This is a genomic window from Halobaculum magnesiiphilum (genome assembly GCF_019823105.1).
In the GTDB taxonomy this organism is placed as follows: Archaea; Halobacteriota; Halobacteria; order Halobacteriales; family Haloferacaceae; genus Halobaculum; species Halobaculum magnesiiphilum.
Genome location: NZ_CP081960.1, coordinates 172,127 through 229,797 on the forward strand (window position 1 = coordinate 172,127; position 57,671 = coordinate 229,797).

Sequence of the window (57,671 nt, forward strand, 5' to 3'; positions counted from 1 at the left end):
GACGAAGCCGCCGAGCATGGGATCGTCCGCGCGTCCCGCCTCAGCACCGAAAGTCATGTTACCGCAAGGATACCAGTTCCGCTCAACGAAGGCGAATATGATACTGGTACTCGACAACGCGGTCGACGGCGGCTACATGGCCGGCGAGATCGTGCACTTCCTTCCCGACGCTCGCGCGTACAACTACCCGAACGAGGACGGCGACCCGAGCCTCGAGGACGTGGACGGCGTCGTCATCGGCGGGAGCGGCGCCGGCGTGTACGACGAGCCGGACCAGCCGTGGATCACCGAGCAGAAGCGGTTCGCGCGCCGCCTCGTCGAGGACGGCGTGCCGACGCTCGGCATTTGTTTCGGCCACCAGATCCTGAACGCCGCCCTCGGCGGGGAGGTCGAGGACAGCGGAACCTCCCGGCTCCACCTCCGTGACGCCGAGTTCGACGACGACCCCCTCTTCGACGGGGTCGAACCAACCGTGCCCGTCCTTCACTCCGACGTGGTTACCGAACTCGGGGAGGGGATGGAGATCATCGGCCGCGCGGACTACTACGAGTACTTCGCAACCCGGCACCGCGACAGCCCAGTGTGGTCCGTCCAGTATCACCCGGAGTTCACGCCGCGGATCGTCGACGAGTACGACGACTGGGAGGAGTCCGACCGCTCCTTCGCGGACGCTACCGCCACACGAACGCTCGCCAACTTCGCGGACCTCGTGGCGTCCCACGCCGGCGAGTGAGCCAGGACCGCACACGAGTTCTCGGGTACCGTGAACCAGAGGGCGAATCGCCGATAGTGTCCCGGAACGAGCGTCCGAGGCGGGTCACTCCTCCAGTTCGCCCATCGCGTCGACGACGCGCTGGAGCATCTTCCGCTGGCCGCGCCGGAGGTTCTTCGAGACGGCCGGCTTGGACACGTCGAACTCCTCGGCGAGTGTGCCGAGCGTGGCCGAGCGCGGACTCTCGAAGTACCCCTCCGAGGCCGCCGTCTGCAGCGTCTCGCGCTCCACGTCCGAGAGGTCCTTGCAGCCCTCGATGAGCGTCATCGCGGCGCCGGCGTTCTGAATGAACCCCTGCAACTCCGGCAGATCGGGCTCGTCGCGTTCCAAGACCTCGTACTCGTTGTCGCGGTCGAGCCGCGAGAGGGTCCCGTCGGCCTCGCCGCGGCCGTCGAAGCCGACGTGCCACAGCTCGGAGCCGTCCGCGATGTAGAAGGGACCGGTGATGTAGCCGCCGCCGTCGCGGATGGTCGACATCGCGGCCGTCTCGTCGATGACGGTCCGGATGTGGCCGACGCCGCCGGTTTTCGAGAGGAGGTTATACTCGCGCAGGCCGTCGTGCTCGCGCAACTCCGTGAGCCCCCGCCCGAGCGACTCGCGGTCGTCACCCTCGACGACCATGCGCGTCTCCAGCGTGTCGGTCGCGGTGTCGAACTCCCAGTGCACCGCCGAGAACGCCAGATCGTGCTCCTCGGTGGCGTGGATGAACGGACAGTCGTACTGCTCCATGTCCAAGGTGACGTCGATCATGGTGCTCCCCGACCTTCGTGGGAAATTCGGGACGAACTACATAATTGTTTGTGTGGTGACTCCCAGGTCGGTCCCGCCCCCCGGTCGAGGATACAGTCTTTGTCGCCGGGAGCCTCCGGGACGGCAGAATGAAACGAACTGACGGCGCTCGGGTCGTCGCGGTGACCGGTGCGAACGAGGGGATCGGCCACGGCATCGCGGCCGCGCTGCTCGCCGACGGCGACCGGGTCGCCGTGCTCGACGTGAACGGCGACGGCGTCGACGCCCTCGCGGCGACCCACGGCGACGCCGTCCGGTATCACGAGTGCGACGTGACGGACGACGACTCGGTGACGACGGCGGTGGGCGCCGTCCGCGACGAGTGGGGACACATCGACGTGCTCGTCAACAACGCCGCGGTGTTCACCGCCGGCGCGTTCCTCGATCGCGATCCGACGGATCTCCGGCGGGAGTTCGACGTGAACTATTTCGGCACCGTCCGCACGATGCGGGCCGTTCTCCCCGAGATGCTGAAGCGCGATGCCGGGACGGTCCACACCGTCAGTTCCGGTGCCGGGATCGTCGGCCACCCGCTGCTCTCGGGGTACGCCTCGACGAAGGGGGCCCTCGAGGCGCTCGTCCGCTCGGTCCGCTCGGAACTGCGCCACGCGAACGTCGCGGTCACGCTGATGCACCCGCCCCTGACGAACACGCGCTCGGCGGCGCGGATCGGCTACCCCGAGTCGCTGCTCGCCGACCCCGATGAGGTCGGGCGGAAACTGGCCCGGAAGGTCGACCGCACCGACGCCGTCATCTACGCGGACTGGCGAACGCGGTTGGGGATCGCGCTCTCGCGGCGCTTCCCCGCGCTCGTGGACCGTGGAACCGCGCGGTTCGTCGAGGAGGGGGAGTAGGGTTCGTCACTCGTCCTCGCCGAACCGCTCGCGCACCGCCTCGCGGTCGATCTTCGAGGGACCCGAGTACGGGACCTCGTCCACGAACGCGAGGTGTTTCGGGTGTTTGAACCGCGCGAGGCGGCTGTCGAGGAACGCCGTCACGTCCTCCAGCGTCAGCGACTCGTCGCCGTCGATGACGGCCTTCCCGACGGTCCCCCACGTGTCGTCGGGGACGCCGATGACGACCGCCTCCCTGACGCCCGGATGATCGGTGAGCGCGTCCTCGACTTCGGGCGGAAAGACGTTCTCGCCGCCGCTGACGAACATGTTCTTCTTGCGCCCTTCGATGTGGTAGTAGCCGTCGTCGTCGACGCGCGCGAGGTCGCCGGTCGACACCCACCCGCCGCCGAACGTCTCGGCGGACTCCTCGGGGGCGTTCCAGTAGCCGTCGGCTGCCGCGGGACTGGACAGTTCGAGCTCGCCGACGGTCCCGTGCTCGACGGGGTCGCCCTCGGCGTCGACGACCCGCGCGGAGACGTGGGGCGCGGGGACGCCGACGGCGTCGGCCTTCTCGCGGGGCCAGTCGTCGGGCATCGCGAAGTTGTTCGGGCCGCACTCGGTGAGGCCGTATCCCTGCGAGAGGTCGACGCCGCGGTCCCACCACGCCTCCAGCACCGAGCGTCGGCAGGGGCCGCCGCCGGACTTGGCGAACCGCAGCGACGACAGATCCGTGTCGGCCCAGTCGTCGTGGTCGCGCATCATCCGCAACACCGCCGGCACCGCGACCAGCACCGTCGCGTCCCGGTCGTCGACGACCCCCAACACCTGGCCGGGATCGAACCCGCGGGCGATCACGACGGTCCCGCCGGTGTGGAACAACGGTACCGTGAGCACGTTCCACCCGCCGGTGTGGAACATCGGGAACGGCATCGGCGTCACGTCGTCGCCGCGGAGGTTCCACGCCGCGATCGTCGTCATCGAGTTCCAGTACACCGCCCGGTGGGTGATCACCGTCTGCTTCGGCGTCCCGGTCGACCCGCCGGTGTGGAGGAACAGGTGGGGGTCCGACAGCGACACCTCGGGGCGGTCGAGTTCGTCCACGCTCCCGTCCGAACTCGTTCGCCATCCCGCCCCGCCCCCCTCCGGCCGGGCGTCCTCGAACGACTCTCCCCCGAGGTCGTCGGCCGCGCTCGCGACGGCGTCGGCGTCGTCGCCGACGACGAACACCCGAACGTCGGTGCGGTCGATGTCTCCCTCGTCGAGCGCGTCGGCCGCGAGGTCCGCGAACGCCGCCTCGACGACGACCGCGGCGGGGTCGGTGTCGCCGACGAGCTCGGCCAGCTCCGGCGGCGCCAGCCGGTGGGACAGCGGCGCGAGCACGGCGCCGACTTTCCCGGTCGCGAAGAACAGGTCGACCAGCGCCGGCCGGTTCCGAGAGAGCGTCACCACCCGGTCGCCCTTCTCCACGCCCGCGGACTGGAGGACTCGTGCGGTCCGGACCGCGCGATCGTCCAACTCGGCGTAGGTGTACTCTCGGCCGGTCGTCCCGTCGACGAGCCCCACGCGGTCGGGCGACAGCGACGCGCGACGACCGGACCAGTCGCCGACCCAGTCGGGACCGGAGGAGGGCGGGCTGGTCGTTCCTTTCTCGTCCGGGGCGCCCGTGTCCCCCTCAGGCATCGGCGAGGAACTCGACGAGAAGGTCGTTCACGCGTTCGGACTCCTCGATGAAGAACAGGTGCGAGCCCCCCTCGACGAACTCGGCGTCCGCGTTCGGGATCGCCTCCGCGAGCAACTCGCCGTTCTCGACGGGGAGCACCCGATCGTCGGTCCCGTGGGCGACGAGCGTCGGAACGTCGAGCGTGTCGAGTTCGTCGCTCGCGTCGAACGCCTGCACCGCCGCCGCCTGCGCCTCCCGGGCCCTCGGCGGCGCGTCCGACTCCAAGCGCCAGTCGACGATCCGCTCGATCAGCTCCGGGTTCCCCTCGATGAACCCGTCGGTGACGGCGGGCGCCATCTTGTAGCGGATCGCCTCGCGCTCGTCGGCGTCGTCGGGGACCGAGAACATCCGCGCGAGCGTCGACTCCGGCGTCGGCACCGCGTCGGGGCCGCCCGGGGAGGTGCACAGCAGCGCCAGCGACCGCGCCCGGTCGTACGACAGGGCGTACCGCTGGGCGACCATCCCGCCCATGGACGCGCCGACGATGTGCGCCTCCTCGATCCCGGAGTCGGCGAGCACCGCCTCCAGGTCGCCGGCGAGTTGATCTATTGTGTACGGCCCCTCCGGCACGTCCGACTCGCCCGTCCCGCGGTTGTCCCACAGCACCACGTGATAGGCGTCCGTCAGCGCGTCGGCCTGCCAGTTCCACATCCAGCGCCCGTAGCCGAGCCCCTCACAGAGGACGACCGTCTCCGCCTCGGCCGGGTCGCGCCCGCGCTCCTCGTAGGCGATCGCGACGCCGTCGTGATCCGCGGTTTGCACGAGGGATCCCAGCGCTCGCGTCACCTTCAAGCGGGCGCTTCACATGTTAACCCGCGACGCTTTCCCCGACCCGCGACGAGCACGACCATGCCAGTCGCAACCGTCGGCGACGCCGCGACCGCGAGCATCGACGTGACGGCCGAGACTATCGACGAGTACGCCGCCCTCACGGGCGACGAGAACCCGATACACCTCGACGAGGCGTACGCGAGCGAGACCATGTTCGGCGGCCGGATCGCCCACGGGATGCTCGGTGCCGGCGTCGTCAGCGCCGCGCTCGCGTCGCTTCCAGGCGACATCGTGTATCTCGATCAGGATTGTTCGTTCGAGGCCCCGGTACGACCGGGCGACACGATCGAGGCGCGCGCCAGCGTCGAGGAGGAGATCGGCGGCGACCGGATCCGCGTCGAAACGGTCGCGTCGGTCGACGGCGAGCCGGTGATCGAGGGGGAAGCGACGGTGCTGTCGGTGCCCCACGACGCCTGACCGGGGTGGACTCGGCGTCCGGTCCCCCGGTTCGTCGCCGGTGGACCGCTTGGTCGAACCGTTCAATGTGTCGGGCGACGAAGACGCGGGCGTCACGACGCGTGAGAGGACGACGGATGTTCGAGGACAGGAACGACGCCGGCGACCGGGTGGCCGCCCTCCTCGCGGAGCGCGGCGTCGAAGCCGAAATCGTGCTCGCGGTGCCGCGGGGTGGGCTCCCGATCGGTCGCGCGGTTGCCGACCGCCTGGGGGTACCGCTCGACATCGTTTCCGCCCGAAAGATCGGCGCCCCGTGGAACCCGGAACTCGCGATCGGTGCCGTCGCGAGCGACGGCAGCGTCTGGCTCAACGAGGAGCTCATCGCGGACGCCGGGATCGACGACGAGTACGTCGCCGAGCGTCGCGAGCGCGAACGCGAAGCCGCCCGTGAGAAGGTGGACCGCTACCGCGGCGACCGTCCACCGTTGGAACTGGCGGGCAAACGCGTCGTCGTCGTCGATGACGGCGTTGCGACCGGCGCGACGATGCACGCGTGTCTCCGGCAGATCGCCGCCGCGGACGCCGACCGGATCGTGTTGGCCGTTCCGGTCGCTCCCCCGGACACCCTCGCCCGGCTGGCCGCCGAGGTCGACGACGTTGTTTGCGTGGAGACCCCGTCATCTTTCGGCGCAGTCGGGCAGTTCTACCGAATATTCGATCAGGTCACCGACGAACAAGCCCGTTCGTACCTTACCACTGACGGACACTGACGGGTACACGACGATTGCTGCCGATCTGATACGCTTCGAACCCCACCCGTCTCCGAAGACACGGCCGACGTTGAGCAGCCGGCCGGGACGAGCCGACGAGTCATCGTCGCGCTCGGCGGTTGCGGACCCGAACGGCGTCGTTTACTCGACTTCGATCTCCCGGGCCGATTCGATCTCCTGTCGCGGGAGCGTCACGGCCAACACGCCGTTTTTCATCTCGGCGGTGACGCCGTCCGTCTCGACCTCGTCGGGGAGACTGAGCGACCGTTGCACCGACTGGTGGCGCCGTTCGCGCCGCAGGATACGCTCGTTTCCCTCCCCTTCGCGTTCCTCAGTTGCGTCCTCGCGCTCGCCGGCGATCCGGAGCGTGTTGTCCGTCACTTTGACCGTCACCTCCGACCGGTCGAACCCGGGGAGGTCGACGGTCGCGACGAACTCGTCGTCGTACTCCACCAGGTCGACGGGCGCGTACTCCTCCTCGTCGGCGAACTCCTCGCCGGACCACGACCCGGTCGCGGCCTCCAGCTGTCGGTTCATCCGCTCGATGAGCTGTTCCACTTCGGCGAACGGGTCTCTCTGTGGTGGCATCGGTGCTCCCTCACTCGTCGTTCGCCGACCGACACAAAATACGCTCCGTCGATCGGACCGGCGTGGAAACGACCGCCGGGGCCTTATCGCCGACAGCTAGAGGTAGGTACGGTTCGTGATCGGACGTAGCGACCGGCGGCACGTCGGATCTCTCCCGAACGTTCGAGGAGTCCCGCCCGCCGTGTTCCCGAGCCGCCACACATCCGAGATTCCATGATCGACTGTGACGAGGTGCTGGCCGAGGTGAACGCGGAGACGGCCGATCCCCGACTCGACTCGGGGCACGTGCGCTGTCTTCGTGGTTCCGACGGCTCGGGCTCGGTGCTGCTCCTCGGAGTCGTCCACGATCACCCGGCGAGCGTGTTCCGGGTCTCACACCTGCTCGAATCGTTCCCGCCGGACGTGCTCGCGGTCGAGTTGCCGCCGCTTTCGGTCCCGTTGTTTCGCCGGTACGCGAGCGACTCGCACGTGCCGCCGCGGCTGGGCGGGGAGATGAGCGCGGCCATCCGGGCGGCCGAGGGGGCCCGCGTCGTCGGCGTCGACGCGCCGAACCGCCGCTACCTCGCGGCGCTGTTCGACCGATTCCGGAACGACTCCGCCGCACGAACGCTCACACGGCCGGTCGTCTCCGATCTCGCTCGCGGGCTCGGGCAGGCCGTGGCCTGCCGGCTCGGGGCGATCGTCGCCGCCTTCACGCCGTACACGCCACGAGTGTACGCGCATATCCAGTACGACGCGACGCTGCTCGACGATCCCGACGTGCAAGCCGAGCACGAGGCGAGTCACCTCGCGCAACATCGTGCGTTCGTCGGCGTGGTCGAGCCGCCGCCCGAAACGGCGCTCGTCGATCGGACCCGTGAGGACGTGATGGTGGCGAGGCTCTCGGCGCTTCGAAGCGAGGGGGACGTCGCCGTCGTCGTCGGGATGAGCCACCTTGAGGAACTGGAGCGCAGGCTTGTCGCCCCCGGGAGTGCTCCCAATGATGACGGCGAACCCGCCGAACAGTGATAAACGGTAGCACTGTCCATGGCCGTCGGCTATGTCCCTGGCGTGTGAATCTCAGGGATACGCGCGCCGACTGCGGGCGACCGCGGTCGACGCGCCGATAACGGAGGAACCCAGATGGGACCGACACACGCAGACACGACGGGGTGGAAGCGGCTCGTGACGGCCGAGGGGCAGCCGGTCGGCTGGGCACGTCGGGGCGACGGGGAGGACGGCGACGGCGAGGGCGACGCCGACGAGTGGCACGCCAAGCCCAACCCGGGGTTGTTACGCGGGTGCGACTCCTGGATCGCTCCCTCATGGCACGAGGGCGGCCGGTACAGGCTCGACCCGGACGCGGTGGTCGGCGAGGGGGAGGCGACCGTCGTGCTCGCCGCCGCCGACTCGGACGCTGACTCGCTCCTCGAAGACGCTCGGGGGACGGAGGGTCGGGGCGTGGCGGACGATCGATCCGGATCGGAACACGACAAGCCTCACCGCTCACGTCGGTGAACCGTCCTCGGTCACCCGCATAGCAGCCCGCCGCATGTCAGTCACGAGAGTTCGAACGCTCTCGAAGTGAGGCGCCGAAGAAAAATTTCGCCGTTCGAACGGTCTCTCCGTGGCGTTCGCCGCCGCTCAGAGGTTCTTCTTGAGTTTGATCTCGTTCGACCCGATGTCGTCGACCTTGGACGTTCGCAGCTCGTACATATCCTCCCCCTCCTCCGCCCAGCCGAGGCGGCGTCGGACGCTCTGTGACAGGTTCGACGACGGTTTGACGTGCGCCATCGATCCCGACGTTTCCTCGATCGTTCCGATCTCGTCGCCGTCGGCGGTTATCACGCGCTTCCCCTCGTCTTCGGCCCTGAAGTTTCGTACCATGGATGCTGTAGCTCTCGTGTTCGTTCGCGCGTCCTACGGTCGCCATCCGTCGCGGTCGCGCCGATCGCGTTCGGGGTGGCCGACGACATGTCGTCCGTCGACCAACTCCCCGCTCATATCCTCGCCGTGCCATCGTATGAACGCTGACTATCGGTCTCCAACGAGTTCAAGACGGGGCGGGTATCGGTCCGGTCATCGGTCCCGGGTGCCCACCGTGATTCCACGCTCTGGAAAAGACTGGCGCGATTCACGTCCCTGGCGGATCTCTGGTCGCCCGAATGGCCGTTCACGCGACGGTCGCGGTTGCCCCTCGCGAGTTCCTCCTCGGGAGGGCCCTCGCCGTCGCCGGCGACGCACGGATCGAGCTCGAATGCGCGGTCCCGCTCGGGGACGAGTTCGCGCCGTACCTCACGGTCTCGGCCGACGATCCGAAAACGGTGTGCGATCTCGTCGCCGCGGAGCCCTCCGTCTATCAGCTCGAACCGCTCCAGCGTGGCGACGACGAGTGGCTCGTGCGCGTTCGGTGGACGGGTCCCCGATCGCCGGTGTTGACGGCGCTTCGTGACGCCGACGCCGTCTGCGTCGAGGCGGTTGCGACCCGCGGAACGTGGCACCTCACGCTCCGGTTCGATAGCCACGAACAACTCACCGACTGTTATCACCGTTGTCTCGACCGGGATATTCGACTCTCCGTCGAGCGCGTGCAGGAGGGGGAAGCCCTCCGACCGTCGGAATCACGGGCGCTCACGTCCGCCCAGCGCGAGGCGCTCGCGACCGCGTTCGATGCGGGCTACTTCGCGGTGCCGCGGGGAGTGACGCTCGCGGAGTTGGCCGACCGGCTCGGGATCTCCGATACGGCCGCCTCACAGCGGTTGCGACGCGCATTGCAAAACCTGCTCGCCGACACCCTCGAGGCCGACGCGCGCGATCTCGCGTGAGGATCGAATTCGCGTCGGATCGGGAGCTAGGCGTTCTGGTCGATCACGTCGAACAGCTCGTCCCAGCCGTCGTCGGCCGGAAGTTGTTCGCGGACCTGACGCATCTCGTTGGGCGAGACGATCTCGTTCACAACATCGAGGACGACCCGCGCGTGATATGCGGCGTCGGAGCGGTCGTCACGATCTTGCATTCCTTCCCGTTCCCAGACGCGCTCGATGAACTCGGTCCAGTCGAACCGCTGTCCGTGTTCCTCGACGGCGTCGGTCAGGTAGTAGTCGATCTCCATCGGCAGCGACCCCGCGAGGTCGGTCGCCTCCCCTTCCTGGATCCGCTCGCCGAGTGTCGTCAGCGTCGCCCGGATGGCGCGGACGGACTCCCCTGTTCCAGGCAGCGAAAGACGATGTTGGACCTGTCCGGTGAACTCATCGAAGTTCATACGGTGTGAGCATCGCGGGGAACACCCATGAGTGGTCACGGCGCTTCCCACGCCGCGGCGACGAGGTCCACACGGCCGAGCGCTCGACCGCGCATTCGAACCGAGGCGCGACCAAGAGGTTCACCGACGATCTCAAGTAGCAGTGAAACTACGTCGACAGTTATCATCGATGTCGACGAACCCTCCGGTATGGTGCTCGATGTCGAGACGCCCGCCCAGCCCGACCTGACCAACCGACCGGTGCCGAGCGTCATCGACGCCGACGAGGTGAGCGATCCGGACGGCGACCTCCGTCGGGCCGAACTCGAAGGGGCGCTCGCCGACGGCGCGTGGTCGGATGCGTTCCACGAATGGGCCGAGTACACGGACCTGACTGAATCGGAGATCACCGCGCTCGCGGATGCCGGTCGGTTCGAGGAGGTAGACTTCTTCTGGGACCCGACCGAGGGGCGGATCCGACACGAGGTTCCAACGGTTACCACGACGGGAGAAACCGACGCCGATCTGGCCGCCAGTGCGGAAACCGAACTCGCGGAGTTGTGCGAGCTTGTCGTCGAGACGCTCGACGACGCGTATCTCGACTGGGACGCCGACAGCGGCGTCGAGGAACCGTGGACCGAGGAGACGTTCGACGACGAGTCGCCCGAGGAGTGATCCGAACGCGGCCCGTCCCGATCCGGTATCGGCCGCAACTGGATTCCACTCGAGATCATCGGATGTCGTATCCCGATCGGTCGGATTCGGAACGGGATTTAACACCTTGTCGCGCGAACATCTATCTATGGGGACCACTGTCGAACTCAGCGACGACCTCGTGGAGCGCATCGAAGGCCACCTCGAGGAGGACGAGACCATCGAGGAGTTCCTCGAAGAATTAATCTCGATATACGAGCAGGAGGGTCGCTTCCTCCAGGAAGGCGCCTAGCCGGGGTACCGGCGGATTCGGTAGTCCGTTTCCTTCGCAGTGACGCTTCGGCTCTGTCTACGGTCGCGAAGACGCACCTACGCCCGTGAACTCGTTCTATCGGTCCCGTCGCATCCCCGTCGACATTGACCGCCTCTGAACAGGCGTCTGGACCGACCTCGAACCAACAGTCCTCTCAGGCTCGAAGAACTCACAAAGGGCAATTCGGGTTTCGAAACCCGAATTGTCGAGGTCGAAACCTACGTCGAGAACCCGGAGTATCGATAGAGTATCTGGGGCGAGAGGCGGTACCTGACCCCGTGACGAAGCTCAACACCCGAATTTATATACCTAAACTGCTAATTTCGGATACCTATTTGATTTTCTAGATAATCTGGCCGAGCGCTGTCAATCCCCACGTTCATAGCATGGGTCAGAAGGTCGCGGTACAGTCGCACGAGGTTGAACCCCTGATCACGGTGCGTTTGAAGATACCGTGATCCACCCGAACAATGAACCGTTCTGGCTGCACTTAGGAGTCACTCCCGCAACGGCCTGAACACGGCACGTCGAGCGTTCCCCGACGAGAAGCCGAGCGTTCACGGAGATGGTTCTCGCCGCTCTCCGCGAGAACTACGGTAGTCGAAACGGCGACGAACGTATTTTCGGGTTACTAAAACGCCGAACCCCCCGATCTCCAATTGCATTCAGTCTCTCCGACGCAACGCCGTACACTGGCTTCAAGCGTTTTCTTGGGAACAGGCGCTAAAACTCGCCCTTCAGGGCGGTGATACAGCGCCGTCATCGGTAGATTCACACGGGTACAGACCGTCTGTGCTACCAACCGAGGCGGTCTACCCGCCCGATGTACTAAGACAGTATCGGGAGTTCCATTCGGTCGGTCGACGGTATCCCGTCGAGTTGACCGCTGTGGATACCGTCAAAAAACAAGCAAGGTACTCCCGAATCCCCCGAGGATAGGGATACGGGGGGCGTGGCACTCCCTGTATCACGACGGGATGCAAACCCGAGGTTCCCAACTCAGCAAGGACTGTCATTGTGGGAAGCCCCGCCCTGTAGGGCGGAGAGAATGTCACCGAGGAGAAGCATTGACCTCCTCCTCCGCGTGAAGACGGAGGAATCCGACCATCGGATTCGGGCGGTCGATGCCCTTCGGTTCCAACCCGCACTCGGAGGGAACCGGCGACACCCCGGGGGAACTATCGTTTACCTCCCTCGGAGGGCTGTGGCCCGGCCAATGAGGCCCCGTCGGATTCCATGTCATCGCCGTGCGAACCACCGACGGTTCGCCACCCCGTATGGTTCGAGGACGGCATCTCACCGAATCCGTAGCATCCGTGAGAACAGGGACCACGGCTTTGAATCTACCGAACAAGCGTGGCTGTTGTCCGCTTGACCCCCGCCTGAGGGGGTATGCGCTCGCACCTATATCAGTAGTCCACGTCGTGCTCTCGCTAACCTCTCGGGAGACGGTTTCAGAGAGGCCGAATTCCTGTCCTGTTACGGCCTTCACACGGAGGAGTTCGTTTGTGTTGGAATCGATGCAGCGTACAGCCACTAGCGCCGGCCGTCGACTTGGATCACGGTATGGTCGATCGCAACGCGATGCGGGTTTTACCGTGGGTGGCCGTGGGCCAGCCTTTCATACCCAGGTTTGATCAGTCGAACGGCTTGATACATATCAATTTTAGATATAGTATATGGATCTGGTAGTTCTGTAGATGGAGTGAAGACCGAGCTTCACCACCCGGATCGGTGTCGCTTCTGACTCCACGAACTCTAACTCGAAAAACACGGCTGCACACGCGATCTTCCTGCCGAGATCAGCCCATCCGAACGACGCCGGCCTGATCAGAGGGCGACGACTCCAATCCTGAACACATCGCGGTCCCGATCACTGGACCCGAACAGCGATCGATCCGTGGACACATCGAGGACGTGCACCTATCGGAACTCGGGAACGGAGCAACCGTGTTCGACCTCTGATCAGACGTCACTGTACAGGTTTCGCAGGCTAACACGAGATTCCGCGTATGCTTTGTCGGTACAATGATATTATTGAAAGAAATGGGGCTGTTGCTTGATGTAATACTGGCTTGACTCGAGGGTCAGCGGTTACATCGTACATTCACAGCCTCCGTCTCTCAACAATTCCCCCACAGGTAGATCTGAACCGCAATCCGGACAAACAGTTCGAACATCCACGAGAACGTCGTAGTCGTCTCGGTCTAAGTCGTTTGAGGACGCTAGCGAGCCGATGGCCGATTCGGTCACCGCCGCGAGCCGGCCTTGCAGTTTCTCTATCGATTCGATCTTCCGTTCAGGCAGATCGGTATTGTCTGCTGGAAGACTCGCCTCTCTGTCTTGTTTCAGGAACGTGTGTATGGCCTGGTGGGTGACGAAGTCGGATGTAACTGCGTCGACGTCGATACCTTCCCGTTCGAGCCGTCTCCGAGCGCGAGTCGCGTCCGTGCTGGAATCACTCGTCAGCGTCTGGTACGTCCCGGAAATCTCATACTCCATGGGTGACTCCCCTGTTCGGCGAAGCGCTGCCGCTAACACTGCTTCATTGAACTCGTCCGCAAGGTCCCGGAGACTCGTTCGCTCACCATGCTGCCCGGTCCATTCTGCCTCGAGCTGATCGCCCATCTCTGTAAGCTCGTACTTGTCTATCACTCGGGCAACCTTCGTCCTACGAGAGTTTGTACCGTTGGACATACCTGACCTACGGAACTTTCCTTTACATACCTAACGGTGTAATACTCTCCGTGTCATTCAAGGGTTTCCATAGGCACCAAATTTCACAGATTGACGGGGAATATTCAATTAAGGGAAGTGAGGTAGAGTATTCGCTCAGTCGATATTCTCGATGTACGTGTACTCTTCAGAGAGGGCTGCCGCGTCCTCGGGAAGGAGAGCCGCCACGAGGAAATCCGCATGTTCACTCAGGTAATCGACAACATGAGAAATCCGGTCGGAGTCGATCGCCTCCAACGAGTCGAGGATGATAAACGGGACCTTCTCTGCCACGTCGTGTACGAGATAACCGGCAAGCGCGAACACCAATCCGGTAACTTCGCGCTCGCTCTCGGAGAGATGGTCGATCGTGTCTTCGTAGACGGTCCCGTCCGCAGTCGAACGAACGATATGGAGATCGAATCGAGACCGCATCACCTTCTTTCGACCCTCTCGGACCTCTGTCTCCCGTTGTTCGATCCAGATCCGATCGAGGTTGTCGTATTCCAGGATGTCGAGGACGGTTTCCATGTGCTCATTGAAGTTCTCGATAGCGTCTTGTTCGATACGGTTGACCCGCGTTCGTAGTTCAGTGAGCTGCTCGGTGACCGCTTCGCGTTCTGCAGTGAGTTCATCTCGTTGTTCGATAGCCGACTCTTTGTCCGCGATTTCCTCGTTGATCTCGTCAAGCTCTGACTCCAGCCGGTCGATTCGAAGCTCGATCCCGTTGATTTCGCGGTGGAGTTCGAGGACTTCGTCGTGGTCTTCTAGCTCGATGCTCTCGGCTTCCGCTTCGAGTTCGGAAACTCGTTGTTCTTGATCTTCAATACGTTGTTCAAGCTCAGCGACGCGCTCGCGTGATGATTCGATGTCCGATTCGACCGTTTCGAGCCGTCGTTCGGTCTGTTGGCGCTCGCTCTTCCGTTCCCTGATCGATTCCTTCTGTTCACTCAACTCATCGATCTCTGAGCGGATACGATTCCGCTCATCGAGTTTGTCTGACCGCAGGTCACGAAGCCGCTGTAGCGTGTCCTCGATCTGGGTGGTCTCGACTTCGGACCCGCAGGTCCAACACACCGTCTCGTCGTTCTCGAGGAGTGCGTCCGTCGGATCCGTGTCGGTCTCGAGGTCTATCCCTTCCCCATTCAGCATCTCCTGGTTGAAATTGATGACGCTCCCGAGTTCGTTGATAGTATCGTCGAGCGATCGCTTTCGTTCACGGAGTTCCGAAATACGGCCTTCGAGCCTGTCCGTAGACTCCGTCACCTCCTCCAGTTCCTCGAGACTCGCCTCCAATTCGTCGCGTTCCGCTTCGAGCTGTTCGATCGTAGATCGTTCGGTTTCCAAATCGAATTCCAGATCGTCCAACTCGGATCGCGCGTCACGAACGCGATCGAACGCGTCTTCGAGGTCCTGTTTCCGTGAGCGACTTTCCTCGACGCCGGTATCGACTGCATCGAGTTCGGCCTGCTTTGTTTCGAGCTTGTCACGGGCTGTTTCCAACTCCTCTTTCGTTTCTTTCTTCTCGGCCTCGAGTTGTGGGAGTTCCTGTTCGAGCCGGTCGAGTTCTTGGATCTTCGATTCGAGTTCGTCGCGTTCCTGCTCGCACGCCTCGATCTCGGCTTCGATCTGATCGGTGTCGATCGGGCGCATGATGATCTCTCTGAGATCGTCACCGCGGGCGACAGCGCGTCGTGCCTCGTTGTCTTCGAGCAGGAACGCGAACGAGTCGGCGATCTCGGGGTCCTCGAGATACGGATCGCCGCCGAACACAACGGTGTCACCGCTACGTTTCAGTGTCCGAGTATAGGTTTCCCCGCCGAGTTCCAGCGTAACTGATCCCTCCTCAGCGTCGCCTTTCAACGTGGTTTGCGTGCTGCCGAGCCCACCCATGAGCGCTTGGAGGAAGGATGTCCTGTTCGATGCGTTTCGGCCAGCAAGCACGGACACACCGGGAGGGAGCGTTACCGTTGTTTCATCGATCCCACCGATATTGCGTACTTTAACCCGAGTCTGTTGATGCGAAACTTGTTCTGATGACACAGTCCCATAGGAGGGCGTCTGTCAGTTAAATCTATTGAACGATTGTAACAGTCTGCAAGCAGGATACTGCTCGCTGCTGCCATCTCAAAAGCCACACACCTCACGAAGGAATGCGGATCGAGTCTCCCACCGGCAACTGAAGACATCGCCAATACTAAAGCGGATACTATTGGGGAGCTTCAACGTCGAGTCTCGGCAGTTACCGAATTGGCCATCTCATCACGTTCAAACCCGTGCGAACTGGACAACGCTACCTACGAAATTCTCATGAAGTCCGTGGTGTCCGTCCGAACTGAGGGACAGACGTCCTCACTAGTAATGCCAAAAAGGATTACGCCTGTAATGATGTAATAGTCAATGTCCTTCACTAGTGTTCGGGATGACCGAACAATCCTATGAGTATGCGAGATTGACTTCGACGACGTTTGCTACCTGTGAAACCCGATCAGCGAGTTCGGTGTTCAGTCTGTCCTCCTGCATCCTGCTTTTCGGCCCGGAGATACTAATTGACCCGAGGGCGTAATCGCTTCCATCAGTAATCGGCGCGGCGACACAGCACAACCCCGGGAGTCGCTCCTCTTGGTCGATTGCATACCCCCGTGAACGGATCGTCTCCAACCGGTTATCGAGCTCTTCACGGGTAGCAACGGTATTACTTGTTTCAGCCGGAAGACCATAATTTTTAACGACATCATCGACGAACTCTTCAGGTCGGTGGGCGAGAATTGTTTTTCCGACAGCAGTCGAGTGAAGGTACTCGCGCTTGCCTAGGTACGAGTCCAGATTCACCGCGTTGTCTCCGCGTTTGAGATCTAGGTAGACACCTAAACCGTGTTCTTCGGTCACCAAGTTCACCAATTCACCCGTCTCGTTGGCGAGGTCTCGGATCTCAGGTCTAGCCACCTGATAGAGGTCCATTTCGTCCCGTTTGCGACCGCCATGTGTGAGAAACTTCAGACTGAGCTCGTAGGTGTTCCCCCGTTTAATCACGTATTTGTTTTCGACCATGGTCTTCAGGTGGTCGTGAACGGTACTCTTGGCGATACCGGTCTCCCGCGAGATGTCCGTAATACCAGCGTCCTCCATATCTTCTATTGCTGCGACTATCTCGAACCCGGTCCCGAGCGACTTGACGAGCGAATCGTTTCGTGCCATGAGTAGACATGGCGGGACGATCTGTAATATATGTTCCGCATCACCGAACAAGTGACACATTCGAATCCATCTCCGTTTCCAACATTAGATATCGCATACGCACGTTACAAGCCATGAATCAGACGATAACTTCATAATCTGACTCAGGAATACGGCGTCACTGTGGACGGTATTACCGAATATGGATTCGACTCTCCCGGACAGGCTATGAAGGGGAAGTCATTATGCACCCGTACATACAGCACTGAATATGGAGAAAATCACATCCGGCCCGGAGAGCAGTGATCTCCCCTTTTCGGAGGGAATCATTCACAATGGAACAGTGTATGTCTCGGGGCAGGGTCCGCTTGACCCACAGTCAGGGGAGATCCTCGGTTCGACTCCTAGCGAACAAACACACCTAACCCTCGACAACATTCAGCGAATTCTCGAGGCAGGAGGGTCATCCTTAGATTCGATCGTCAAGGCGACGGTCTACCTTGATGATATCGAGTACTACGACGAGGTCAACGAGGCGTACGGCGCCAGACTCTCGGAGCCATTCCCCGCGCGGACCGCTATGGAGGTGGTGAACCTTCCAGTCGATATCGCGGTCGAGATCGACGTCATCGCTGCAGTGGAGGACTGAGAGAAGACGGATGCTGGCTGCTCGGTCAGTCCCAGTTCGGATAGGCGTCATCAGCTAGATCATCGAGCGGGAACAACGGCCGAGGAATCCGCTCATAGTCGAATCGTGCGGGGTTCACGGCACTGGTTCCTGGCGTATCGATGAGGATGACCTCGCTCGACATCGTCTCGTAGTCACCGAGGAATGCGATAAGACTCGGGATGCAGATCATATCCAATCGTTCGGGAGGCTGGCCGATGTGACGCCAGATCTCTGCGTCGAATGCGGAGGCTCGAGTCGGTGCGAGTACCACGGTCACCGAATCGTTGGTCCCACACTGGAACCGGACCGTGGTTCCGATGTCGTTCTGGACGCCCTTTCCAGAATGTGAGGTCCCCGTGTTCACATAGCGACCGTCTGTAATGGCCTTCACGTAGCCGTCGACGTTCTCGATCGTCTCGCCATGGTTATCATCGGTCTTGCCCCCGATGTCGGTTGTGACGCGGTTTCCGACTCCCGCGTTGAGACACTTCTCCACCGCTTCGGGGTCGTGCATAATGGCCCAACCGGCTTTTTCGATTCCTTGGTCCAAAATCTCTCTTAGAACTGTCGTCCCATCGGAGGCGCCGCCCCCGCCGGGATTCGAGCCGAAATCGGCCATGACAATGGGGCCGTCTTCAGGATCCATCTCCGCTTGGAGTTCTTTGGCTGTGCGGATGGCTTCGGACGGTTTCGGATACTCCTCGACGAACTCCTCACGCTTCGTCCAGACGAATTCAGCCAGCTCCCGCGAGACATCTCGAGCGGTGTCGGGATCGTCGTCGGTTACTACGGGGATCGTGTACCCCATCTCGGGGATATCCGCGTGATAAAACCCGGGCAGCACGTTCACTTTCAAAACACCGGGCCGCTGTTCGAGTTGCCGGGCCTTGGTCATCACCTCTGCCATCGGCCCATTCGGGGTGTAAGCCTTCGGCTGGAACGCGATGACCGGTGGCCGCTCCATATGCATCGACGGATCAATGTCACCTTCGATGGCCCTGAGGAGCAATCGCATCCCGCGTTCGCCGGTCTTTGCCTTATCGAGATGGGGATAGGTCTCGTAGGCCACCAACGCATCGGCGGCTTCGACCATCCTCCCGGAGACGTTTCCGTGTAGATCGAGTGTGACGACGACAGGTACCGTTTCACCGACGATGTCCCGGACGTCTTGGATGAGTCGTCCCTCGCCGTCGCTGTCGGATTCGGTGACCATCGCGCCATGGAGCGGAAGCATGACTCCGTCCAGTTCGTCCACGTTGTCTCTGACTGCGTCGAGAATGAGGTCCGTGTAGAACTCGTACGTATCGTCATCCACGACGCCACCGGGGGTGGCGAACGCCGATACTGTGTGGATGAGGTCTATCTCCTCCTCGTCGGCGACGTCGATGACGCCACCGATCGCCGTCTCGGTTCCTCGCATGTTCCTCGGCACCGCGTCGTACAGGTACTCCTCACGCGCTTGGAAATCCGCTCTGGTGACCGCGTCCGGGACGAACGTGTTCGTCTCGTGGGCGAACGCACCCACTACGACTGTGTGGCTCATACGTGATCGGCGGCGACTTTAGCCGCCTCTAAGGCCTCGTCGATGTGCTCATCGGTATGGGCGTGCATGAGATTTATACGTCCCGTTTTCGGTGGAAGGAAGATTCCCTCACCCATCATCGCGGCTGCGAACCGGCTGTAGGCATCGGGGTCGGTGTTCGGCCCGATGTCGCGGTACTCGCGCCACGCCGCCGGGTCGCCCCCGCCGTCGAGGAAATGAACAGCGAAGAATCCGGCAAATTTCGGTACAAAGACATCGTGCCCTGCGTCTGCAAGTATTTCCTTGAGACCCGCTGTCAAGCGCTCACCCCTGTCATAGAGTTTCTTGTAGCCTTGTTCGCCCACTTCATGTAGAAGCTCGAGGTTGGCATGGGCCGCTGCCACGACCAACGGGTTCCCGGAGAACGTCCCCATAAAGGTCGATTTGTCGCTCCCTGACTCCAGAAACCGCATGACCTCTTCGCGGCCACAGAGCGCAGCGCAGGGATAACCGTTCGCCATCGCTTTGCCGAAGACGGTTAGGTCGGGATCGATATCGAAGTAGCCCTGGGCACCTTGGAGGCCCATTCGAAAGCCAGTCACGACCTCATCAAGAATGAATAGCACATCGTGTTCGTTCGTCAGTCGACGGAGTTCATCTAGGTACCCGTTTTCGGGCCACAGCAACCCGCTGTTGCTCATCACGGCCTCGGTCATGACTGCCGCGATGTCGTCGCCTTCTCGCTCTAGCTTCTCTTCGAGTAGGTCGATGTCGTTCCAGGGGGCGGATTCGACTGTCTCCATCGTCTCTTGTGGAATGCCGGTTGTCTCCGGGATTTTCGTCGGGTTCCGTCTGGTACCGAGATCCTCGGCGCCGGGATGGACATTGACCAAGGCGTAGTCTGTGTGGCCGTGATACATTCCCTCGAATTTGAGCACCTTTTCTTTGCCTGTGTAGGCTCTGGCCAATCGAATGGCGCTCATGATGGCCTCAGTTCCAGTGCTGATGAATTTCGCCAGATCGCTAGACGGGACCATCTCGTTGAGAAGGTGGGCCGCCTCGTGTTCCTTTTCGTATGAAGTAGCGAAGTACGGCCCGTTGTCGATCTGTTGTTTAACAGCCTCGATCTGTCTAGAAGGACTGTGACCGTTGATTATCGCTGAGACACCAGCGTGGAAGTCGATGTAGTTGTTCCCGTCTACGTCAGTGAGTTCAGCCCCGCTGCCGCTCTCCATGAAAACCATCGGATAGGGGGCGTACGATCCACTGCCGCGGTAGTTCGACGATGTAGACTCGGGGATCTCTTGACTAGCTCGTCGTTGAAGTTCGATCGATCGCGAGAACTTCTCGAGCCTCTTGTTTCCGTACTGGGTGAACTGCTTTTCAGCTACGGAACGCTCTTCCGACTCGGGCGTACCCATAGCAAGTTGTTACCAAGACTCATAATAAACATTCCGCAGGGTTCCCTCTGATTTCACACATTTATAGATAGAGTGCAGTCGGCGCGAACTCTTATGTAATACCTCTCTGAGCAGTGTAGTATGCGACCTGACCTCATGACCACCGCCCCGGGGGACTGGAGTGCCCGCACCGCGCCGGAAATCCGCGAGTTGGCACGTACAGATGGTTCGGTGCTGATAGTTCCCATCGGCAGTATCGAACAACACGGTCGGCATCTCCCAGTCGCCACGGATTCGCTGCTCGTCTCTGCTGTCGCGCAGTTCGGCGTCGAGCGTGTCCGCGAAGAGGTCCCCGTCCTAACGTTGCCTACGTTCTGGAGTGGCTACTCTCCGCATCACCTCTCGTTTGGTGGCACGGTCTCACTGGAGTTCGAACACATGCAGCACGCCCTTGAGGATGTGGTCGATTCGGCACTGTCGAATGGCTTCGATGCGGTACTACTTCTCAACGGGCACGGCGGCAATGCCGCGCTCGTAGACGGAACCGTCAGCACGGTCGGAACTGAGCATCCCTCGGCGGAGGTGCTGGGGCTGACGTATTTCCAACTCGCTGAATCATTCATCGACGAGATCAGAGAGAGTGACCCGGGCGGGATGGGGCACGGCGGTGAGTTTGAGACTTCGTTGATGATGTACCTCCATGAGGACCTAGTCAGAACGGATGAACTGGACGGTACACCAATGGATGAACCCTACGACAAAGCGCTGGATGATATGTTCGCAGGTGGGCCTCTTGGTGTCTATCGGAGCTTCGAGGAATACTCAGAGACTGGCGCAATTGGTAATCCGGGTTTAGCAACCCCGGAGAAAGGACAGCGAATGTACGAGCGACTCGGGGATGAGTTGGAGGCAGTCTTGCGGCAGATCCACGACCAGAACACCGAGTGACCCACCGCGGAACCGAGGCCAGAGGCATTCGCTGCCTACCGGAGGCGATAAAATGAATGCCTGAATCAGGGCTACTTCGGAGTGCTGTCGATATTGACGGTCACGTTTTTGACCTGACTCATCTCATCGATCGTGTACTGACCGCCGATACGACCGACCCCGCTATCGGTCTTCGAGTGGCCGCCGACGGGTGTATGCGTTTCCCAGTGGGCGCTGCCCTCATTGATGTTGATGAGTCCGGCATGGATCTGTTCGGCGAAGCGGTACATCTTCGACACTGACTCAGTGAAGACGCCACAGGATAGACCCAAATCGATACCGTTGGCGATGTCGATGGCCTCGTCGTAGTCGGAGAACGTGATGATCGGTGCGATGGGGCCGAACGTTTCGGCCTCATTGGTCACCATGTCGGTGGTTACATCGTCCAAAACCGTCGGTTGGTAGTAGAGATTGCCCGGGAGCTGAGTCGAGCGCTCTCCGCCATGGAGGAGTGTTGCCCCTTTCGAGACGGCGTCCTCCACGTGCGCGTCCATCTTTTTGGCGACCGATTCGTTGTTGAGCGGCCCCATGTCGGTTGCCTCTGATAGGGGATGGCCGAGCGTCACTTCCTTGGTGTGTTCTAGTAACTGCTCCCGAAACGGTTCGTGGACGTCCTCGTGGACGAGGATGCGTTCACTCGCCGTACAGATCTGGCCGGCATTGGTAAAACAGCCTCCGGCAACGGTTTCGGCAGCATGTTCAATATCGGCATCATCGAGGACGATAACCGGACCGTTCCCACCGAGTTCCAACAAGGTCGGTTTGGCGCCTGCATTTCGCGCGACTAACTCGCCTGTCTCAGGGCTACCGGTGAAGCCGACGGCATCGGTGCCGCCGTGCTTCACGACAGCTTCTCCTACTACCGGCCCCTCCCCGGTAACCAGGTTTAACGCGCCGTCGGGGAGGCCAGTTTCCGCGAGCACTTCGACCAGTTTCACGGAAAAAACGGACGTTGTCGGTGCGGGAACCCAGACAATGGCGTTTCCGACCCCTAAGCCTGGGGCAAGATATTCGCTCGGAATCGTCAGCGGATAGTTCCACGGCGTGATGACTCCATAGACGCCGTGAGGTTCGCGGAGAGTGAACACGCGGGTATCTGGATCGGCCGCGGGAATGGTCTCTCCGCCCGCTCGCTTGACGTTCTCCGCGGCGTCACGATACATCTCGACAGCCAGATCGACCTCGATCTTCGCCTCGGTGAGCGGTTTCCCTTGGTCGGCCGAGAGCCACATGGCCAGGTCGTCAGCTTCGCTATTGATAGCGTCGGCAAGTTCGTGAACAAGTTCAGCTCGCTCAAACGCTGTCATTGCCGCCAGATCTTGCTGAGCCTCGGTCGCCGCCACGACAGCGTCGGACACGTCTTCTTCCGTCCCCATCGTAACCGTCCCGATTACCTCTTCAGTAGCTGGGCTGGTGGCAGGTGAGCTACGGTTTGGCTTACCCCGCCACTCGCCGTCGATGAAGAGACCGTACGCCTCCTGAGGCAAGTCGTAGACTTGGTGATCCGCTGTATCTCCCATATCCTGCCATCTTGGTCATGTGAGATAAACACTGGCACTTAATTGCTCGTCCCACGAGTTTGTATTCGACGCTCCCCGGGTCTATTCGGCGATATATTTATTACCCCCCTATGTGGATTGTCATGCCATGCCTAGCCAAAGGCGTAAATTCCTGAAGCAACTGGGAGTCGTTGGTACAGCAGCCGGCCTCGCAGGCTGTTCCGGCGAGGGTCAGAACACTCCAGCAGGTGGGAGTACCGAGACGGCTACTCCTGTTGAAACGAAGACGCTCGAGCCGGACATCGAGTACGAGGAGGTTCCGGAATTCAGTTGGCTTACCCTCGCTAGGGGAGATAATCCAGTCTACTACGAGGAGGCTCAACAGGCACAGGGCATGCTGGAAGAATTGGGATTCCGGTTTTCGGAGGACGTTTTCGAGTCGGGACAGTGGGTTGATACCCTCTTCGCGAAGGAGTACGACCTGGCGAATATCGGCTGGTCGAACACGGTCGAGCGGCTGTTCCCGTACTACAACCTCTACTTCAGTTTCCACTCCCAGTACGCGGGCGAGGGCGGTGGGAACTTCATGAACTGGACGAGCGACGAGTACGATACGGCCGTCGAAAACTTTGCGTCCGAAATGGACGACGAAGCTCGTCAAGAGCTGGCGTTCCGTTGTCAGGAGATCATCGCCCAGAACGCGCCAGTCGCAATGATGACCCACCCGTCGTCGTTGATCGCGCACAACACTCAGGAGTACTCTGGATGGGACCCGATGGTCGGCGAGTGGGCGTACTTCAACCCGACGACTCTCAAGACGGGCGTGGACGAGGCGGGCGACGGGACAGTGATCTTCGCCACGACGTCTCCCCCTGAGCAGTATCCCAACTTCATGTCCCACACGGGACCGGCAGCTGTGTTCCTCCACAAACTGAACTACGACCCACTGGTGCAGATGGACACGGAGGGTCAGCCGATCGCGGAGGGTGCGGCTCAGGATTGGGAAATCGTTGATGACACGACTATCGACGTCCAGCTACGCGAGGGCATGACCTGGCATGATGGTGAGCCAGTAACGCCGGAGGACGTCAAGTTTACGTGGGATTACGCAACGGAATGGGGTATCCCGTACCTCTCCTCGGACCTTGCACCCTACGAGAGCTCGGAGGTGATGAGTAACAACACGATCCGGTTCAACCTCAAGAATCCGTTCGCAGGGTTCGTGCAGGTCAGCCTTTACAGGGTACCCATCCTGCCCCAGCACATCTGGGACGGGGTCGCAGAGGAAAATGACCTCGACCATCCAGGACAGTGGACTGACCCAGATATGACGGGCAGTGGGCCGTTCATGATGACAGAGTACGACCCCGGCAACCGCATTGTCTTCGAGAAGCACGAAGGCCATTACCACGCTGAGGAGTACGATATGGACCAAATCGTGTACAACATTTACGGTTCGAACTCGACCGCCGTAGGTGATCTCATCAACGGTGATGCGACATTCTCTCAAGGCCTCGGAACCATCGACTGGGAACGGACGCAGGAGAGTGGAAATACGGAAGCGATCCAGAACCCAAGTATCCAGGCTAACGGGGTGTTCATGAATACGAATAACGAGCCGTTCAATGACGTGATTGTCCGTCGAGCGGTCGCACACGCGATCGACCGTTCGCTCATCGTTCAGACTGTACACCAAGGGAACGCCGAACCCGCAAAGTCTCCGATCGCACCGGCCAACGAGTTCTATCACAATCCCGACGTACCCGCGTACCAGCATAGCCTGAGCCGGGCCCAAGCCCTTCTTCAGGAGAGTGGGTTCAGATACGATGGCGATACCTTGCTTTGGCCGACAGATTGGGAGCCGAACACGGAATTCGTCAGCGTCGATAGCTAACTGATCATGACCCAAGCCCGTACATCGGACAGGCCGGACTGCGTGCTCTCAGGGCGGCTCACAGAGTCACGGCGATGGAGGGTCCATGAATAAGAAAGTCACCTTCATCCTTCAGCGACTGGCGCTGACGCTCGTCTCGCTGTTCGCAGTTGTAACGCTGCTGTTCCTGTTGTTCCGAATCATGCCCGGAGACCCGGCGAGTCAACTCGTGTCCCCGCGGTTCTCCGATGAACAGCGCCAGGCTATCCTCGCACAGCACGGGCTCACACAGCCGTTGCACATCCAGTACCTGTACTACTTGGAGAACCTCGCACAAGGGAACCTCGGTGTCTCGTTCCAGTACGGACGGCCGGTGCTACCGTTCCTTCTGAACAAGACGCTAAACACGCTCTCGATAACGGTACCTGCGCTATTCCTTGCATTCACGTTCGGGCCGTTCATCGGCGCGAACTTCGCATGGAACCGGAACGAATCCCTCGATTCGTACGGAACCGGTCTGGTGTTGATCGCGTTCGCTGCGCCGATATTCTGGACCGGAATGTTGGCGATCATGGTGTTTTCGTTCTGGCTCGGATGGCTCCCGTCCTCGGGGATGCACTCGGCGACCTACACCGAGACGTCGCTCGTCGGGCGGTTCGCCTCTCTCGAGTTCATCAGGCACGCGATCCTTCCGATCCTGATCTTCGGACTGTGGCGCTTGAGTCAGCCGACGCTGATCATGCGAAACAACATGATCGACGTTATCGGCGCAGACTTCATCAAGCTGAAACGCGCCGAGGGACTCGACGAGAGGCGAATCATGTACCGTCACGGGGCGCGAAACGCACTGCTGCCGTTGGTACACTATATGGCCTTAGCGTTCGGATTCGCCTTCGGCGGCTCCATCATCTTGGAAACGGTGTTCTCCTGGCCAGGGGTCGGACGGGCGATGTGGACCGCAGTCCTTGCCAGTGATTACCCCGTGGCCCAAGGGGCGTTCATGATCATCTCGGTTGCTATTATCCTGTTAAACTTCCTGGTCGACGTGCTCTCTGTGTACGTCGATCCGCGAGTGGCCGACACGGGGGTAGAGACGTGATCGAAGTCGTCCTCAATCGGTTGTCGACTGGCAGGCGACTCCAGTACGCACACTACATCGAGCAGATCCGTGATGGGGTGAACGTGTTCACCGAGAACCGGATGGCCACCGTCGCGATGGTGATCGTTCTGGCAACCCTCCTGATGGCGGTCTTTGCGCCGTTCATCGCACCGTATGAGCCGACCGAAACCGTCTACAATGACCAGGGACAGCCGGAGACACTCCAACCGCCGACGGTCAACAATCCGATGGGTACCAACCATCTGGCACAGGACATTTACAGTCAGTGGATATACGGGAGTCGGGTGTCGCTGCTTGTCGGCTTCCTCTCAGCCATCACAGTAATCTCGATCGGCACCACCGTCGGGCTCGTCTCCGGCTACTACAAGGGACTCATCGACCTTGTGTTGATGCGGGTAGTCGACATCCTCTATGCCATTCCGGCCACGCCGCTGGTCTTAGTCGTAGCCATGTTCTGGGGTAGTTCCGTCTGGACCGTCATAATCGCCATGATGTTGGTCCTCTGGCGGACCTCCGCACGGCTAATACGTTCGGAGACGATGTCGCTGGCAGAGCAACCATTCGTAAAGGCTGCCCGAGCTTCGGGGGCGAGCGACATGCGTATCATGTTCGTCCATATCGCACCGATCCTGGTCCCGATCATGCTCATTGAGGGGACTTTCGTTGCGGGATCAGCCATACTGCTGGAGGCTGGCATCTCTTTCCTGGGATTAGGTGCGACCGAGATGATGAGTTGGGGTGTGATGCTCCAGCTCACCTTCTCGAGTGGCGCGATCTCAGTTGCTTGGTGGTGGGTTCTCCCGCCGGGCCTCAGTATCACCGCCCTCGTGGTGTCGTTCTTCTACATCTCGCGGGGTATCGAAGACGTAACTAACCCACAAATCGAATAACCATGTCGTTACTCACTATCGAAGACCTCGGCGTCGCATATGAGGATGAGAGCACCGTCGTTCAGGCGGTTGAATCAGTGGACCTCTCGGTCGAAGCCGGTGAGACGCTCGGAGTCGTCGGAGAGAGCGGATGCGGGAAATCGACTATCATCAAGTCTCTCATCCGCATCCTCGACGAGAACGGTTCCGTCGATGAGGGTCAGATCCTGTTCAAAGGTCGGGACCTGACTCAGTATTCGATCGAGGAACTAAACGAGGAGATCCGCTGGAAGGAGATCTCCTACATCCCGCAGAATGCGATGGCCTCACTGGACCCCGTCTACCGGATCGGAGACCAGATCGTCGAGGTCATCCGCGCCCACACCGATCGGACCAAACAGGAGGCTCGAGATCGGGCAAAGGACCTGCTGACTGATGTTGGCTTGGACGAGGAACGACTCTACGACTACCCACACGAACTGTCGGGAGGTCAACGCCAGCGGGCGGTGATCGCTCTCGCGCTTGCGCTCGAACCGTCGGTCATCTTGGCGGACGAACCGACGACCGGTCTGGACGTAGTCATTCAAGACGAGATCCTCTCGCTGTTAGATGATATCCAAGCAGAGATCGATTGCGCGATTATCCTCGTCACTCACGACATGAGCGTCGTCGCGGAGGTAGCAGACACCATCGCGGTGATGTACGGTGGTCGTGTGATGGAATTCGGGCCGACAACGGAGGTGTTCGGCGAGAGCGCACATCCCTACACCATCGGCCTGAAGAACGCGTTCCCGTCACTGGAACGAGGAGAGAAGTCACGGCTAGTCAGCATTCCGGGAGCACCGCCGAATCTGAGAGACCCGCCGTCTGGGTGCCGTTTCAAAAGTCGGTGTCCCTTCGCTACTGCGGAATGCGATACCGTTGAACCGCCAACGGTCGAGGTAGGGGAACGTCATCGAGCCAAATGCCATTACACCGACCAAGCAGCCGATTTCAGAGAGGAAGGGAAGTCTGCAGAGCTCTGGCTTTCCGTTGGGGGTGAGCAGTAATATGTCGAGACAAACGACCAGCTCCGATTCAAAAACGCACCCACTATTCCGGGTGCAAGGTCTTTCGAAGTGGTTCTCGTCCACGGGCGAAGGGTCGTTCTTATCGAACCTCTTCTCCCAAGGGGACCACCTGAAGGCTGTCGACGATGTCGACTTCACCATCGGCAGAGGGGAGATTGTTGGACTGGCCGGCCAGAGCGGCTGCGGGAAGTCTACACTGGGCGAACTCTTGGTCGGACTCCAGGAGCCAACGGACGGACAGATCACGTTTGACGGTAACGACGTCAATTCCTTCGACTCCGCAGAAATGAACGCCTTCCGCAGAAAGGCACAGGTCATTTTTCAGGACCCGTATGAAGCGATGAACCCACGGTTCCCGGTCGCCCGTACTGTCTCTGAACCCCTGAAGATCCACGGCATTGGTGATCGAGAATCCCGAATTGAACGAACCAGGGAGACGCTGGAGGAGGTAGGACTCTCACCCGCCGAGAAGTATCTGGATAAGCTCCCGGGGGAACTCTCCGGAGGAGAACGCCAGCGGGTGTGTATCGCTCGGGCCATTATTCTGGACCCTGACTTCCTGATCGCCGACGAGCCGGTCTCGATGCTGGACGTCAGTGTTCGAACTGGCATCCTCCATCTGTTCGAGCGGCTTCAGGCCGAGCGAGATCTGTCCATTCTTTACATCTCTCACGATCTCTCCACAATAAACTACCTTGCCGATCGCACGATGATCATGTACCTCGGGAAGATAGTCGAGTCGGGGGTGACCGACCGGGTCATTCACGAACCGTCTCATCCGTACACTGAGGCACTGCTCGAATCAGTCCCCGACCCTGACCCGATGGCGACTCGATCTCGGGGTCAGTTAGAAGGACAGGTTCCGAGTCCAACTGATATCCCATCCGGTTGTCGATTCCATCCGCGGTGTGCCTACGCTGACGAGACGTGTTCAGCGGTCGAACCCGACCTTGAAGAGAAAGGTGAGGGTCAACGGGAAGTGGCCTGTCACTACCCCTTGGAGGCCAACTGACCATGGAAGTCGCCTCCATCGAAGCTATCCCAGTCGAGGTTGGGGTTCGACCTCTCGACGACGGGGGGATCGCACCTTACCGTGGCAAACACGGAGCGGTCGAGAACGTCGAACGAGTTCTGCTTCGGCTCGAAACCACGACCGGCATCGAAGGTTGGGGTGAGATTCGGCCGTCACCCTCGGTCGACTCGGCACTCGCAGTACTAAAGTCGGACATAATCCCAGAGGCAGTTGGTCGTCCGCTGTGGGCGATTGAGGCATTCAGGAATGCGTTCCACTACGAGTATTTGGACGTGAATGGCTACGTGGCAGGTGTTGAGATGGCAATGTGGGACGCACTCGGTCACGAGTTGGGTGTGCCGCTTCACCAACTTCTCGGGGGGCGGATCGATGAGGCGGTTCCAATTGCTGCAACGCTAGGTATTCTGAGTCCGGAGCGGTCCCGTGAATTCGCTCGTCGAGCCCTCGAGGCGGGCTACGATGTGCTGAAAGTGAAGGCTGGGCGCAACTGGAAGCAGGATGTTGACCGAGTCTTGGCGATGGATAACGAAGTCGACGGAGACTTGGAATTCCGCGTCGACCCTAATCAGGGCTGGACGTTCGAAGACGCCGTCCGCGTGGGAGCATGGCTCGAAGACGCCGGGGTGTATCTCCAGTATTTCGAACAACCCATCAGGGTCGATTCGATCGGGACCTACCGAAGTCTTCGGAGTCGCCTGCACACCCCTATCGGAATCAATGAAGACACCTATCATCGGCGAAATCTAACACAGCTTCTCCATGCAGATGCCATTGATGTGGCCGTGGTTGACCTCGTGCCTGCCGGTGGGATCCTCGCACTGAAGGCTCAGGCGGCGGTCGCGGATGAGTACGGTATCTCACTCGCCCATCATGACGGGTTCGATCTGGGTGTCAAAAAGGCCGCCGTGCTCCACTCTGTCGCCACTACACCGGCGATTAACTTGGCAGTGGACACGGTCTACCCACACTGGGAAGAGTACCTTCTGAAGGCCCCGTTGACAGTCTCGGAAGGGACGATGGTTGTCCCCGACGGGCCAGGGTTAGGGGTGTCGGTCGACCCTGCACAACTCGATCGACTTCGTATCGACTGATCGTTGATATCTATACGATCGAGTGGACCGATCGCTGCAGAGCTACCCAAACGGCTAATACCCAGCGGTCCACTTATCTGGGCGATGCGACTCGTCAGATTCTCTCACGGTGAGGAACAGCCACGGCTGGGTGCACTTGAACCGAGCACGGAAGTGGTCGTTGACCTCCAAGCGGTCGGAACCGACCTCGACGTCGGTATCCCCTCCAGTATGCGGACACTCCTAGCGAGGCCCCGGTGGCAAGAGACGGTCAAACTACTCCGAGACTACGCCATAGACGTAGAAACGGGCCTCCACGAACGGCAGGAAGTCGAGATCCTTTCCCCTCTCGTTGAACCCCAGAAGATCATCTGTGTTGGGCTCAACTACATCGAACATATCGAGGAATCCGAGGAAGAACGACCCGAGAACCCAGTATTGTTCTCGAAATATGCCTCCGCATTGGTTGGTCCCGGCCAAGCAATCAAGTGGGACCCAGAATTAACATCGGAAGTGGATTACGAAGTTGAACTTGCCGCTGTCGTCGGAAAACGAGCCCGGCGGATCGACAGATCCCGGGCGAGAGACCACATTGCCGGCTACACCGTCGCGAATGACGTCTCAGCACGTGATCTACAGTTCGCGGACGAGCAGTGGGTCCGCGGGAAAACGCTAGATACGTTTTGTCCGCTTGGTCCTGCGATCGTCACGGAAGACGAACTTGAGGATCCTGAGGACCTGCGACTGTGGGCAGAGGTAAATGGGGAACGGCTTCAGGACTCGACGACGGAGAACCTTATTTTCGGGATTGATGAACTCGTCTCATTCTGCAGTCGGGCCTTCACTCTCGAACCGGGAGACGTAATTCTCACAGGGACTCCGACGGGTGTCGGTGTGTTCAGAGATCCTCCCGTCCTGCTGGACGATGGGGATCAGGTCACGGTTGGGATCGAAGAAATCGGGGAGCTTACCAACATGTGCTGTCATCAGTAATCGCTGTCTCTGACTGGATTCGAAACCTAAGACGCTGGTAATATGTAGTTCCTTTGTTTAGGTTTCTATAATATTATGTTAATTCAGCTTATATACTAAAAGTAGGATGATTCCTACCCTCGCCACGACGCATTGCGGCCACATGTTCCGCCGTGACAGCCGGACCCGGTCCATGGCAGTGTTCAGATTGACTGGTTCCATCCGAAACTGAACGCTTGCAACCGAGATTCGACGGAGTTTGCGTCGGCGTGACTGTACCAGTTTAAAAATATAATTTCAGCATCCAATTTTTAAATAAGTATCCGACGTTGACTCGATTATTGTATGATTCGCATTAATACTCACAATTTGACAGAACAATGATGCATACAGCAAGTGCAGAATCGTTATGAAAGAGTGCATCGTCGACGGGATGTTTCTCGCGGAGTTCAGAGGGGATCAACACGGTACTTTTTGGCTTCCAGTCGGAGAGAGCTTTACAAGCAGGAAGACGTTCGTTTTGGGAGCGACAGCAGCGTCGAACCAAAATCGTTCATTGCTGAGTTGGGCCAGGATTCAGTAACTGCGACTTGAATCTGATCGGCGTCAATCAGGTAGTGTTCAGATAAGCTGGTTCCATGCGAAGGCGAACGCTTGCAGCCAATGTTCGACGGTTTCTGCGTCGGCGTGGCTGAAACAGTTTGAGAACTGGTTGGTTCGGCGTTTTATTTCTCTGAAGACACGTTCGACGCTGTTCCGAGTACCGTGTTTCTCGTATCTGTACTCAAGGCTGTGATGGTAGAGAGCTGCTTGCAGTCACGGTGTAGGATCGACGAGAAAGAGCGGATCATCGATGTGTTAGCTCTCTCCGAAATCGGTAATAATATCTCGATGATTAGATGGTTCCTCGCAGTGATGAGCTATATATCCAGCAAACATTTCATATCGAGAGCGATAGCAGCTGATAGCCAAACCAGTGAATTGTCGAGTTGATCGCGGTTCATCAACCGAGACGTGTCCGCGTCGGGAAGGTCGAGCGGCTGTCGATCTGCCTTCTGCACCCAGCTGGGAACGGTGATTCGACAGCCGTTGATGACCAATATATATGAAATTGAGGTAGTATCTGGATTTGACAATTTAGTCGGATGGAGTCGGATGCCGAACTGTTACCCCACGGTCTGATAATGGACGTGCCTTTCGCTACGAAGCGACGAATTTGCTGGGAATCGACGTCTGATAAAAGTCGAACATATCTATTCTATGCGTCTTTCTGCGATGTCCACGGTTTTGGGATCGATATCAGGCTACCACACTGTCACCGGTGTTTTCTGATCTTTGCGTCTAGACTGCTTAGCAAGTTCGACAGTTAAAATGCTCCATCCAACCGAATGACCGTTGATGAAACGACTGTTTTTCGGAAGAATGGAACACTGAATAAACGCAGGGTCCGTATCGATTTCCGGATATATATGGTTTCAACGAGAAGTCCGGAAATGAGTTGTCTGCCGTAACGGCTTTCCGCTCGAAAAGCCGTCAGTAGTTCCCCTGAAGTGTTACTGGACTCTCTATACTGCCTCCGCGTGCTACAGCCACGTATTCTAGCACTTGTGTCTCATTATTTCGTCTAGTTTACGCTCACTCGGTTACTTCGTCGGAGCATTCGCTCCAAGGGCATATTCATCGGGGTAAATCTGGTATGCAAGCGGATTAAGTTCGTACTTTTCTACGTAGTTCTTCGAAGCTCCGATCGTGTCGATATAGAACGATATCGCGTACGGGCCTTCGTCTCGAACCAGCGTCTGGGCCTCGTTCATGTACTGTTGTTTTTGCTCTCGGTCGGTCTCTGCGATCGCATTGTCGACGAGATCATCGAACTCTTGGTTCGTCCAATCGGATTCGCTGTTCCAGTTGCCTTCGGAGTGCAGCATCAGCTTCATGAAGTTCGCCCCGCTGATGCGCATTCCGTATGCACCGACGTAGAACGGGGATTTTCTCCACACGGTAGCACTCCAGGTGTCGTATCCCATCGTTTCGAGTTCGAACTCGATGCCGACTTCCTCGAGCTGCTCCTGCATCAACACAGCCGTACCCCGCATGTGCGGGATATTACTGGCTGTCTGCAGCGTCAGGTCGAACTCCTCCGTCAGGTTGATGCCATCGGGATATCCTGCTTCGGCGAGAAGTTCTCTTGCCTTCTCGAGGTCTTGCTCAGGTGGATCGATATCGGCATGAAAGTCGTACGCGGGGGAGAGAAGATTATCCTGTCCCACCACTCCGAGTCCATCTTGGACCGCGCTTAGAATTGCTTCACGGTCAATAGCGTGTTTTACGGCTTTTCTCACACGAGGGTCGGACCACGGTTCAACGCTCGTGTTCATGACGAAGTTCGCGATCTCTCCCCCTGGCGTCCTATGGGCGTTTGCGTCGCTGAGGTTCTGGAGCTGCCCCCATTGACCGTACCCAGGTTGCCAGATGATGTCGACGTCTTCTCCTCGGAGCGCGTTGACCTGATTACTTTTCTCAGGGATCGTTATTTGACTGATTCTATCGACGTACGGGAGTGGTTCCCCGTCGTCACCGGTCCTGTAATAGTCGTCGTACGCGACCCCGACAAGTTCGTCACCGGGGGCGAACTCCTCCAACGTGAAGGCACCTGACCCATGCTCCTCCGTTCCGAGTGCCTGCCGCTTTTCGGGATCAGTGACGATGTCCTCTGGAACGATCGACCCCCATCCCTTGGAAACGAGTTTGGCGAAGTCAGAGTTACTCCCGCCGAGAATGAACCTGACAGTGGTTTCATCGACGGCTTCGACCTGTTGAATGTCGCCCATCGTTCCCATTCCTGGGCTCCCAACATCCTCATCGTACACCGTTTCGAACGTCGCTTTCACATCCGAAGCGGTGACCTTGCTCCCGTCGTGGAACGTTGCATCCCGCAACGAGAACGTCCACTCATCGGACGCGTCATTCGATGACCAGTCTGCGGCCAAATCGCCGTATGGTTCGAGATCGGGGCTGACACGGGTCAGGGTGGAATAAAACAGCTTCACTCCCCAACGTTGTGGGAACTTCGAGGACATCATTACCGGGTTTATCGTCGAAGTTTCCGGCGTGATGGCTATCCTGAGATGGCCTCCACGCAGATTGTTAGAACTCGATCCGGACTCTGACCCAGAGGCAGATCCCTCTCCCGAACCTGAGTCATCGCCCGACGAGCCTCCTTGGTTGGAGTCACCCGTGCAACCGGCGAGCCCAGTCACAGCACCTACACCGATCAGTCCCAAATAGTGACGCCGTTCAAGGGTACTACCTGGACGGTTTGCTACTTCTTGGCGCATTGCAAGCCAACGACTAACACACACCATAATAAACATTTCGACTGGCGTGGTTCTGGCAATGAGAATTTAAATAGATGCTTATAGAATCATTCTTTGTTATATCTGAGTAGAGCAGGACTTTGCTGAGAACCTGGTCCGCAGCAGCGCTCCAATCCCAGTCAGTAATTTCGAGTGGTATCAACAATCGCTACCCTACCCTCCCGAAGCGTGTCTGAGGGAGTCATTGCGGTCTAAATGGGGAGTTCCAAGTACGTGTCGTATCCCAGATTCAGCAATGTGGCCCCTCATGCACAGAAACAATTGTCCCTCGTCTTACTCCACCACGAGTTTTTCTCAGTCAATTTAGGGGAGATCTCTGGCTACACCACTAAGATTTGCAATATACAAATAACGGAGTGGTGGGTGAGCATGCGAAGGTGAAATTCCGGTCATGACTCGGTGTTCAATGCGATCTCAATATCAAGCCCATATGTAGTCTAATTAATGAGTTTGGAGAATATCCCGCCCCCGATTACAAACCTATGGTTGTAATGGATAGGTAGATTCAGCTTTCAAACGGGCGTTCGTTTGGCTTGGGGTGAATAAACAGATCGAAACTTGTTTGCTATTTACAAATGTATCAGTTTACTGATTTTGAAGCGTAGTGATATTCACACTGATGATGTTGGCGGCTTCCAGAACTTTATCACTCAATTCAGCATGAAGGTTGTCGAACGTAAACCGGCTTTTCGGGCCGGAGATACTGATAGCCCCGTAGAGTCCTTTATCATTCTCAATTGGCGCACCGACAGCGCGGGTTCCTATGATCTCTTCTTGATCATTGATAGCGTACCCCTGCTCTCGAATAGTTTCGAACTCTGCAAACAGTTCTTCCGGGTCGGTAATTGTATTTTCGTTCATCGACGGTAATCCGTGTTCTTCAATGATTTCCCTTGCCTCTTCGGGGGGTAAATGCGCTAGATACGCCTTTCCAGTCGAACCCCAGTGTAGATAGTCATGCCGTTTGAGTTTCATCTCGTTGAAATCTTTCGAGATGCCCCGCTCACCCTTTGATTTGTGTAGAAACACTCCACGGCCGTGTTCACAGGTCATCAGATGTGCGAATTCCCCCGTCTCCTCGGCGAGATTCTCGGTGACCTCTTTACCAGCACGGTACACTACGTTGTTGTCTATGACGTGTCTCCCTTTGTTCAAAAACTTCATACCCAACTCATATTGTCCATCTTTTTTGACAACGTATCCCTCGTTGGCCAGCGTCGCCAAGTGATTGTAGGCACCACCCGGTGAGACACTTAATGACTCGGCGACCTCTGTGACGGTAGCACCGTTGTTCTCTTCGAGAACGTCGATGACTTTACAGGTGGTTTCTACCGTACTCAATGTTCGGGGTGCGCTGTCCTTCATGCGTTGTCCAGTAGACTATCCGGAGATACATAATATTTTGCAGTACACAAACGACTCTGGGAATTCAAACTAATCACGTACGGTGACTCAGTCTGGTGATCGGACAAAACTGGTAGTACTGACATCATCATATGAACGTTGAGTCGCAGTGTCGGGCCCTGTAGCTCAAAATCGCGGATCGTTTCGCTAAGAGGTTCTCAATCGGGGATTTCGTTTTCACTGTTGTAGCCTGTCAGCGACATCAGTTCATACCCCGTTCGTACGCTCTGTGATATCATGTTCGACTGTTACTCGATCTGAGCTGATTCCTGATGTCGAAAACCAGTAACATACTACTGTTACAGTAGATTTATGGTTCCGGTCTCGGATGACATCGCTATGCAGACCAGTAGTCAGCGATTCGATGCCATAGTCGTTGGTGTCGGAGGCATCGGTAGCGCAGCCGTCTACCATCTGGCTCAACGGGGCCTCGATGTCCTGGGGTTAGACCAGTACAATATCCCCAACTCGATAGGGTCCTCACACGGCGATTCCAGACTGATCCGCTTGACGAATCACGAAGATCCCGAGTATGTCCCTCACGTCCGCCGTTCGCTAACCCTGTGGGAATCACTGGAGAACCAGTACGGCGAACAGCTTCTCCATCGGACGGGAACAGTCGACGCTGGGCCTCCCGATAGCGACACGGTCCAAGGGGCTATCAAAGCCTGCAAGGAGTACGATCTCTCGTACGAACACCTCTCGTCACAGGAATTGTCAGAAAAATTCCCCGGCTTCGAACTCCCTGAGGACTTCGAGGCGGTTTATCAACCTGATGGGGGGTTCATCAACCCCACTAAGTGTGTTCAGGCACACGTCGAACTCGCACAGGAACACGGTGCCGTCACGCACGCCCACGAGACAGTGGAAGATTGGAATTCGACGGCAGACGGTGTCACTGTCGAGACCGACAGGGCCACCTACGAGGCCGACAACCTCGTCATCACGGCCGGTGCGTGGACCCAGTTACTCGTCGATGAGTTGGAAGAAACCTTGACTCCCTGGCGTGTCATCGTAGGCGGGTTTCAACCCGCCGACAGAGAGCAGTTCACTCCGAAGAACTTCCCCGTGTTCTCTATCAATGATGGAAGTCAGGGATATTATGGTGGCCCCGACGCGGGAACGTCCGGATTCAAGTTCGGGCTCGTGGACAACTTGGAGGAAGTAGCAAACCCAGGTGACTTCGATCCTCGTCCAACAGAAAAAGAACGAGAACGACTCCGGACCGAACTCCTCGAAAACGCACAGAGGTACTTCCCCGAGGGTGCAAGAACGATAAAACGGTTGAAGACGTGTATGGTAACCCACACACCCGACCAAGACTTCATCGTTGACCACCTCCCGTCGGATCCCAACGTCATCGTTGGTGCCGGGTTCTCCGGTAAGGGGTTCAAGTTCAGTAGCCTCATGGGAGAACTCCTAGCTGACCTTGTGACTCACCAAGAGTCCGCCGTCGACGTCGAACTGTTCGATATCAGCCGGTTTCAGCGGGTGACCCGGTGATATTCCACTGATATCGGCCTCGAGGCCTCCCGGGGCGCTCGGTCAGAGCTGCCTGTGTGATAATCGTCAGAGGGGGGTTCCCGGTCGATACGAAGTACAGCTTCGTAGGCCCCGTACTGACTGATATCGAGGACTGTTGATCGTAAGGGAATACCAGGCAGGATACCGCTGGCGATCTCAACACCAGTCGTTTCTCGAACCAATGGGAGTTCCATTTCCACCATCTGAGTGTCCATTACTGTCCATAGTAGTCTCCGTACTGTCCCCGTGAACTCATGTTTGTGAGGAATAGAATCGACAAGCGATGCAACGATTACCCACTTCCGCGGTGAATATCCCTGGAGAGGACCGATGCAGTTGGACCCGGGTGTCGAGTGACAATTTACCAAGGTTATATCTATTTCAAATGCTCAGTGAGTCTGTGATAGCACTCAACTACGCAAGGACGGCCGACTCAAGAAACCTAGTAATATTCGACGAACAATTCGTAGCGATACGGCGGAGTCACTATACGATGTCGTTTGACGGAGTCATCTCTTCGGGTTCTAAGTGGCACGAGATCTGGTGTTTGGGATTGTCGGAGTCGACAGTTTCGAGCTTTGGATGATCCCGCTCACAGACATCACCGATCTTCTGTGGACACCGAGTTTGGAAGGGACATCCCGACGGTGGATTTCGTGCGCTCGGAACATCGCCTTCGAGATAGATCTGCTCCCTCTCTATGGAGGAATCTGTCGACGGAATATTCGACAGCAGCGCCCGCGTGTATGGGTGGTACGGTGGTTCGAATATCGACTCCGTCGACCCTGTTTCCACGAAGTTCCCAAGGTACATGACCGCGGTTCTATCACTGATGTAGTTGACCACACTGAAATCGTGACTTATGAGCAGATACGAGGTCCCGTACTCCTCTTGGAGACTCGTGAGGAGATTGAGTATGCTTGCCTGAACGCTGACGTCGAGTGCTGACACCGGCTCGTCGAGTACAACGAATGAAGGATTGACCGAGAAGGCACGGGCGATCGCGACACGCTGTTTTTCACCCCCGGAGAGGTCACGTGGATAGCGATCCGCATAGCTCGGCTGTAGTCCGACCTGCGTCAGGAGTTCGGCCACGCGCTCACGTTGTTCGTCCTCGGACTGGTCGGTGAACATCTCAAGCGGCCGCTTGATAGCTTGTCCGACCGTATGTTTTGGGTTAAGACTCGAATGAGGGTTCTGGAACACGATCTGACACTCCGAGCGGAACTCTTTCCAGTCTTGGTCATCCATCGAATCGAATTGTTGGCCTCTGAAATAGATCTCCCCGTCTGTGGCTGGAAGGAGGTCCAACAGAACCGACCCGAGTGTACTTTTCCCACATCCGGATTCGCCAACCACCCCCAGGGTCTCCGATTCATTGATGTGCAGATTCACGCCGTCAACGGCTTTCACTGGTGGTTCACCGCCGAACACGCGATCCAGTAGGGATGTCTCGCCGAAGTACTTCTGTACATTCCGAGCCTCAATGAGGGTAGAGTCTTTTGACTCGGCGGTGCGTTGAATCTTCTGGCTATCTGCTTGAATTGGATTTTCCAACGCGTGTTCCCATCGTTTGCACCGAGTGAGGTGTTCTGGGTCGTCATTGACAGGCACCTTCTCCACAGGGGTATCTCTACACTCGTCTGTCGCAAACTCACACCGTTCGGCGAACACACACCCGTTTGGAATCCTTCTCAAATCGCCAATCTGCCCAGGAATCGGCTTCAAACGCCGGTCGTCTCCCTGCGGAAGTGACGCGAGCAATCCTTGCGTATATGGGTTCGCCGGCGAACTAAATACGCTCTCAGTCGTCCCCATCTCCATAATTTCACCGGCGTACATGATACCGACTCTATCCGAGATCTGATTAATGACCCCGAGGTTGTGGGTGATGAGTAAGACGCTCGTGTCCCACTCCTCGATGAGTTCGTCGATAAGGTCCAGAATCGTTGCTTGCGTAGTAACGTCCAGACCGGTCGTCGGTTCGTCTAGGATGAGAAGCCGTGGCTGGCACGCCAACGCAATAGCCAGTATGACACGCTGTTGTTGACCACCTGAGAGTTCGTGTGGATACTGGGAAGCATTCGTTTCTGGATCGGGAAGGTTGACCTCCTGAAGCACCTCGTAAGTCTGTTCCATCGCTTCTGAGCGTGTCACGTCGCGATGCGTACGAACGACTTCCGCTATCTGTTCACCTACCGTCATACTCGGGTTCAGCGCCGTGTTCGGATCCTGAGGGACGTGGGCGATTTCATTCCCGCGGAGCTCCTTGAGCTCCGCCGATGAAAGTTCGAGAATCGACTGGCCCTCGTAGTTAATTGAGCCACTCGTGATTTGGCCATTATCCCCGAGATACCGCAGGATTGCGAGCGCTAACGTACTTTTGCCGCTCCCGCTTTCCCCTGCGATACCGAGAGTCTCCCCGGGTTCGATGTGGAGAGATACATCCCGGACTGCTTTGACCGAACTGTCTCCCGTCAGATACTCAACAGACAAATCAGTTACCGATAGCACTGATTGGTCATCTTGATCGGTATGTGCTTCACTGACAGACCTCATTCCTACGCATTCTGTATTCAGCCCCATACAAGTAAGTTTCGCACAGAAGGGTCGGCTCCGACAACGATGGACGTCCAGATCCATCCTTCGATGGTACCACGACCCTGCTTGAGCCCTAGGTGTACAGCATCGGAGAGTACCACTGTGGCAAGCACTTCAATATCAGAACGCATCTCGTCATCACGTGAGATCGGAACTTAGGAGAGTTGCGCCTCAACGACAGATGTGTGTCGCCGAGATCTCGTCATGGTCGAGGGAATCACAGTAAGGGAAAAATATAAGCCTGTGTAGTAAGGTTGAGTTTCTGTAGCATGTCCGCGTTTAGCGCATATCTGGTCAAGAGAATGGGATATATCGGGGTCACACTCCTGTTGATCTCCCTGATAATATTCTCCATCACCCAACTGCTTCCAGGCAACGCAGCAGTCATGATCTTAGGAAAACAGGCGACCGAGGAGAGTATTACTGCAATCGAACAACAGCTCGGGTTGAACCGTGTTTGGTACGTCCAATACTTCGATTGGTTAGTCGGTTTCGTAACGGGTGACTGGGGAACCAGTTTCTCGAACCGTCAGGCCGTTTCGGAACTCATCTTCCCCCGACTTATCCGGTCGGCCCAGCTCGCCCTGATTACATCGGTCTTGGTGACGATAACAGCCATACCGTTGGGTGTGCTCGCAGCAATTAAACAGGACTCGATCTGGGATCTCTTGGCTAGCGCGGGTGGCTATATCGGAGTCAGTTTACCCGAATTCGTCATTGGAACGGCATTCATTGCGCTGTTCACGGGTCCGATCTTCCAGATCCTTCCGTTCGGAGGATACGAACCAATGAGTGCTGGAATGATAACGTGGGCGAAGCACCTGATACTGCCGAGTGTAACGCTGTCAATAATCCTTACCGCACACGTGATGCGGTTGACCCGATCAGAGCTTGTCGAAGTCCTGCGAAAAGACTACGTCCGGACAGCACGACTCAAGGGACTGGATGAGTCGAAAGTCATCTCCAGACATGCTCTTCGAAACGGACTTCTACCGACGATTACCTTGCTCACGTTGAACGTCGGGTATCTCTTGGGGAGCATCGTCGTTGTCGAGGAGGTGTTCACCTTCCCGGGACTCGGACGTCTCCTTGTACGGTCGATTCAAGCGAGGGACCTTCCAGTAATTCAGGTGACCGTCATGCTGTTGGCTATCGTGTACGCGTTCGCGAATCTCACAGCAGACTTGCTGTACACGTACCTGGACCCGCGGATCGAATACGGTGAGAAACAATAATGGCAACTGAAGAATCCACAACGGAGTCAGTCCGGATTTCTGAGCCCGTGAAGAGTAGAGTTTCGAGCGTCGTTCTGGGGCTCCTCTCGACGAGAAAGGGCTTCGTCAGCGTGTGTCTCCTTGCACCGGTTCTCGTGTTGAGCCTCGCTGCTCCGATCATCGCACCTTACGATCCGACGGCCACCCATGCCGCCGATGCATTTGCGGGACCGGGTGGACAGTACCTTCTCGGGACCGACAATTATGGACGTGACCTGTTGTCACGAGTGCTTTACGGGGGGCGTGCGAGTATCCTCATCGGCCTTTGCTCGACAGCGTTTGGCCTAACCTTCGGAGTTCCGATCGGCATCCTTTCAGGATACATCGGAAGCCGCTTCGACGAGATAATGATGCGCCTGATGGACACCCTGCTAAGCATCCCGTCGCTGTTACTGGCATTGCTCGTCGTGACAGTTCTCGGGTCCGGGATTGTGAACACGATCATTGCGATTGGAGTCGTGTTCACCCCCGGTATCGCCCGCATCACACGGAGTAGTACGTTGTCCGTGAAAAACGAGGAGTACATCACGGCGGCCGAAGCTCGTGGCGAACCAATCCATCGGATCGCGTTCCGCGAGATACTGCCGAATGTTAGTTCGCCGATCCTAGTTGAGGCGTCAATCCGTGTCGGCTTCGGTATCCTCATCGGGACTTCACTCTCGTTCCTTGGACTCGGTACTCAACCACCGTATCCGGATTGGGGCTATATGATTTCGATCTCACGCAGCCATCTGCACTCCTCGATCTGGTTCATGTTCTGGCCGAGCTTGGCACTTGGTATCTCGATCATGGGGTTCAATCTGATGGGGGATGCGCTCCGCGACGAGATGGATTCGCAGTATCACTCGGACGGCTGAACGCTCGGAAATTCTCTCTATCCTCTCTTTTGGGGAGGATCGGTCACAAGGTGTCGACACGCGTTTCGTGTACCGAGACACAGTACTATCGGGGAGATTCGCGGCCTTTTTCGCAACCAGACGAGAGCCGTTGAGACGGTTTATGAATTCGGTCGGCCGCGCTCGTCACCAAAATATGTAGTCAGTTGGAGCGACACGGGCACGACCCATGGTCGAACCGGTACGAATAAGTCGAACAGTCGTCGTGTTGAAGGCATGAGGTTCGGAGTCCTGAGTACGGCGAATATCGGAGTAAAGAATCTGATTCCAGCGATTAGCAGAACTGACCACGAAGTCGTCGCGATTGGCTCACGGAGCCGATCAAAAGCTCAAGAGGTGGCCAAAGAGTTCCAAATCGAGGACGTCTATGGATCGTATGAGTCGTTGCTTGTCGAAAGCGATGTTGACGCAGTATACAATCCACTGCCGAACGGCCTCCACGCGGAGTGGACGAAGCGAGCTGTGGATAACGGACGGCACGTCCTCTGTGAAAAGCCATTGACAGCGGATGCCGATGAAGCCGAGGACCTCCGTTCGTACGTTGATTCGACCGATCGCCTCGTGATGGAGGGACTCATGTACGCATACCACCCACGAACGGAACGCGCCCTTGAACTGATCGAAGAACGGTTGACCGGAGTCAGTTCCGTCACTGCTCGGTTTTCGTTTCAGCTGAAAGGAACGGACGACATCCGACTTGACGGCGACCTCGCAGGCGGGAGTATGATGGATATCGGTTACTATCCCGTTGATCTCGTGCGAACAGTGCTCGGAGTTCCGGAGGCGGTCTACGGATCGTTGGTTGATGCTCGCGACTGTGGGACTGATACGAACATGAAAGCGGTGTTTGAATACGAGTCGGACGTCACGGCGCAGATCTCATCCAGTTTCGAGTCGCCGCTTACCCAGTTTTACCGCGTCGAAGCGAGGAACGGATGGATCGAAGTCGAGAATGCCTTCGATACGCCCAAGGAACTTGAGGCGACTATCCGAGGCGAAATTGACGGCCAACCCGTCTCGGAAACATTTGACCCCACTGACCAGTACGCGAGAGAAGTCACTCACTTCGGGAACTGTGTCGACGAGAATCGAACGCCTCGAACGGACATTTCGAGAGCAATCGAGAACATGAACCTGGTCGATAGTATCAGGAGGAGTGACACGCGAGAAGAACGTGTACCTGTGAAGTGAGAGCCGATCGATCGGATTGTCGGAGCTAAACAACCTATTCTTTCGGTCGGTGTGCCGGACACGGGCGTACTCACCTTTTTCGATAGCCGAATCCGGCCTCATCTGTCTCGTGGAACGAACTCGGCCAGCGATTCAGTTGCTTGTACTGCACGTTCTCCGATTCTCCGTGGTATCCCTGCAATGTATTCTCTTGTACCTTTTGTGTATGACAAAAGGTGTATTACTTCTGTATGTTTGTAATGGTAAGGTACGACCCCCGACATCAGTGTGAATTTGGTTCACGAGATCCGATCCTCCATGGTGAGTCTAAGGAAGAGAACTATATTACTAGTATACTCGGTAGAAATTTGTTGGCTGCAAATACAATAACGAATAATTAATACCCTTATCGCATATCAGAAATTTGTACTACCCGTAGTTATAAAATGGCTGGTGGAGATCGACAACTATGTCGCGAGTAAATAGCTACGACGTTGTTGTGATCGGGGCGGGCTCAATCGGCTGTAGTACTGCGGACCACCTCGCGGACGACAATGATGTCCTAGTGCTCGAAAAAGGGCAGCTTGATGAGAGTGCTTCGGCGAACGCGAGCGCATTTATTTCCGACTGGTGGTATTTCCTTGAGGGTGAGTACATCCCGGGGGTTACGGAGAAGATCCGAGAGTACTTCCACGGGTTGGAGACAACAAGCGACTTCGAGTTCCACGACCAGCCCTTCATCAGTCTGGTCGACGAAGGCGAGAGGGACAGTCCCAAAACAGAAAAAATGCGGGAGAACGCGGAGAAGATACCCGGAATAACGTACTTCGATGCGAAAGAACTCGCCTCGATGTATCCGGATGTCTTGAATCTTGATGGATTCGCCGGCGGGATCGTCGATACGGAGGCTGGCTATGTCGAACCGGGCTCATATCTCAGAGCGATGAAACAACGCGCGGAGGTGAAGGGTGCAGTGTTCGAATTCGGAACGGAGGTTGAAGAGATCGAGACAGCCGATGGACAGATAGACCATGTAACGACGACCTCCGGTGACGAGATCCACTGTGACAGTGTTGTCGTCGCAGCCGGAACACACACCGAATCACTGGTTTCGAAGTTTACCAACCTCCCCGTTCGCCCATTCGTCATCTGTGCTGCCGAGGTGAAGGGTGACCCATCCTTCAGCGGTTCGGTACCGACGACGTCCGGGCGTGGAACGCTCATCGGTCCGAACACGGCCGGGAACTTGCTTGTCGGCGACGAATACTGGATCGAGGATCTCGACAGGATCCCACAAGAGTTCCCTGAGGAAGCGAAAGAGAAGATCGCGGGTTTACTTCCCCAATTGTTCACTGGGTTCGACGGTGAACTGGAGTACGTCGAGGATGGCGAACACCACTGCCCGGAGGGAATCACGATCACTCCTGATCAGATCCCGGTGATCGACGAAGTCGGCGGCGTCGATGAACTCGTTGTTGCCGACGGGAGTCGTGGCGCGGTCTCGTTGGCACCGGTGATCGCTGTCGCAGTGCAATCCCTGCTGACCGGTTCGAAAACCAAATTCTCCATGGAAAGGTTCGCCGTCGATAGGTTTGATCTTGAGAACCCGGAGTACGATCTCCCTATGATAACCGAGCCCCGTTCGTGAATAGACTCTACTGTTCCTGCCCAATTCGAGCGATTCAGTTGATGATCTGATTTTTATCTGAAACTCCTAATGTTATATCATCGTCTAGTCACGATAAAGGGGATTTTGAGGGCAAATTTAGAATAATACTTGTATTTTGTATCCTGTGGATTGAGCGATGTTCAGAAAAGGATACAGAGTGAGACGGAGCGATCGTTGAGTGGTCAATGTTCGAAATAGCCCGCATCAACGGAGGCAGCGACTGTTTCGAATTAGATCTCTGGATCGACAGGCGACACCCGAGCCACCGATGAAGTTCGTATCCGACTTCAGCTGGCCATACTATCATATTTATATACTATCTTAGTTTTCGATATGTTGGGTGTCGATCGCTGTCGATCCATCGTACACAACTGATACAGAAGGCAGATCGACAGCCGTTGAACGCCGCCGACCCGGACACGTTGGGTTTGATCAAACCGTGTTCCAGCTCAACAATGAACGGTTTTGGCAGGAGGCAGCTGTCGCTCCCGACACGAACCGATTGCTCATGTGAAGCTCTATCCGATGAAAAATCAATCGATTGTCGAGATATTATTAGCCGAACTCCGCAGAAATATCCCGTCGACGATGCACCCTTGTCATCGATTCTGTACCGTGGCTGCAAGCGTCATTCCACCGCCGCGGCCTCGGGTATAGATACGAAACACACGAAAATCGAATCACCGCCGGTAATATCATTTAAAATATAAAATATCGAACTGATACGTTTTCAAACTCTTTCGGCCACGCCGACGCAACTGCCGTCGAAAATCGGCTGGGAGCGTTCGCTTTCGCATTGAACCTACTTGTCTGAACCTACTACGGACCGGATCCGGCTGTTACGACGGAACTCGTGGCCACAATGCGTCGCGTCGGGAGTGCGAACTGTCCCAGTTTCGGAGGACGGACTGTCTTGACGTAGTTTTCGAGTAGTTCATGGGTCAAATGAGTTACTACTGTTAGGGGCTCATCGGTCTCATTCGGTATATTTCGCTAAGTACGCAGATTTACCGACCAACTGTTCCATACTTATCCACACAGTAATCAAGTACGCATCAAACACGTCTTCCGAGGGTGTATTCCTCCATTCTCCGGGGTTCTTGGAAAGTTAGGGTAGAGTTCAGATAAGCAGGTCACATGCGAAGGCGAACGGTTGAAGCCAATTTTCGACGGCGTCTGCGTCGGCGAGGCTGAAACAGTCTAAGAACTGGATAGTTCGACGTTTTAGTTCTCTGAAAACACGTTCGACGGCATTCCGATTACCAGTTTTTCGTATCTGGCCGTGTCGGTGCAGTGCCGCGCGAAGTGATTGGCAGTAACGACGAGAGAGACCACGTCATCGACGAGATGAGTCTTGCAGGATTCATCGGGGTGAATATCGGTAGGCGGTTGAATTCTCGTCGGAGTGAGCTTCGTATTTCGAAAGCGCTTCGTGGCGGATCAACCGCTGAGTACAGTCGGAACCGCCCGTCGTTTCGCATAACTACGATTTTGTCGAGTCCGTTCCGAACCGGGCCGGCCCCTCGAACGATGTAGAGTCGCTTTTTGCACCCGGTTTTGAACGGTGGGACGACACCGATCGACACATAATATCACATATCAAGACAGTATTTGATTGTGATGAGTGAACGAACGGGAGTCGGACACCGACCGTTATCGAGTGCTCGTGTGTCGCCACTCGCCTCGGCGGAACCAACTCGGAATTCCCGGCGAAGTGGACGATTTCTTGCATCGACCGCTCGACGTTTAATTCGGTTCACTCCACATCCGTCAGCGTCACCGGGTGTACCGCCATATCGACCGAACGACTCAGGCGCTGCTCCCAGATCGGACTGCCCGGCCCGACGGATTCACAAACACCTTATCTCGGTGGTCGCTACGATACCGAGTGATCTCGACGATGGTTCTCACCACTGGCTCTACGAGCGGACCCACATCACGGTCCGATAGGCGGGACGACACAGCCGAACTAACGGGGCAGCACGCGGACGCCGGAGATGTGGGCTCGGGCCGCATCAGGTTCACTCGATCAGACTCATCGTGTCACCTGGTGGTGCTTGGGGCGTGACGGACTCGTCGCACCGACTCGCCTTCGGCGTGCTCGGAACCGCCGGGATCGCCCGAACAGCGGTGATCCCGGGAATACGGGCGAGCGAGCACACGGTCGAGGCGGTCGCGTCCCGGGACGGCGAGCGTGCCAGCGAGTTCGCGGCGGAGGAATCGATCCCGCGGAGTTACGGTTCGTACGAGGAACTGCTGGCCGACGAGGATCTCGATGCAGTGTACGTGCCGCTTCCCAACGGACTCCACGCCGAATGGACGAAACGCGCGGCCGACGCCGGGCTCGACGTGCTCTGTGAGAAGCCGCTCGCGGTCGACGCGTCGGAGGCGCGTGCGGTCGTCGACCACTGTGCGCAGCGAGGCGTCACCCTCATGGAGGGGTTCATGTACCGGTACCACCCGCGAACCGAACGGGTGCTCGATCTCGTCGACGACGTCCTCGCGGACGTTCGCTCGGTGACCTCGACGTTCCGGTTCCCGCTGTCCGACCGTCCGAACGACGTCCGTCTGCGTCCGGATCTCGCCGGAGGTTCGCTAATGGACGTCGGTTGTTACCCGGTATCGCTCACGAGAGCGGTCCTCGGCGATCCCGACCGGGCGTACGCCCACACCGACGATACTCGGGACGCCGCCGTCGACACTGAGCTGGCCGGGGTGCTCGAATACGAGGACGGCCGCTCGGCGCGCGTCGCCTCCGGGTTCGACACCCAGCTCGTCCAGCGATATCGGATCGACGCGACGAACGGCTGGATTTCGGTCGAGCGGGCGTTCGACGCGCCCGTCGACGAGTCGGTGTCACTCGAGTACGAGATCGACGGCAGACAGGCCGTCGAGACGTTCGGCCCGACGGATCAGTACCGACTCGAGGTGAGCACTTCGCCGACTGTGTCGCCGACGACGCGACGCCGCGGACCGACGGCGAGAACGCGGTCGCGACGATGCGAGTGATCGACGCGCTGTACGAGAGCGCCGACGAGGGCTCCCCGGTCGATCTCCGCTGATCCGGCGAGATATCCGTTTACAGTCCCTTACGGCGGCGACCGCCACCGCGAGCGTGCTCGGCGGAACAAGCCAAATTTGATATAACAACATAGAGTTTATACGTCTGGTCTGGTCCAAATATTCACGGATTCAGGCCGTAAGACTGCCGAAAATGGGCAATGTGGTCCCTAGGTAATTCCACTTTTGCTTAATATACTAAGCATAAGTGGCTTTGAGCGGGTCGGAGCCCTCGGTGAAGCCGCTCGGATTCGACACTGGAGGAAACCCGTCTCTCCATAGTGGAAGCCGTCGTACAGGGTCACCTCTTGCTTGTACGTGGGCTGTGTCACGAAGAAGTACCGCGGTCCTACGAAGTAGTCGGTGTAGTTCGCGGCCACGAAGACGCCCTCCTGCACCCCCCGTTCGTAACCGGGGAAATCGAGCGTCTCCCGAGCGCGCTCAGTCCCGTATTGGATGTTGACGCAGCGGCGCGGGCGAGAAGCGGCCACCCGAGGGCGAATATCGGCACGTCGGGTCGATAGTCAAGGATCCGGCGACTGATTCGTGTGGTCAGGTGAGCGTTCTCGAGGCTCACCGTCCGCTCGACGACTCAACCGCGGTCCGTCCAGTCGAAGGCAGTGTCGAGGTCGACGGGCTCGTGGCCGCCGGTCGCACCGGCGCGATCGAGATACGCCCGAAGGTCGTCGCGGTAGTCGGGGTGTGCGCACTCGACGAGCGCGCGAGCGCGCTCCCTGGGCGAGGTGCCGCGCAGGTCGGCGACGCCGTGTTCGGTGATCACTACGTCCACATCGTGTTCGGTGTGGTCGACGTGTGAGGCCTTCGGGACGATCTTCGAGATGTCGCCGCCGGCGGCCGTCGAGCCGAGCGCGATCACCGACAGCGGGGCGTTGCGGGTGAAGTCGCCGCTGCCGCCGACGCCGCTGATCATCCGCGAGCCGCCGAGGTTCGTGGAGTTGACGTGCCCGTACAGGTCGACCTCGACGGCGCTGTTGACCGCGACGACGCCGAACCGGTCGATCAACGCCGGCCCGTTCGACACGTCGCCGGTTCGGATCACCACGTCCTCGGCGTACCGCTCGGCGTCGTCGAACAGCCGTTCCTGCCCTTCGGTCGACAGCGCCAGCGAGGTGGCGCTCGCGGAGCGAAGCTCCCCCGCATCGAGCAGGTCGAGCAGGCCGTCCTGGAGCACCTCGCCGTAGTAGATCAGGTCGCGATCGCCGAGATCAGCGTCCCCGAGCGCGCCCATCAGGGCGTTGCCGAGGCTGCCGACGCCGAACTGGATCCGCAGCGAGTCGTCGTACAGCGACGAACGCTCGACCTCCTGCTCCAGGAAGTCGCCGAGATGGCCTGCGATCTCCAGGTCCACGTCGGTCGGGTCGCGGAACTCGTAGGGGGCGTCCCGGCCGGTCGTCTCGACGACGGCCTCGAGCTTCCCCGGTTCGAACGCGATCCGCGGGCCGCCGATGCGCTCGTCGGGTGCGGTCAACGGGATCGGGTCGCGCTCGGGCGGCGTCCCGGTCCGATACACGTCGTGGAACGCCGACAGCGACAGCGGCTGATCCTCGTTTACCTCGACGATCACCGTGTCGGCGGCCTCGACGAACGCGTGGGTCAGCCCGACCGACGTTGACGGGATCAACCAGTCGGGGCCGACGGCGACGGCCTCGACCACGGCGACGCTGCCGTCGGTGTCGACCAGCCCCCCGAAGCGAACGTCGTCGCCCAGCGAGGAGATGTGGCGGTCGGCGAACGCGACGCGTCCGTCGTTGATCGCCGTGTTGATCGCCTCGCGCGCCTGAAACGGGTAGCGCCGGTCGATCGCGTCGACCTCGACCAGGGCCTCGTCGATCTCCCCACCGACGCTCCCGCCGCTGACGACCGACAGCGACAGATTTCGGCCGGCGCCGGCGTCCTCGCTCCCGTCGTCCCTGCCCCCGGCGGCCGCGTCCGCCAGCGCCAGCGGCACGGCCTTCGGGTACCCCACGCTCCCGAAGCCGCTGACGAACATCGTCGCGTCGTCGGGAACGTGTTCGGCGGCAGACGCGGCGTCGACGACCGGGATATCGCCGTGGATCCGGCCGTCGGGGATGCGCGCCTCGGGATCCGTCTCGCGGCTCACTCCTCTAGGTCCTCCGGTTGGGTGCCGATCCCCTCGGGCCAGCCGGTCGGCGCCGCGGCGGACGGCTGGGCGTACTCGCGCTTCAGCACCATCGGCGTGCGCTCCAGGGTGAGCACGAGTTCGTCGTCCTGGTTGAACGCACGCAGTTGGGTGGTGACCATCCCGACGTGGTCGCGCGACTCGCTCTCACGCTTGTGGACCACCTCGCTCTCGGCGAAGATGGTGTCGCCGTGGTAGACCGGTGCGTGATGGCGGATGTCGTCGTAGCCGAGGTTGGCGGTCGCGTTCGCGCTCACGTCGATGACGCTCATCCCGACGACGAGCGCGATGACGAACGTGCCGTCGACGAGGCGCTCGCCGAACTCCGTCTCGGCGGCGTACGCCTCGTTGAAGTGCATCGGGTTGAGGTTCATCGTGAGGTTGGTGAACCAGACGTTGTCCGTCTCGGTCACCGTCCGGCCGTACGGGTGCTTGTACACGTCGCCGACCGTGAAGTCCTCGTAGTAGCGGCCCTGCCAGCCCTCGACCAGTCGTCGCTCGATGTCGTCGCGTCCGTCGTCGGTGTCGTTGTCAGTCATGGTGTGAGTGGATTGTGGGTGTATCTGTGTGGTGAGTTCAGTGGCGCGTCCGTCCGTCAGTACGACCGCGGGAGCCCCAGCACGTTTTCCCCGAGGTAGTTCAGCGCCAGTTCCTGCGTGACGGGGACGAGCCGCGTGAGCCGCGCCTCCCTGAGGTACCGCTCCACGTCGTACGCGCGGTCGATCCCCCGGCCGCCGTGCGTCTGAACGGCGGCGTCCGCGGCCTCGAAGGCGGCCTCCGCCGCGAGGTACTTCGCGGTGTTCGCCCACGCGCCGACGGCCTTCCGGTCCTCGTCGCCGGTCCGCTTCGCGGCGGCGAAGGTGAATTGCTTGGCCGCCTGCAGGCGGGCGTGTCCCGCGGCAAGCGGGTGCTGGATCGCCTGGTTCTGGCCGATTGCACGGCCGAACACCTCGCGTTCGTTCGCGTAGTCGACGCCCTTCTCGACGGCGAGCTCGCCGAGGCCGACGGTCTCGGCCGCGATGACGAGCCGCTCCTCGTTGAGGCCGTCGAGCACCTGGTAGAACCCCTCGTCCTCGACGCCGATCAGTCGGTCCGCGGGGACGCGGAGGTCGTCGTAGGTGACCCGGAAGGAGCTGACGACGCCGCTCGCGGTCTTGTCGATCTCCTCAAGATCGAGGCTGCCCGCCTCGTGTCCCCGCTCGATGTCGACGAGGAACAGCGAGACGCCCTCGGTCTTCTTCTCGACTTCTTCGCGGGGCGTCGTCCGCGCCGCAAGCACGAGGTAGTCGCTCACGTCGATCCGGGAGGTCCACAGTTTCTCCCCGTTGATCACGTACTCGTCGCCGTCGCGGACGGCCTCGGTCCCGATCGCGGTCGACTCCGAGCCCGCCTTCGGCTCCGTCAGGCTGAAACACTGGATCCACGCGTCGCCGCTGGCGACCCGAGGAAGCAGATCGGACTTCAGCTCCTCGCTGCCGTAGTTCACGAGGGGCGCCGAATTGTAGATCGCCGCGTGGACCGTCTGGGCGCCGCTGAAACCGGCGCCGCTGCGGGCGATCGTGTACATCATCGCGACGGCCTCCTCCGTGCTGTATCCCTTCCCGCCGTACTCCTCGGGGAGGAGCACGCCGAGCCACCCCTCCTCGGCGAGGGCGTTCACGAAGTCGTGTGGGTACTCGCTCTCGGCGTCGTGTTCCCGCCAGTACGCGGCGTCGAACTCGTCACAGATGTCGCCGACGGCGTCGCGGACCGACCGTTGTCGATCGGTCAACTGTACCGTGTCGGTAGCTACCATTCTGGTGTTCAAGAGTCCCGATAGCGAGCCGATAAACCGTCCGGTTACGGCAGTCGGGACGGGGTGTCGGCGCCGGCGACCGTCGCCGCCACGTCGTCCAGTTTCGGGAGTTCACACAGCCGCTCGTACAGTCGCTCGGCGTCCTCGTCGGCCACCGCACGCCCGGCGCACTCGAGGAACTTCCCGCGGCGTCGGTCGGGCGACAGCGGGTCGGTGTGGACCCCCGGCGGGTTCGTTCGCCGGCGCTCGTGACGCTCGCCGTCGACGGTCTCGACCACGACGGTCGCTGCGTGTGAGTCGTACGGGAGCGAGTCGTCGACCGCGAAGTCGACGCGCTCGCGGACGGCGTCGACCGCGGGGTCGCCGAGCGCCTCGGGCTCGAACGCCGCCAGGTCGACGCGCTCGCGGACGGCCGCGCAGGCGACGGCGTGCTCCATCGAGAACTTCGCCTCCAGCCCGGTCTCCGGGTCGGGATACGCGAGCGCGTCGCCGGCGCCGCCGGCCGCGCGAACCTCGATCCGGTCGATGTCGTCGGGGGCGACCCCGCCGTCGACGATATCCGCCGTCGCCGCGATGCTGGTGTGGGTGAAGTAACAGCACGGGTACGCCTTCGCGTGGATCCCCTCGGACTCGATGGCCCAGTCGCCGTCGGGGTCGAACGCGAACTCGTCGTGCCCGTCGTGCTCCGAAGCGTCCGCGTCCGGCCGGGGGTCGTACAGGTCCCAGAACCCCTTGTCGCCGGAGATGGCCGTCGTCGTCGCGGTGAGGCCGTCGCGCGCGAGCGTCGCGGCGGTGACGCCCGAGCGACAGCACAGGCCCGCGTGCAGCGGCTTCGTCATCGAGCCGAAGTTGCGCTTCGTCCCCGCGGGCGTCGACGCGGTGATGGACAGCGCTCGCTCGGTCGCGTCGGCGTCGAGATCCAGCAGCGACGCCGCCGCGGCGGTCGCGCCGAAGGCGCCGAACGTCGACGTGGCGTGCCAGCCCGCCTCGTAGTGGGCGGGGCTGATCGGCCCGGCGATCGCGCACTCGACCTCGAAGCCGACGGCGAAGGCCGCGATCAAGTCGCGCCCGGACGCGCCGGTTTCCTCGGCGAGTGCAAATAGCGGCGGAACCAGCGTCACGCTCGGGTGCCCGTCGAGGGCCCACGAGAGGTCGTCGTAGTCGAGCGCGTGGGCGGCAGTACCCACGCGCAACGCGGTCGCCGCGGGATCGTCGCCGCCAGCGGTACCCAGCAGCGTCGCCGCGTCGGCCGCCTCTGGGTCGATCCCCGCCGAACGGCCGGTGGTCTCCCCCGCGCCTTCGACGGCTCCCGCGAGGGTAACGCCGACGGTGTCGACCACCGCCCGGGTGACGGTCTCGGGGACTTCCTCCGGGAGGTCGGCGTACTCCGTGTCGGCGACGAACGTCGCGAGTCGTCGCTCCGGTGTTTTGCTCATGGTCCTTACTCCCGGACGAGCCGTATTAACCGTCCGTGTGGCGGCGAAGCTGCGTTTCCCTCACCCTCGGCTGTCCCCGGCCACGAGCTGTGGTTCGCCGCCGACGTGCTCGACGCCGTCGAACGTGAACGTCGTCCCGCCGGCGTCGCTGTGGACCGAGGCCTCCCACTCGTGCCCGCTGACGACGCGTTCGACGATCAGGAGCCCGAGCCCGATCCCGGCGCCCCGGTCGAACGATGGGGTGAACAGGGTCTCCTCGATCTCCACCGGCAGTCCCGGGCCGTCGTCCGCGACTGTGAACCCGTCCTCCGTGTCGCGGACGGCGACGTTCACCGTCGGCCCACAGTGCTCGACGGCGTTTCTGAAGAGGTTCTCGAACAGCTGTTGGAGCCGCGAGCGGTTCGCGTACACGGTCGCGTCGCTGTGCACCTCCAGTGTCGCCTCGCCGTTGTCGAAGAACGACCACGCGTCGCGGGCGACGGCCGCCACCTCGACCGGGACCCGCTCGCCCACGTCGCCCCCGTCACGGGCGAGCCGCAGGAGATCGTTGACGAGTCGCTCCATTCGGTCGGCCGCACGCTCGATGCGACGCAGGTGGTCGGCTTGGGTCCCCTCCGCCGATTCCAGCGCGAGGTCCGTGTAGCCCTGCACCGTCCCGAGTGGGTTCCGGAGGTCGTGGGCGACGATGCCGACGAACTCGTCGAGCCGCTCGTTCTGCTCGCGCAGTTCGCGGTGGTGGCGGTCGCGCTCGAGTTCGTACGACACCCACTGCGCGAGCAGACGGACGAACCGTCGTTCGATGTCTGTGAACCCGGTCTCCCGCGGATCCTCGCTGGAGAAACACAACGTTCCGTACGTCTCGTTGTCGACGACGACGGCCGCGCCGATGTAACAGGAGATGCCGGTCGCCTCCACCGCCACGTCGTCGGCGTAGGCCGATTCCGCCACGTCCGCGAACGAGAGCAGTTCCCGATCCTCGATGACGTGGCGGCACCACGTCCGCTCGAGGTCGCTCCGGCCGCCGGGCGCGTACACGCCCTCGTTGATCGTCGACTTGATCACCTCGTACTCTCCGTCGGCGGTGTACGAGAGCACGCCGTTGGGGACGTCGAGCCGCTCACATCCCACCTCGATCGCGCGATCGATCTTATCCCCGAGGGGCAACCCGTCCACGCTCGCGAGTCGGTAGAGGGCGGCGAAGTGGTCGCCGGCCTCCGGAGCGTCGGTCATCGTCGGCGGTTCCTGAGCGGCTGGCTTAATGGTACGGTGTCACCCGGATGTTGGAAACGGTCGGTTGCCCTTCCCGTTCCCGTTCGAGGCGGCCGTCTGTCGCTCGATGAATTCGACGGTGACCGTCGCCTCCCTGCCGGTCTCGCGTTCGATCCGGTTGGCGATCGCCCGACTCAACTCGGGATAGGGCCGGTCCTCGGGTCGGGCGACGACGACCGTGACCCGCTGTTCGTCCCCCACCGACACGGGGGCGCGGAGCCGGAACGCCGTCGACACCGACACGAGCTCCAGATCGGCGTAGGACTCGTCCGCGAGCACGTCGCCGGCGGCGTCGTTGGCCTGGCGCTCGAAGCCGATCTGGGCGGCCACGAGTCCGCCGCTGACGAGAAGGGTCGCCGCGAGGACGAGGGCCAGTAGCGCCGCAGAGGTGTACCGGGGGGTGGCGCCGACGGCGTCGTCGCCGCCGGCGGTCGACCGCTCGGGGCGGTAGCCGAGATACCACAGCACCGCCGCCGCCGACAGGTGGATCGCGACCACGTTCAACACGAGCAGCAGGAACGCGCCCACCGCGACGCCGGGGACGCCCCACGCGATGCCGACGCCGACCGCGGCGGCCGCGGGTACCAGCGCCGCCGCAACCATCACGCCGACGAGCGCGACCGACACCCCGGTCGCGAGCCCGAACGCGCCGGCGGCGCCCGCGCACGCGCCCACGACGATCGACAGCAGGCCGGGCGAGACGCGGCCGGCGATCTGCTGGGTCGTGGTCACGTTCAAGGCCGGCGGGAGCACCGTCGCGTACCGTAGCGCGGCGCCGAACGCGGTCGCCGCCGCGATCGCGAGCACGAGTCCCAGGAGTTGCGTCTTCAACCCCTCCCACAGCATGTCGCGTTCGTCGAGGACGGTCCCCACGCTGGCGGTGAGCGCCGACCCCACCAGCGGCGCGATCACCATGGATCCGACGACGATCGCCGCGGAGTCGAGCAGGAGCCCCGCGGTCGCGACGAGCGCGCTCAGCGCCGTCATCGAGTAGTACGTCAGCGGGCTCGGCGTCAGATCGAGGGCGGTCGCGCGCACCTCCTCGGTGGCGATCGCGTCGTTCTCCTCGGTGCCGGTGACGAACCGCGCCTCCAGTTCGTCGACGTGGGGGGCGAACACCGACTCCGCGCTGGCGACGACCGTGTACGCGTCCTCGCCGTCCCCAATGTCGCGGAGCTCGTCGAGCACGGTTTCGACCGCCTGTGTCGGCACGGGGAACTCCACGAGCACCGCGTCTTCACGGTCGCTCGCCTCGCGCACGACCACGTGATCGATGTCGTAGCCGTCGAGTATCGCCTCCACCTCTTCGACGGCGTCGGCCGACACTAGCGTCCGGACCAGTCGCATGCAGCCGGCTTCACGCCCCGGGGTGGTTATCCCGGGCGGGCGTTCTCACGGCGCTGTGACGCGTGCGCCGTTCCGACTCACGGGCCCGTCGCTCAGGTCGACGACGACGATGACCTGGTCGGCAGTTTCGGGATCAGCCACGAGAGGAACGCGTCCTGACTGCGCGACTGGAGCCACACGGTCCCCGAGCCGGTGAACTCACACACGAGCCCCTCGCCGCTCGTCAGCGTCGAGCGCAGTCCCCCGACGCGCCGGACGGTGAAGTCGGCCGTCTCCTCGAAGGCGACGACGTGGCCGGTGTCGACGACGAACGAGTCGCGGTCGTCGAGGTCGATCGCCTCGATGGCGCCGTAGCTCGACACGAACAGCGGGCCGTCGCCGGCGACCCGAAGGAGGAACAGTCCCTCCCCGCCGAGGAACGTCCGGGCGCCGCCGAAGTCGGTGTCCACGTCGAGGTTCGCGTCGCCCGCGAGGTACGACCCCGACTGGACGTACACCGTCTCCCCCCGCAGTTCGAGGTGTTCGATGTCGCCCGGGAGCGGCGGCGCGAACTGCACGTCGCCGCCCTCCGTCGCGGTGAATGTGTTCTGGAAGAAGCTCTCGCCGCCGACCGCGCGTCGGAGGGACTTCAGGAACCCGCCGGTCGCGTTCGTCTCGATGTCGACGCCGGGGTCGTGGCTGACCATGGCACCCGCCTCCGCGCGGACGGCCTCTCCCCGATCGAGGGAGACGGTGAGCAGCGCGAACGACGGGCGCGAGGTGACTTCGTGGTCCATACGGTGTGGTCGTCGGCTCACGAGAAATACCTCTCCCTCGGCTCTGACAGGTCGGGAACCGTCTCGGTCGGCGCCCCGCGGCATCGCTAGCGGCGGGCGGACGACCTGCGCAGGGTTCGGCTCCGCAGTCGTTCGAATATGTTCGGCGAGTAGACTTAATTGGGTGAGTTGTCATCTTCCGGTCGATGTCCACACGAGAGGTCGAACTGCGGAGCACGATCGGGGGGTTCACTGCGGAGGGCAAACTGCACACGTTGAGCGTCTGGTTCATCCTCGCGCTCAGGCTGATGATCGGCCTCGCGTTCTTCCAGAGCGGCGTCGACAAGGTGTTGTCGGGGAGCTTCAGCGCCGCCGGCTACCTGCAGAACGCGCCGCCGGCGAACGGAAGCCCGGTTGCCGGCCTGTTCGTCGCCATGGGGAACACGCCGTGGTTCGTCGACTTCGTCAACATCGCCGTACCGTGGGGCGAGGTGCTCATCGGACTCGGCGTGATCGTCGGGGGGTTCACGCGGCTCGCGGCGTTCTTCGGCGCGTTCATGATGCTGCTGTTCTATCTCGGCAACTGGGACATCTCCCACGGCTACATCAACGGCGACTTCGCGTACATGCTCGTGTTCCTCTCGGTCGCCGCCTTCGGCGCCGGTCGGATCCTCGGACTCGACCAGTACATCGAGGCGTACGACGTTGGTGGCGAGACCCTCGTCGAGCGGTACCCGTGGCTCCGGTACGTGCTCGGGTGAGTGCCGTCCGGAAATTCCCTGTCGCTCGGAGCGATTTCTCCCGGAGTAGAACGGTGCCGACAGGATAGCGACCCGAACTACCCGGCCGACCGGATCAGAACGGCGGCGAGTAGTCCTCGTACTCGGCCATCTCCTCCATCTCCTCGGTCTTGTTGGGCATGACCGCTGCACGCGGGCCGCCCGCGCGACGGACCGTGACGGAGCTGACGCCGTCGAGCTCCTCGGGAAGCCGATGCTCGATCGCCTTCATCGTCATCGGCGCGATGCCGCAGCCCGAGCAGGCGCCGCCGATCGCGACGGTTACCG

At 59.9% G+C, this 57,671-nt stretch carries 48 protein-coding genes and 2 pseudogenes (2 of these 50 running past the window's edge); 25 read left to right on the plus strand and 25 right to left on the minus strand.

Features of this window, described 5'->3' with window-relative positions:
- Positions 1 to 57: the 5' end (the start) of a hypothetical protein gene (locus K6T50_RS17350; RefSeq protein ID WP_222609489.1), read on the minus strand. 90 nt of this gene lie to the left of the window's left edge; the window shows 57 of its 147 coding nt (coding positions 1–57); its start codon is at positions 55 to 57; its stop codon lies off the left edge, out of view.
- Between the two features lie 40 nt (positions 58 to 97).
- On the opposite strand from K6T50_RS17350, the gene K6T50_RS17355 reads away from it, so the two are divergent.
- Entirely contained in the window at positions 98 to 733 is a 636-nt protein-coding gene (locus tag K6T50_RS17355; RefSeq protein ID WP_222609490.1) for a type 1 glutamine amidotransferase, read from the plus strand.
- Positions 734 to 817: 84 nt separating this feature from the next.
- On the opposite strand, the gene K6T50_RS17360 is transcribed toward K6T50_RS17355, so the two are convergent.
- Entirely contained in the window at positions 818 to 1,522 is a 705-nt protein-coding gene (locus tag K6T50_RS17360) for a helix-turn-helix domain-containing protein (RefSeq protein ID WP_222609491.1), read from the minus strand.
- Between the two features lie 128 nt (positions 1,523 to 1,650).
- On the opposite strand from K6T50_RS17360, the gene K6T50_RS17365 reads away from it, so the two are divergent.
- Positions 1,651 to 2,415 (plus strand): SDR family NAD(P)-dependent oxidoreductase, encoded by a 765-nt coding sequence (locus K6T50_RS17365; RefSeq protein ID WP_222609492.1) that lies wholly within the window; start codon positions 1,651 to 1,653, stop codon positions 2,413 to 2,415.
- 6 nt (positions 2,416 to 2,421) lie between these two features.
- On the opposite strand, the gene K6T50_RS17370 is transcribed toward K6T50_RS17365, so the two are convergent.
- The gene (locus tag K6T50_RS17370; RefSeq protein ID WP_222609493.1) at positions 2,422 to 4,077 is read right to left on the minus strand and encodes an AMP-binding protein; all 1,656 of its coding nucleotides are present in this window, start codon (positions 4,075 to 4,077) and stop codon (positions 2,422 to 2,424) included.
- Positions 4,070 to 4,879, minus strand: a complete 810-nt coding sequence (locus tag K6T50_RS17375) for an alpha/beta fold hydrolase (RefSeq protein ID WP_222609494.1) — start codon at positions 4,877 to 4,879, stop codon at positions 4,070 to 4,072. The genes K6T50_RS17370 and K6T50_RS17375 overlap by 8 nt, the downstream gene beginning before the upstream one ends.
- Before the next feature lie 87 nt (positions 4,880 to 4,966).
- Here K6T50_RS17375 and K6T50_RS17380 point away from each other — a divergent pair, with 87 nt between their 5' ends.
- Complete coding sequence (locus tag K6T50_RS17380; protein ID WP_222609495.1) at positions 4,967 to 5,365, plus strand: MaoC family dehydratase; 399 nt, start codon at positions 4,967 to 4,969, stop codon at positions 5,363 to 5,365.
- Positions 5,366 to 5,481: 116 nt separating this feature from the next.
- Positions 5,482 to 6,114 carry a phosphoribosyltransferase gene (locus tag K6T50_RS17385; protein ID WP_222609496.1) on the plus strand — a complete coding sequence of 211 codons (633 nt, stop codon included), beginning with the start codon at positions 5,482 to 5,484 and terminating at the stop codon, positions 6,112 to 6,114.
- 141 nt (positions 6,115 to 6,255) lie between these two features.
- Here the strand turns inward: K6T50_RS17385 and K6T50_RS17390 are convergent, their stop codons facing one another.
- The gene (locus K6T50_RS17390) at positions 6,256 to 6,702 is read right to left on the minus strand and encodes an Hsp20/alpha crystallin family protein (protein WP_222609497.1); all 447 of its coding nucleotides are present in this window, start codon (positions 6,700 to 6,702) and stop codon (positions 6,256 to 6,258) included.
- A gap of 213 nt (positions 6,703 to 6,915) precedes the next feature.
- Between K6T50_RS17390 and K6T50_RS17395 the strand changes: the two genes are divergently transcribed.
- Positions 6,916 to 7,710, plus strand: a complete 795-nt coding sequence (locus K6T50_RS17395; protein WP_222609498.1) for a M14 family metallopeptidase — start codon at positions 6,916 to 6,918, stop codon at positions 7,708 to 7,710.
- Between the two features lie 114 nt (positions 7,711 to 7,824).
- Entirely contained in the window at positions 7,825 to 8,199 is a 375-nt protein-coding gene (locus K6T50_RS17400) for a hypothetical protein (protein ID WP_222609499.1), read from the plus strand.
- 126 nt (positions 8,200 to 8,325) lie between these two features.
- On the opposite strand, the gene K6T50_RS17405 is transcribed toward K6T50_RS17400, so the two are convergent.
- Entirely contained in the window at positions 8,326 to 8,568 is a 243-nt protein-coding gene (locus tag K6T50_RS17405; protein WP_222609500.1) for a hypothetical protein, read from the minus strand.
- Positions 8,569 to 8,846: 278 nt separating this feature from the next.
- Between K6T50_RS17405 and K6T50_RS17410 the strand changes: the two genes are divergently transcribed.
- Entirely contained in the window at positions 8,847 to 9,506 is a 660-nt protein-coding gene (locus tag K6T50_RS17410) for a helix-turn-helix domain-containing protein (protein WP_222609501.1), read from the plus strand.
- Between the two features lie 26 nt (positions 9,507 to 9,532).
- On the opposite strand, the gene K6T50_RS17415 is transcribed toward K6T50_RS17410, so the two are convergent.
- Positions 9,533 to 9,943, minus strand: a complete 411-nt coding sequence (locus K6T50_RS17415; protein WP_222609502.1) for a DUF2267 domain-containing protein — start codon at positions 9,941 to 9,943, stop codon at positions 9,533 to 9,535.
- A 189-nt stretch (positions 9,944 to 10,132) separates the two neighbouring features.
- Here K6T50_RS17415 and K6T50_RS17420 point away from each other — a divergent pair, with 189 nt between their 5' ends.
- Together K6T50_RS17420 and K6T50_RS17425 are read left to right on the plus strand one after the other, a co-directional pair.
- Positions 10,133 to 10,597, plus strand: coding sequence for a DUF7992 family protein (locus K6T50_RS17420; RefSeq protein WP_222609503.1), 465 nt, complete (start codon positions 10,133 to 10,135; stop codon positions 10,595 to 10,597).
- Positions 10,598 to 10,724: 127 nt separating this feature from the next.
- Positions 10,725 to 10,868, plus strand: coding sequence for a DUF7557 family protein (locus K6T50_RS17425; RefSeq protein WP_222609504.1), 144 nt, complete (start codon positions 10,725 to 10,727; stop codon positions 10,866 to 10,868).
- Between the two features lie 2,115 nt (positions 10,869 to 12,983).
- On the opposite strand, the gene rdfA is transcribed toward K6T50_RS17425, so the two are convergent.
- The 3 genes from rdfA to K6T50_RS17440 form a co-directional block, all read right to left on the minus strand.
- A complete protein-coding gene (gene rdfA, locus K6T50_RS17430) occupies positions 12,984 to 13,586 on the minus strand; it encodes a rod-determining factor RdfA (protein ID WP_222609505.1) in 603 nt (200 codons plus the stop codon).
- Positions 13,587 to 13,721: 135 nt separating this feature from the next.
- The gene (locus K6T50_RS17435; protein WP_222609506.1) at positions 13,722 to 15,647 is read right to left on the minus strand and encodes an archaea-specific SMC-related protein; all 1,926 of its coding nucleotides are present in this window, start codon (positions 15,645 to 15,647) and stop codon (positions 13,722 to 13,724) included.
- Between the two features lie 393 nt (positions 15,648 to 16,040).
- Complete coding sequence (locus K6T50_RS17440; protein WP_222609507.1) at positions 16,041 to 16,802, minus strand: IclR family transcriptional regulator; 762 nt, start codon at positions 16,800 to 16,802, stop codon at positions 16,041 to 16,043.
- Between the two features lie 250 nt (positions 16,803 to 17,052).
- Here K6T50_RS17440 and K6T50_RS17445 point away from each other — a divergent pair, with 250 nt between their 5' ends.
- The gene (locus K6T50_RS17445) at positions 17,053 to 17,430 is read left to right on the plus strand and encodes a RidA family protein (RefSeq protein WP_222609508.1); all 378 of its coding nucleotides are present in this window, start codon (positions 17,053 to 17,055) and stop codon (positions 17,428 to 17,430) included.
- A gap of 25 nt (positions 17,431 to 17,455) precedes the next feature.
- Here K6T50_RS17445 and K6T50_RS17450 read toward each other — a convergent pair whose 3' ends face one another.
- Together K6T50_RS17450 and K6T50_RS17455 are read right to left on the minus strand one after the other, a co-directional pair.
- On the minus strand, positions 17,456 to 18,994 hold the full coding sequence (locus tag K6T50_RS17450) for a M81 family metallopeptidase (protein WP_222609509.1): 1,539 nt from the start codon (positions 18,992 to 18,994) through the stop codon (positions 17,456 to 17,458).
- Positions 18,991 to 20,394 (minus strand): aspartate aminotransferase family protein, encoded by a 1,404-nt coding sequence (locus tag K6T50_RS17455; RefSeq protein WP_222609510.1) that lies wholly within the window; start codon positions 20,392 to 20,394, stop codon positions 18,991 to 18,993. The genes K6T50_RS17450 and K6T50_RS17455 overlap by 4 nt, the downstream gene beginning before the upstream one ends.
- 120 nt (positions 20,395 to 20,514) lie before the next feature.
- Here K6T50_RS17455 and K6T50_RS17460 point away from each other — a divergent pair, with 120 nt between their 5' ends.
- Positions 20,515 to 21,321: a creatininase family protein gene (locus K6T50_RS17460; RefSeq protein ID WP_225935487.1), complete on the plus strand. Its 807-nt coding sequence runs from the start codon at positions 20,515 to 20,517 to the stop codon at positions 21,319 to 21,321.
- Between the two features lie 71 nt (positions 21,322 to 21,392).
- Here the strand turns inward: K6T50_RS17460 and K6T50_RS17465 are convergent, their stop codons facing one another.
- Entirely contained in the window at positions 21,393 to 22,880 is a 1,488-nt protein-coding gene (locus K6T50_RS17465; protein ID WP_222609511.1) for an aldehyde dehydrogenase family protein, read from the minus strand.
- A gap of 127 nt (positions 22,881 to 23,007) precedes the next feature.
- Between K6T50_RS17465 and K6T50_RS17470 the strand changes: the two genes are divergently transcribed.
- The 7 genes from K6T50_RS17470 (at position 23,008) to K6T50_RS17500 (ending at position 30,887) form a co-directional block, all read left to right on the plus strand.
- Positions 23,008 to 24,753, plus strand: a complete 1,746-nt coding sequence (locus tag K6T50_RS17470) for an ABC transporter substrate-binding protein (protein WP_222609512.1) — start codon at positions 23,008 to 23,010, stop codon at positions 24,751 to 24,753.
- A gap of 85 nt (positions 24,754 to 24,838) precedes the next feature.
- The gene (locus K6T50_RS17475) at positions 24,839 to 25,831 is read left to right on the plus strand and encodes an ABC transporter permease (protein ID WP_222609513.1); all 993 of its coding nucleotides are present in this window, start codon (positions 24,839 to 24,841) and stop codon (positions 25,829 to 25,831) included.
- A complete protein-coding gene (locus tag K6T50_RS17480) occupies positions 25,828 to 26,742 on the plus strand; it encodes an ABC transporter permease (protein ID WP_222609514.1) in 915 nt (304 codons plus the stop codon). Before K6T50_RS17475 ends, K6T50_RS17480 begins: the two co-directional genes overlap by 4 nt.
- Positions 26,743 to 26,744: 2 nt before the next feature.
- Positions 26,745 to 27,770, plus strand: coding sequence for an ABC transporter ATP-binding protein (locus tag K6T50_RS17485; protein ID WP_222609515.1), 1,026 nt, complete (start codon positions 26,745 to 26,747; stop codon positions 27,768 to 27,770).
- A 1-nt stretch (position 27,771) separates the two neighbouring features.
- Positions 27,772 to 28,803 (plus strand): ABC transporter ATP-binding protein, encoded by a 1,032-nt coding sequence (locus K6T50_RS17490; RefSeq protein WP_222609516.1) that lies wholly within the window; start codon positions 27,772 to 27,774, stop codon positions 28,801 to 28,803.
- A gap of 2 nt (positions 28,804 to 28,805) precedes the next feature.
- Entirely contained in the window at positions 28,806 to 29,915 is a 1,110-nt protein-coding gene (locus K6T50_RS17495) for a mandelate racemase/muconate lactonizing enzyme family protein (protein ID WP_222609517.1), read from the plus strand.
- Positions 29,916 to 29,999: 84 nt separating this feature from the next.
- Complete coding sequence (locus tag K6T50_RS17500; RefSeq protein ID WP_222609518.1) at positions 30,000 to 30,887, plus strand: fumarylacetoacetate hydrolase family protein; 888 nt, start codon at positions 30,000 to 30,002, stop codon at positions 30,885 to 30,887.
- Between the two features lie 600 nt (positions 30,888 to 31,487).
- Here the strand turns inward: K6T50_RS17500 and K6T50_RS19025 are convergent.
- The 3 genes and pseudogenes from K6T50_RS19025 to K6T50_RS17510 form a co-directional block, all read right to left on the minus strand.
- A pseudogene (locus K6T50_RS19025) lies at positions 31,488 to 31,721 on the minus strand (IS6 family transposase); the annotation flags it as partial.
- Positions 31,722 to 32,509: 788 nt separating this feature from the next.
- Positions 32,510 to 33,949, minus strand: coding sequence for an ABC transporter substrate-binding protein (locus K6T50_RS17505; RefSeq protein ID WP_222609519.1), 1,440 nt, complete (start codon positions 33,947 to 33,949; stop codon positions 32,510 to 32,512).
- 879 nt (positions 33,950 to 34,828) lie between these two features.
- Positions 34,829 to 35,608, minus strand: coding sequence for an IclR family transcriptional regulator (locus tag K6T50_RS17510; protein ID WP_222609520.1), 780 nt, complete (start codon positions 35,606 to 35,608; stop codon positions 34,829 to 34,831).
- 378 nt (positions 35,609 to 35,986) lie between these two features.
- Between K6T50_RS17510 and solA the strand changes: the two genes are divergently transcribed.
- On the plus strand, positions 35,987 to 37,150 hold the full coding sequence (solA, locus tag K6T50_RS17515; protein ID WP_222609521.1) for an N-methyl-L-tryptophan oxidase: 1,164 nt from the start codon (positions 35,987 to 35,989) through the stop codon (positions 37,148 to 37,150).
- Positions 37,151 to 37,657: 507 nt separating this feature from the next.
- Here the strand turns inward: solA and K6T50_RS17520 are convergent.
- Positions 37,658 to 39,730 (minus strand): ABC transporter ATP-binding protein, encoded by a 2,073-nt coding sequence (locus tag K6T50_RS17520; RefSeq protein WP_222609522.1) that lies wholly within the window; start codon positions 39,728 to 39,730, stop codon positions 37,658 to 37,660.
- A 311-nt stretch (positions 39,731 to 40,041) separates the two neighbouring features.
- On the opposite strand from K6T50_RS17520, the gene K6T50_RS17525 reads away from it, so the two are divergent.
- The 5 genes and pseudogenes from K6T50_RS17525 to K6T50_RS17550 all read left to right on the plus strand — a co-directional run bounded on the left by K6T50_RS17525 (position 40,042) and on the right by K6T50_RS17550 (position 47,843).
- On the plus strand, positions 40,042 to 41,007 hold the full coding sequence (locus tag K6T50_RS17525; protein ID WP_222609523.1) for an ABC transporter permease: 966 nt from the start codon (positions 40,042 to 40,044) through the stop codon (positions 41,005 to 41,007).
- Positions 41,007 to 41,903: an ABC transporter permease gene (locus tag K6T50_RS17530; RefSeq protein WP_222609524.1), complete on the plus strand. Its 897-nt coding sequence runs from the start codon at positions 41,007 to 41,009 to the stop codon at positions 41,901 to 41,903. Before K6T50_RS17525 ends, K6T50_RS17530 begins: the two co-directional genes overlap by 1 nt.
- Positions 41,904 to 42,158: 255 nt before the next feature.
- The gene (locus K6T50_RS17535) at positions 42,159 to 43,133 is read left to right on the plus strand and encodes a Gfo/Idh/MocA family protein (protein ID WP_222609525.1); all 975 of its coding nucleotides are present in this window, start codon (positions 42,159 to 42,161) and stop codon (positions 43,131 to 43,133) included.
- Between the two features lie 448 nt (positions 43,134 to 43,581).
- Positions 43,582 to 44,760 carry an NAD(P)/FAD-dependent oxidoreductase gene (locus tag K6T50_RS17540; protein WP_222609526.1) on the plus strand — a complete coding sequence of 393 codons (1,179 nt, stop codon included), beginning with the start codon at positions 43,582 to 43,584 and terminating at the stop codon, positions 44,758 to 44,760.
- Between the two features lie 2,085 nt (positions 44,761 to 46,845).
- Positions 46,846 to 47,843, plus strand: a pseudogene (locus tag K6T50_RS17550) (Gfo/Idh/MocA family protein).
- 590 nt (positions 47,844 to 48,433) lie between these two features.
- Here the strand turns inward: K6T50_RS17550 and scpC are convergent.
- The 7 genes from scpC to K6T50_RS17585 form a co-directional block, all read right to left on the minus strand.
- Positions 48,434 to 49,963 (minus strand): succinyl-CoA:acetate CoA-transferase ScpC, encoded by a 1,530-nt coding sequence (gene scpC, locus K6T50_RS17555; protein ID WP_222609527.1) that lies wholly within the window; start codon positions 49,961 to 49,963, stop codon positions 48,434 to 48,436.
- Entirely contained in the window at positions 49,960 to 50,541 is a 582-nt protein-coding gene (locus tag K6T50_RS17560) for a MaoC family dehydratase (protein ID WP_222609528.1), read from the minus strand. The genes scpC and K6T50_RS17560 overlap by 4 nt, the downstream gene beginning before the upstream one ends.
- Positions 50,542 to 50,597: 56 nt before the next feature.
- Entirely contained in the window at positions 50,598 to 51,797 is a 1,200-nt protein-coding gene (locus K6T50_RS17565) for an acyl-CoA dehydrogenase family protein (RefSeq protein ID WP_222609529.1), read from the minus strand.
- A 44-nt stretch (positions 51,798 to 51,841) separates the two neighbouring features.
- Entirely contained in the window at positions 51,842 to 53,233 is a 1,392-nt protein-coding gene (locus tag K6T50_RS17570; protein ID WP_222609530.1) for an MmgE/PrpD family protein, read from the minus strand.
- 60 nt (positions 53,234 to 53,293) lie between these two features.
- Positions 53,294 to 54,463: a sensor histidine kinase gene (locus K6T50_RS17575; RefSeq protein ID WP_222609531.1), complete on the minus strand. Its 1,170-nt coding sequence runs from the start codon at positions 54,461 to 54,463 to the stop codon at positions 53,294 to 53,296.
- A 39-nt stretch (positions 54,464 to 54,502) separates the two neighbouring features.
- The gene (locus K6T50_RS17580; RefSeq protein ID WP_222609532.1) at positions 54,503 to 55,849 is read right to left on the minus strand and encodes a TIGR00341 family protein; all 1,347 of its coding nucleotides are present in this window, start codon (positions 55,847 to 55,849) and stop codon (positions 54,503 to 54,505) included.
- Between the two features lie 92 nt (positions 55,850 to 55,941).
- On the minus strand, positions 55,942 to 56,625 hold the full coding sequence (locus K6T50_RS17585) for a TIGR00266 family protein (RefSeq protein ID WP_222609533.1): 684 nt from the start codon (positions 56,623 to 56,625) through the stop codon (positions 55,942 to 55,944).
- Between the two features lie 185 nt (positions 56,626 to 56,810).
- Between K6T50_RS17585 and K6T50_RS17590 the strand changes: the two genes are divergently transcribed.
- Positions 56,811 to 57,365 carry a DoxX family protein gene (locus tag K6T50_RS17590; RefSeq protein ID WP_222609534.1) on the plus strand — a complete coding sequence of 185 codons (555 nt, stop codon included), beginning with the start codon at positions 56,811 to 56,813 and terminating at the stop codon, positions 57,363 to 57,365.
- Between the two features lie 94 nt (positions 57,366 to 57,459).
- On the opposite strand, the gene K6T50_RS17595 is transcribed toward K6T50_RS17590, so the two are convergent.
- Positions 57,460 to 57,671 carry the 3' portion of a NifU family protein gene (locus K6T50_RS17595; RefSeq protein WP_222609535.1) on the minus strand. The gene runs 115 nt beyond the window's last position, so 212 of the gene's 327 nt are visible here — the last part of the coding sequence; its start codon lies beyond the right edge, outside the window; the stop codon is at positions 57,460 to 57,462.

Excerpts from the sequence above, each read along its gene's own strand:
- K6T50_RS17365 (WP_222609492.1), top strand. The coding sequence starts at position 1,651 with ATGAAACGAACTGACGGCGCTCGGGTCGTCGCGGTGACCGGTGCGAAC.
- K6T50_RS17580 (WP_222609532.1), bottom strand. The coding sequence starts at position 55,849 with ATGCGACTGGTCCGGACGCTAGTGTCGGCCGACGCCGTCGAAGAGGTG.
- K6T50_RS17530 (WP_222609524.1), top strand. The coding sequence starts at position 41,007 with ATGGCAACTGAAGAATCCACAACGGAGTCAGTCCGGATTTCTGAGCCC.
- K6T50_RS17470 (WP_222609512.1), top strand. The coding sequence starts at position 23,008 with ATGCCTAGCCAAAGGCGTAAATTCCTGAAGCAACTGGGAGTCGTTGGT.
- K6T50_RS17585 (WP_222609533.1), bottom strand. The coding sequence starts at position 56,625 with ATGGACCACGAAGTCACCTCGCGCCCGTCGTTCGCGCTGCTCACCGTC.
- K6T50_RS17415 (WP_222609502.1), bottom strand. The coding sequence starts at position 9,943 with ATGAACTTCGATGAGTTCACCGGACAGGTCCAACATCGTCTTTCGCTG.
- K6T50_RS17410 (WP_222609501.1), top strand. The coding sequence starts at position 8,847 with ATGGCCGTTCACGCGACGGTCGCGGTTGCCCCTCGCGAGTTCCTCCTC.
- K6T50_RS17405 (WP_222609500.1), bottom strand. The coding sequence starts at position 8,568 with ATGGTACGAAACTTCAGGGCCGAAGACGAGGGGAAGCGCGTGATAACC.
- K6T50_RS17420 (WP_222609503.1), top strand. The coding sequence starts at position 10,133 with ATGGTGCTCGATGTCGAGACGCCCGCCCAGCCCGACCTGACCAACCGA.
- K6T50_RS17505 (WP_222609519.1), bottom strand. The coding sequence starts at position 33,949 with ATGATGTCCTCGAAGTTCCCACAACGTTGGGGAGTGAAGCTGTTTTAT.
- K6T50_RS17380 (WP_222609495.1), top strand. The coding sequence starts at position 4,967 with ATGCCAGTCGCAACCGTCGGCGACGCCGCGACCGCGAGCATCGACGTG.
- K6T50_RS17455 (WP_222609510.1), bottom strand. The coding sequence starts at position 20,394 with ATGGGTACGCCCGAGTCGGAAGAGCGTTCCGTAGCTGAAAAGCAGTTC.
- rdfA (WP_222609505.1), bottom strand. The coding sequence starts at position 13,586 with ATGTCCAACGGTACAAACTCTCGTAGGACGAAGGTTGCCCGAGTGATA.
- K6T50_RS17390 (WP_222609497.1), bottom strand. The coding sequence starts at position 6,702 with ATGCCACCACAGAGAGACCCGTTCGCCGAAGTGGAACAGCTCATCGAG.
- solA (WP_222609521.1), top strand. The coding sequence starts at position 35,987 with ATGCAGACCAGTAGTCAGCGATTCGATGCCATAGTCGTTGGTGTCGGA.
- K6T50_RS17445 (WP_222609508.1), top strand. The coding sequence starts at position 17,053 with ATGGAGAAAATCACATCCGGCCCGGAGAGCAGTGATCTCCCCTTTTCG.
- K6T50_RS17590 (WP_222609534.1), top strand. The coding sequence starts at position 56,811 with ATGTCCACACGAGAGGTCGAACTGCGGAGCACGATCGGGGGGTTCACT.
- K6T50_RS17495 (WP_222609517.1), top strand. The coding sequence starts at position 28,806 with ATGGAAGTCGCCTCCATCGAAGCTATCCCAGTCGAGGTTGGGGTTCGA.
- K6T50_RS17500 (WP_222609518.1), top strand. The coding sequence starts at position 30,000 with ATGCGACTCGTCAGATTCTCTCACGGTGAGGAACAGCCACGGCTGGGT.
- K6T50_RS17360 (WP_222609491.1), bottom strand. The coding sequence starts at position 1,522 with ATGATCGACGTCACCTTGGACATGGAGCAGTACGACTGTCCGTTCATC.
- K6T50_RS17460 (WP_225935487.1), top strand. The coding sequence starts at position 20,515 with ATGCGACCTGACCTCATGACCACCGCCCCGGGGGACTGGAGTGCCCGC.
- K6T50_RS17485 (WP_222609515.1), top strand. The coding sequence starts at position 26,745 with ATGTCGTTACTCACTATCGAAGACCTCGGCGTCGCATATGAGGATGAG.
- K6T50_RS17475 (WP_222609513.1), top strand. The coding sequence starts at position 24,839 with ATGAATAAGAAAGTCACCTTCATCCTTCAGCGACTGGCGCTGACGCTC.
- K6T50_RS17565 (WP_222609529.1), bottom strand. The coding sequence starts at position 51,797 with ATGGTAGCTACCGACACGGTACAGTTGACCGATCGACAACGGTCGGTC.
- K6T50_RS17575 (WP_222609531.1), bottom strand. The coding sequence starts at position 54,463 with ATGACCGACGCTCCGGAGGCCGGCGACCACTTCGCCGCCCTCTACCGA.
- K6T50_RS17355 (WP_222609490.1), top strand. The coding sequence starts at position 98 with ATGATACTGGTACTCGACAACGCGGTCGACGGCGGCTACATGGCCGGC.
- K6T50_RS17535 (WP_222609525.1), top strand. The coding sequence starts at position 42,159 with ATGAGGTTCGGAGTCCTGAGTACGGCGAATATCGGAGTAAAGAATCTG.
- K6T50_RS17395 (WP_222609498.1), top strand. The coding sequence starts at position 6,916 with ATGATCGACTGTGACGAGGTGCTGGCCGAGGTGAACGCGGAGACGGCC.
- K6T50_RS17450 (WP_222609509.1), bottom strand. The coding sequence starts at position 18,994 with ATGAGCCACACAGTCGTAGTGGGTGCGTTCGCCCACGAGACGAACACG.
- K6T50_RS17525 (WP_222609523.1), top strand. The coding sequence starts at position 40,042 with ATGTCCGCGTTTAGCGCATATCTGGTCAAGAGAATGGGATATATCGGG.
- K6T50_RS17425 (WP_222609504.1), top strand. The coding sequence starts at position 10,725 with ATGGGGACCACTGTCGAACTCAGCGACGACCTCGTGGAGCGCATCGAA.
- K6T50_RS17385 (WP_222609496.1), top strand. The coding sequence starts at position 5,482 with ATGTTCGAGGACAGGAACGACGCCGGCGACCGGGTGGCCGCCCTCCTC.
- K6T50_RS17400 (WP_222609499.1), top strand. The coding sequence starts at position 7,825 with ATGGGACCGACACACGCAGACACGACGGGGTGGAAGCGGCTCGTGACG.
- K6T50_RS17440 (WP_222609507.1), bottom strand. The coding sequence starts at position 16,802 with ATGGCACGAAACGATTCGCTCGTCAAGTCGCTCGGGACCGGGTTCGAG.
- K6T50_RS17560 (WP_222609528.1), bottom strand. The coding sequence starts at position 50,541 with ATGACTGACAACGACACCGACGACGGACGCGACGACATCGAGCGACGA.
- K6T50_RS17490 (WP_222609516.1), top strand. The coding sequence starts at position 27,772 with ATGTCGAGACAAACGACCAGCTCCGATTCAAAAACGCACCCACTATTC.
- K6T50_RS17570 (WP_222609530.1), bottom strand. The coding sequence starts at position 53,233 with ATGAGCAAAACACCGGAGCGACGACTCGCGACGTTCGTCGCCGACACG.
- K6T50_RS17370 (WP_222609493.1), bottom strand. The coding sequence starts at position 4,077 with ATGCCTGAGGGGGACACGGGCGCCCCGGACGAGAAAGGAACGACCAGC.
- K6T50_RS17520 (WP_222609522.1), bottom strand. The coding sequence starts at position 39,730 with ATGAGGTCTGTCAGTGAAGCACATACCGATCAAGATGACCAATCAGTG.
- K6T50_RS17510 (WP_222609520.1), bottom strand. The coding sequence starts at position 35,608 with ATGAAGGACAGCGCACCCCGAACATTGAGTACGGTAGAAACCACCTGT.
- K6T50_RS17465 (WP_222609511.1), bottom strand. The coding sequence starts at position 22,880 with ATGGGAGATACAGCGGATCACCAAGTCTACGACTTGCCTCAGGAGGCG.
- K6T50_RS17540 (WP_222609526.1), top strand. The coding sequence starts at position 43,582 with ATGTCGCGAGTAAATAGCTACGACGTTGTTGTGATCGGGGCGGGCTCA.